The 57,671-nt window shown below is 57.9% G+C and carries 56 protein-coding genes and 1 tRNA gene (2 of these 57 only partly in view); 6 read left to right on the top strand and 51 right to left on the bottom strand.

Annotated elements, in window-relative coordinates:
- Together R2940_11320 and R2940_11315 are read left to right on the top strand one after the other, a co-directional pair.
- Positions 1 to 93 carry the end of an ATP-binding protein gene (locus tag R2940_11320; protein MEZ4600365.1) on the top strand. Its footprint begins 1,017 nt before the window's first position, so the window shows 93 of its 1,110 coding nt (coding positions 1,018-1,110); its start codon lies beyond the left edge, outside the window; the stop codon is at positions 91 to 93.
- Positions 94 to 208: 115 nt separating this feature from the next.
- A complete protein-coding gene (locus tag R2940_11315) occupies positions 209 to 1,639 on the top strand; it encodes a sigma-54 dependent transcriptional regulator (protein ID MEZ4600364.1) in 1,431 nt (476 codons plus the stop codon).
- 179 nt (positions 1,640 to 1,818) lie between these two features.
- Here R2940_11315 and dnaB read toward each other — a convergent pair whose 3' ends face one another.
- The 15 genes from dnaB to R2940_11240 all read right to left on the bottom strand — a co-directional run bounded on the left by dnaB (position 1,819) and on the right by R2940_11240 (position 15,044).
- Positions 1,819 to 3,189 (bottom strand): replicative DNA helicase, encoded by a 1,371-nt coding sequence (gene dnaB, locus R2940_11310; protein MEZ4600363.1) that lies wholly within the window; start codon positions 3,187 to 3,189, stop codon positions 1,819 to 1,821.
- 314 nt (positions 3,190 to 3,503) lie between these two features.
- Positions 3,504 to 3,950 carry a 50S ribosomal protein L9 gene (gene rplI, locus R2940_11305; protein ID MEZ4600362.1) on the bottom strand — a complete coding sequence of 149 codons (447 nt, stop codon included), beginning with the start codon at positions 3,948 to 3,950 and terminating at the stop codon, positions 3,504 to 3,506.
- Between the two features lie 20 nt (positions 3,951 to 3,970).
- Complete coding sequence (locus R2940_11300; protein MEZ4600361.1) at positions 3,971 to 4,909, bottom strand: DUF2232 domain-containing protein; 939 nt, start codon at positions 4,907 to 4,909, stop codon at positions 3,971 to 3,973.
- Positions 4,910 to 4,932: 23 nt separating this feature from the next.
- On the bottom strand, positions 4,933 to 5,220 hold the full coding sequence (gene rpsR, locus R2940_11295) for a 30S ribosomal protein S18 (GenBank protein ID MEZ4600360.1): 288 nt from the start codon (positions 5,218 to 5,220) through the stop codon (positions 4,933 to 4,935).
- A 26-nt stretch (positions 5,221 to 5,246) separates the two neighbouring features.
- Complete coding sequence (gene rpsF, locus R2940_11290; GenBank protein ID MEZ4600359.1) at positions 5,247 to 5,618, bottom strand: 30S ribosomal protein S6; 372 nt, start codon at positions 5,616 to 5,618, stop codon at positions 5,247 to 5,249.
- Positions 5,619 to 5,943: 325 nt separating this feature from the next.
- Positions 5,944 to 7,038 (bottom strand): redox-regulated ATPase YchF, encoded by a 1,095-nt coding sequence (gene ychF, locus R2940_11285; GenBank protein MEZ4600358.1) that lies wholly within the window; start codon positions 7,036 to 7,038, stop codon positions 5,944 to 5,946.
- Between the two features lie 149 nt (positions 7,039 to 7,187).
- Entirely contained in the window at positions 7,188 to 9,236 is a 2,049-nt protein-coding gene (locus tag R2940_11280) for a sodium-translocating pyrophosphatase (protein ID MEZ4600357.1), read from the bottom strand.
- 19 nt (positions 9,237 to 9,255) lie between these two features.
- On the bottom strand, positions 9,256 to 9,831 hold the full coding sequence (gene pth / locus R2940_11275) for an aminoacyl-tRNA hydrolase (protein ID MEZ4600356.1): 576 nt from the start codon (positions 9,829 to 9,831) through the stop codon (positions 9,256 to 9,258).
- A 12-nt stretch (positions 9,832 to 9,843) separates the two neighbouring features.
- A complete protein-coding gene (locus tag R2940_11270; GenBank protein ID MEZ4600355.1) occupies positions 9,844 to 10,464 on the bottom strand; it encodes a 50S ribosomal protein L25/general stress protein Ctc in 621 nt (206 codons plus the stop codon).
- Between the two features lie 97 nt (positions 10,465 to 10,561).
- A complete protein-coding gene (locus R2940_11265) occupies positions 10,562 to 11,500 on the bottom strand; it encodes a ribose-phosphate pyrophosphokinase (protein ID MEZ4600354.1) in 939 nt (312 codons plus the stop codon).
- A gap of 225 nt (positions 11,501 to 11,725) precedes the next feature.
- Positions 11,726 to 11,800: transfer RNA gene (locus R2940_11260), tRNA-Gln, on the bottom strand.
- A gap of 10 nt (positions 11,801 to 11,810) precedes the next feature.
- A complete protein-coding gene (ispE, locus tag R2940_11255; protein MEZ4600353.1) occupies positions 11,811 to 12,671 on the bottom strand; it encodes a 4-(cytidine 5'-diphospho)-2-C-methyl-D-erythritol kinase in 861 nt (286 codons plus the stop codon).
- A 100-nt stretch (positions 12,672 to 12,771) separates the two neighbouring features.
- Positions 12,772 to 13,557: an iron export ABC transporter permease subunit FetB gene (gene fetB / locus R2940_11250; GenBank protein ID MEZ4600352.1), complete on the bottom strand. Its 786-nt coding sequence runs from the start codon at positions 13,555 to 13,557 to the stop codon at positions 12,772 to 12,774.
- Complete coding sequence (locus R2940_11245) at positions 13,547 to 14,320, bottom strand: ATP-binding cassette domain-containing protein (protein ID MEZ4600351.1); 774 nt, start codon at positions 14,318 to 14,320, stop codon at positions 13,547 to 13,549. Before R2940_11245 ends, fetB begins: the two co-directional genes overlap by 11 nt.
- A gap of 1 nt (position 14,321) precedes the next feature.
- A complete protein-coding gene (locus tag R2940_11240) occupies positions 14,322 to 15,044 on the bottom strand; it encodes a uracil-DNA glycosylase (GenBank protein ID MEZ4600350.1) in 723 nt (240 codons plus the stop codon).
- 96 nt (positions 15,045 to 15,140) lie between these two features.
- Between R2940_11240 and R2940_11235 the strand changes: the two genes are divergently transcribed.
- On the top strand, positions 15,141 to 16,049 hold the full coding sequence (locus tag R2940_11235) for a zinc dependent phospholipase C family protein (GenBank protein ID MEZ4600349.1): 909 nt from the start codon (positions 15,141 to 15,143) through the stop codon (positions 16,047 to 16,049).
- Here the strand turns inward: R2940_11235 and coaBC are convergent.
- The 16 genes from coaBC to R2940_11155 all read right to left on the bottom strand — a co-directional run bounded on the left by coaBC (position 16,043) and on the right by R2940_11155 (position 31,801).
- On the bottom strand, positions 16,043 to 17,248 hold the full coding sequence (coaBC, locus tag R2940_11230) for a bifunctional phosphopantothenoylcysteine decarboxylase/phosphopantothenate--cysteine ligase CoaBC (GenBank protein ID MEZ4600348.1): 1,206 nt from the start codon (positions 17,246 to 17,248) through the stop codon (positions 16,043 to 16,045). The genes R2940_11235 and coaBC overlap by 7 nt on opposite strands.
- A gap of 108 nt (positions 17,249 to 17,356) precedes the next feature.
- Positions 17,357 to 17,989 carry an MBL fold metallo-hydrolase gene (locus R2940_11225; GenBank protein ID MEZ4600347.1) on the bottom strand — a complete coding sequence of 211 codons (633 nt, stop codon included), beginning with the start codon at positions 17,987 to 17,989 and terminating at the stop codon, positions 17,357 to 17,359.
- 3 nt (positions 17,990 to 17,992) lie between these two features.
- Positions 17,993 to 19,174 carry an HD domain-containing protein gene (locus R2940_11220; GenBank protein ID MEZ4600346.1) on the bottom strand — a complete coding sequence of 394 codons (1,182 nt, stop codon included), beginning with the start codon at positions 19,172 to 19,174 and terminating at the stop codon, positions 17,993 to 17,995.
- Positions 19,171 to 20,766: an FAD-dependent oxidoreductase gene (locus R2940_11215; GenBank protein MEZ4600345.1), complete on the bottom strand. Its 1,596-nt coding sequence runs from the start codon at positions 20,764 to 20,766 to the stop codon at positions 19,171 to 19,173. The genes R2940_11220 and R2940_11215 overlap by 4 nt, the downstream gene beginning before the upstream one ends.
- A gap of 30 nt (positions 20,767 to 20,796) precedes the next feature.
- A complete protein-coding gene (locus tag R2940_11210) occupies positions 20,797 to 21,987 on the bottom strand; it encodes a response regulator (protein ID MEZ4600344.1) in 1,191 nt (396 codons plus the stop codon).
- Between the two features lie 295 nt (positions 21,988 to 22,282).
- Positions 22,283 to 22,729 (bottom strand): universal stress protein, encoded by a 447-nt coding sequence (locus R2940_11205; GenBank protein ID MEZ4600343.1) that lies wholly within the window; start codon positions 22,727 to 22,729, stop codon positions 22,283 to 22,285.
- Positions 22,730 to 22,789: 60 nt separating this feature from the next.
- Complete coding sequence (locus R2940_11200) at positions 22,790 to 23,179, bottom strand: response regulator (GenBank protein ID MEZ4600342.1); 390 nt, start codon at positions 23,177 to 23,179, stop codon at positions 22,790 to 22,792.
- 173 nt (positions 23,180 to 23,352) lie between these two features.
- On the bottom strand, positions 23,353 to 24,159 hold the full coding sequence (locus tag R2940_11195) for a purine-nucleoside phosphorylase (protein MEZ4600341.1): 807 nt from the start codon (positions 24,157 to 24,159) through the stop codon (positions 23,353 to 23,355).
- A 5-nt stretch (positions 24,160 to 24,164) separates the two neighbouring features.
- Positions 24,165 to 25,046 carry a helix-turn-helix domain-containing protein gene (locus R2940_11190; GenBank protein ID MEZ4600340.1) on the bottom strand — a complete coding sequence of 294 codons (882 nt, stop codon included), beginning with the start codon at positions 25,044 to 25,046 and terminating at the stop codon, positions 24,165 to 24,167.
- The gene (locus R2940_11185; protein ID MEZ4600339.1) at positions 25,043 to 25,792 is read right to left on the bottom strand and encodes a tetratricopeptide repeat protein; all 750 of its coding nucleotides are present in this window, start codon (positions 25,790 to 25,792) and stop codon (positions 25,043 to 25,045) included. Before R2940_11185 ends, R2940_11190 begins: the two co-directional genes overlap by 4 nt.
- Before the next feature lie 129 nt (positions 25,793 to 25,921).
- A complete protein-coding gene (gene mtnP, locus R2940_11180; protein ID MEZ4600338.1) occupies positions 25,922 to 26,785 on the bottom strand; it encodes an S-methyl-5'-thioadenosine phosphorylase in 864 nt (287 codons plus the stop codon).
- A gap of 154 nt (positions 26,786 to 26,939) precedes the next feature.
- On the bottom strand, positions 26,940 to 27,998 hold the full coding sequence (gene rlmN, locus R2940_11175) for a 23S rRNA (adenine(2503)-C(2))-methyltransferase RlmN (GenBank protein MEZ4600337.1): 1,059 nt from the start codon (positions 27,996 to 27,998) through the stop codon (positions 26,940 to 26,942).
- An 88-nt stretch (positions 27,999 to 28,086) separates the two neighbouring features.
- Complete coding sequence (gene ndk, locus R2940_11170) at positions 28,087 to 28,500, bottom strand: nucleoside-diphosphate kinase (protein MEZ4600336.1); 414 nt, start codon at positions 28,498 to 28,500, stop codon at positions 28,087 to 28,089.
- Positions 28,501 to 28,523: 23 nt separating this feature from the next.
- On the bottom strand, positions 28,524 to 29,399 hold the full coding sequence (hisG, locus tag R2940_11165; GenBank protein ID MEZ4600335.1) for an ATP phosphoribosyltransferase: 876 nt from the start codon (positions 29,397 to 29,399) through the stop codon (positions 28,524 to 28,526).
- On the bottom strand, positions 29,396 to 29,770 hold the full coding sequence (gene hisI / locus R2940_11160) for a phosphoribosyl-AMP cyclohydrolase (protein ID MEZ4600334.1): 375 nt from the start codon (positions 29,768 to 29,770) through the stop codon (positions 29,396 to 29,398). Before hisI ends, hisG begins: the two co-directional genes overlap by 4 nt.
- 150 nt (positions 29,771 to 29,920) lie before the next feature.
- Positions 29,921 to 31,801 (bottom strand): PAS domain S-box protein, encoded by a 1,881-nt coding sequence (locus R2940_11155; GenBank protein MEZ4600333.1) that lies wholly within the window; start codon positions 31,799 to 31,801, stop codon positions 29,921 to 29,923.
- A 391-nt stretch (positions 31,802 to 32,192) separates the two neighbouring features.
- Between R2940_11155 and R2940_11150 the strand changes: the two genes are divergently transcribed.
- Positions 32,193 to 32,606 (top strand): response regulator, encoded by a 414-nt coding sequence (locus tag R2940_11150; GenBank protein MEZ4600332.1) that lies wholly within the window; start codon positions 32,193 to 32,195, stop codon positions 32,604 to 32,606.
- A 75-nt stretch (positions 32,607 to 32,681) separates the two neighbouring features.
- The gene (locus R2940_11145) at positions 32,682 to 33,626 is read left to right on the top strand and encodes a L,D-transpeptidase family protein (protein ID MEZ4600331.1); all 945 of its coding nucleotides are present in this window, start codon (positions 32,682 to 32,684) and stop codon (positions 33,624 to 33,626) included.
- Between the two features lie 118 nt (positions 33,627 to 33,744).
- Here R2940_11145 and R2940_11140 read toward each other — a convergent pair whose 3' ends face one another.
- The 11 genes from R2940_11140 to R2940_11090 form a co-directional block, all read right to left on the bottom strand.
- Complete coding sequence (locus R2940_11140; protein ID MEZ4600330.1) at positions 33,745 to 34,134, bottom strand: hypothetical protein; 390 nt, start codon at positions 34,132 to 34,134, stop codon at positions 33,745 to 33,747.
- Positions 34,135 to 34,255: 121 nt separating this feature from the next.
- The gene (locus R2940_11135; protein MEZ4600329.1) at positions 34,256 to 34,858 is read right to left on the bottom strand and encodes an XTP/dITP diphosphatase; all 603 of its coding nucleotides are present in this window, start codon (positions 34,856 to 34,858) and stop codon (positions 34,256 to 34,258) included.
- A 2-nt stretch (positions 34,859 to 34,860) separates the two neighbouring features.
- Positions 34,861 to 35,595, bottom strand: coding sequence for a ribonuclease PH (rph, locus tag R2940_11130; GenBank protein ID MEZ4600328.1), 735 nt, complete (start codon positions 35,593 to 35,595; stop codon positions 34,861 to 34,863).
- Entirely contained in the window at positions 35,592 to 36,665 is a 1,074-nt protein-coding gene (locus R2940_11125) for an N-acetylmuramoyl-L-alanine amidase (protein MEZ4600327.1), read from the bottom strand. The genes rph and R2940_11125 overlap by 4 nt, the downstream gene beginning before the upstream one ends.
- Positions 36,666 to 36,756: 91 nt before the next feature.
- Positions 36,757 to 37,806: a DHH family phosphoesterase gene (locus R2940_11120; protein MEZ4600326.1), complete on the bottom strand. Its 1,050-nt coding sequence runs from the start codon at positions 37,804 to 37,806 to the stop codon at positions 36,757 to 36,759.
- Positions 37,803 to 38,276 carry a TIGR00725 family protein gene (locus tag R2940_11115; protein MEZ4600325.1) on the bottom strand — a complete coding sequence of 158 codons (474 nt, stop codon included), beginning with the start codon at positions 38,274 to 38,276 and terminating at the stop codon, positions 37,803 to 37,805. The genes R2940_11120 and R2940_11115 overlap by 4 nt, the downstream gene beginning before the upstream one ends.
- A gap of 201 nt (positions 38,277 to 38,477) precedes the next feature.
- A complete protein-coding gene (locus tag R2940_11110; protein ID MEZ4600324.1) occupies positions 38,478 to 39,104 on the bottom strand; it encodes a tetratricopeptide repeat protein in 627 nt (208 codons plus the stop codon).
- 141 nt (positions 39,105 to 39,245) lie between these two features.
- On the bottom strand, positions 39,246 to 40,403 hold the full coding sequence (locus R2940_11105; protein MEZ4600323.1) for a DUF3524 domain-containing protein: 1,158 nt from the start codon (positions 40,401 to 40,403) through the stop codon (positions 39,246 to 39,248).
- A gap of 148 nt (positions 40,404 to 40,551) precedes the next feature.
- Positions 40,552 to 41,076 (bottom strand): O-acetyl-ADP-ribose deacetylase, encoded by a 525-nt coding sequence (locus tag R2940_11100; protein ID MEZ4600322.1) that lies wholly within the window; start codon positions 41,074 to 41,076, stop codon positions 40,552 to 40,554.
- A gap of 70 nt (positions 41,077 to 41,146) precedes the next feature.
- A complete protein-coding gene (locus R2940_11095) occupies positions 41,147 to 41,806 on the bottom strand; it encodes a hypothetical protein (GenBank protein MEZ4600321.1) in 660 nt (219 codons plus the stop codon).
- Between the two features lie 170 nt (positions 41,807 to 41,976).
- Positions 41,977 to 43,905: an ABC-F family ATP-binding cassette domain-containing protein gene (locus tag R2940_11090; GenBank protein MEZ4600320.1), complete on the bottom strand. Its 1,929-nt coding sequence runs from the start codon at positions 43,903 to 43,905 to the stop codon at positions 41,977 to 41,979.
- A 541-nt stretch (positions 43,906 to 44,446) separates the two neighbouring features.
- Between R2940_11090 and R2940_11085 the strand changes: the two genes are divergently transcribed.
- Complete coding sequence (locus tag R2940_11085) at positions 44,447 to 46,978, top strand: Rne/Rng family ribonuclease (GenBank protein ID MEZ4600319.1); 2,532 nt, start codon at positions 44,447 to 44,449, stop codon at positions 46,976 to 46,978.
- Positions 46,979 to 47,017: 39 nt separating this feature from the next.
- On the opposite strand, the gene R2940_11080 is transcribed toward R2940_11085, so the two are convergent.
- The 9 genes from R2940_11080 to rlmKL form a co-directional block, all read right to left on the bottom strand.
- On the bottom strand, positions 47,018 to 47,608 hold the full coding sequence (locus R2940_11080; GenBank protein MEZ4600318.1) for a Smr/MutS family protein: 591 nt from the start codon (positions 47,606 to 47,608) through the stop codon (positions 47,018 to 47,020).
- Positions 47,609 to 47,722: 114 nt separating this feature from the next.
- Positions 47,723 to 48,445, bottom strand: a complete 723-nt coding sequence (locus tag R2940_11075; GenBank protein MEZ4600317.1) for a hypothetical protein — start codon at positions 48,443 to 48,445, stop codon at positions 47,723 to 47,725.
- A 256-nt stretch (positions 48,446 to 48,701) separates the two neighbouring features.
- A complete protein-coding gene (locus R2940_11070; GenBank protein ID MEZ4600316.1) occupies positions 48,702 to 50,657 on the bottom strand; it encodes a LysM peptidoglycan-binding domain-containing protein in 1,956 nt (651 codons plus the stop codon).
- 124 nt (positions 50,658 to 50,781) lie between these two features.
- Complete coding sequence (hflX, locus tag R2940_11065; protein ID MEZ4600315.1) at positions 50,782 to 52,410, bottom strand: GTPase HflX; 1,629 nt, start codon at positions 52,408 to 52,410, stop codon at positions 50,782 to 50,784.
- A 239-nt stretch (positions 52,411 to 52,649) separates the two neighbouring features.
- Positions 52,650 to 53,417 (bottom strand): enoyl-ACP reductase, encoded by a 768-nt coding sequence (locus R2940_11060; GenBank protein ID MEZ4600314.1) that lies wholly within the window; start codon positions 53,415 to 53,417, stop codon positions 52,650 to 52,652.
- 69 nt (positions 53,418 to 53,486) lie between these two features.
- Positions 53,487 to 54,281, bottom strand: coding sequence for a DsbC family protein (locus R2940_11055; GenBank protein MEZ4600313.1), 795 nt, complete (start codon positions 54,279 to 54,281; stop codon positions 53,487 to 53,489).
- 129 nt (positions 54,282 to 54,410) lie between these two features.
- Positions 54,411 to 54,986, bottom strand: coding sequence for a manganese efflux pump MntP family protein (locus tag R2940_11050; protein ID MEZ4600312.1), 576 nt, complete (start codon positions 54,984 to 54,986; stop codon positions 54,411 to 54,413).
- Positions 54,987 to 55,265: 279 nt separating this feature from the next.
- Complete coding sequence (locus tag R2940_11045; GenBank protein ID MEZ4600311.1) at positions 55,266 to 56,258, bottom strand: TPM domain-containing protein; 993 nt, start codon at positions 56,256 to 56,258, stop codon at positions 55,266 to 55,268.
- 434 nt (positions 56,259 to 56,692) lie between these two features.
- Positions 56,693 to 57,671, bottom strand: partial view of a bifunctional 23S rRNA (guanine(2069)-N(7))-methyltransferase RlmK/23S rRNA (guanine(2445)-N(2))-methyltransferase RlmL gene (gene rlmKL / locus R2940_11040; GenBank protein MEZ4600310.1) — the final stretch only. It continues 1,208 nt past the right edge of the window; 979 of the gene's 2,187 nt are visible here — the last part of the coding sequence; the start codon falls outside the window, past its right edge — the gene reads right to left on this strand; its stop codon occupies positions 56,693 to 56,695.

Here is a 57,671-nt window from a genome sequence, read left to right as displayed (position 1 = left end):
CATCGCGGCATTCTCAGAGTGGACAGTACACCGGGGGAAGGGACCCTGTTTACAGTGAGCTTGCCCCTGGTCCGTCCAGAGCAAAAAAAATAGGCAGTTTTTGGAACAACGTCGGGACAATCTGAGGTTTTTATTTTAATATGTGATGAATCCTCCCGATGACATCCGGGCGATCGCATCTCCCCTCGTAAGAAAGGCATTTCGCATCATGTCCATTCACCGCGTTCTCGTTGCCGATGACGAGCAGAGTATTGCCTGGGTTCTGGCCAAGGCGCTGGCCAAAAAGGGCTTCAAGGTAGACCTTGCCGCCGACGGAGCCGAAGCCCAGCGTTTGGCGGAAAAACAGAAATACGATCTGGCCATTCTCGACATCAAGATGCCCGACATCTCGGGCCTCGATCTTCTCACCCTGTTCCGGGAACAGCAGCCGGAGATGCTGGTCATCATCATGACCGCTGAATCGACCATGAAAAATGCGGTCGAAGCGATGAAAAGGGGAGCCTACGACTACATCACCAAGCCCTTCGATCTCGATGCGCTGGATGCCATCATCCTTAAGGCGCAAAAGGCCTCCACCGCGTCCGCACAGATCCAGCGCCTCAAGGACGAGTTGAAGGACCATTACCATCTCGATCGTGCCATCATCGGCAAAAGTCCGCCGATGCAGGAGATATACAAGATCCTCGGACGGGTCGCGCCGGCCGATGTGACGGTGCTGATCACCGGCGAAAGCGGCACCGGCAAGGAGCTGGTGGCCCGCGCCATCCATTTCAACAGTCCCAGGCTGGGCAAGGCCTTTCTGGCTCTGAACTGTGCCGCCATTCCCAGCGAGCTTCTGGAAAGCGAACTCTTCGGTTATGAAAAGGGGGCCTTCACCGGAGCCACCGACAGAAAGATCGGCAAATTCGAACAGGCTAGCGGAGGCACTCTGTTTCTCGACGAAATAGGCGACATGCCCCTCGATCTTCAGGCCAAACTGCTGCGGGTCCTGCAGGAAAAGGAGATCACCCGGACCGGGGGTAATACGGCCATCCCGGTCGATGTGCGTATCGTGGCGGCCACCAACCAGAATCTCGAAGAAAAGGTCCGTCATAAGGAGTTTAGGGAGGACCTCTACTACCGCCTCAATGTCGTGCCGATCAATATACCCTCCCTGCGCGAACGGCGAAACGATATCCCCCTTCTGGTCGACTATTTTATCCACCGTGTGCAGAAGGAACTCAATGTTTCCGTCGTGGGTTGCACCCGGGAAGCCCTCGACCTGCTGCAGAGCCATGACTGGCCAGGAAACGTCAGGGAACTGGAAAATACCCTGCGCCGGGCGGCACTACTCTCTTCCGACCAGTATCTGAGCCCGGCGGATTTCCCGGATCTGGTACCCCAAACCCTCACACGGGAATCGGAGGAGTCACTGGAAGCCCTGATCGGCAACAAGCTGAGGGCTACCTTCACCCAGATGGACATCCAGGAACTGAACAACCTGTACGAAATGGTTCTCTTCCAGATGGAGCGGCCGCTGATCCGGATCATTCTCGAAAAAACACGATTCAACCAGGTCCGCGCAGCGGAAATTCTCGGCATCAACCGCAATACCCTGCGCAAAAAGATTCAGATGCTGGATATCGATGTGAAAAAGTAACGGATTTCTTATCGTTGTCAGTGAAGCGTTAGCGGAACGGTTGTCGTTGTCGTCATCGGGATCGGTTTTTAGAGAGGGATTCAATAACGATTACGACAACGACAAGGACTATGGCAAAAAACGCCCGGCAGCAAAGCCTGCCGGGCGTTTTTATTTTCATCGAAGGGACCAGCGGAAGATCAGTACCCTTCCTCCCGCTTCGACTGATTTTCAAACCGGGTGAACTGGCCCTGAAAGGTGAGGTGAACGGTACCGATGGGGCCGTTTCGCTGCTTGCCGACAATGATTTCGGCATCCTTTTCGTGCCCTTTTTCACAGGTCCGTTCGCGACTGCGGCAATCGTCGCAATAAACCGCTTCACGGTAGATGAACATGATGACGTCGGCATCCTGTTCGATGGCGCCCGATTCCCGCAGGTCGGCCATGATCGGTCTCTTGTCGGTGCGATTTTCCAGCGAACGGTTCAGCTGCGACAGTGCGATGACCGGCACGTTCAGCTCCTTTGCCAGAGCCTTGAGGGAGCGGGATATTTCTGAAATTTCCTGCTGCCGGCTTTCGGCATTGTGCCCCTGCATCAGCTGCAGATAGTCGACCACCACCAGCCCGAGATCCCGCTCGGCCTTCAGCCGCCGGGCCTTGGCCCGCAGTTCAAGCACGGTGATGCCCGGGGTATCGTCGATATAGATCGGCGCTTCGGATAACAGACTGGCGCCATTGGTCAGCTTGCCCCAATCCGAATCGACCAAGTTTCCCGTGCGCAGACGGCTGGCGTCAACCCGGGAGACGGAACAAAGCATGCGCTGCACCAACTGTTCCTTGCTCATTTCGAGAGAGAAGACCAGCACCGGAACAGCGGGATCGGCAAAGACACCGGCGTGCTCAACAATGTTGAGAATGAAGGCGGTCTTGCCCATGGAGGGCCGGCCGGCGATGATGATCAGGTCGGAGGGCTGAAGGCCGGCGGTCATGTTGTCCAGATCGATGAACCCGGTGGGAACGCCGGTGACCAGTTCTTTGCGCTCGAACAGTTTTTCGATGTTCTTGAAGGTTTCCTTCATGATTTCCCGGGTCGAGAAATAGGAAGGACGACTCTTCATGCTGCTGATTTCAAAAATCGATTTTTCGGCCCAGTCGAGGGTCTGTTCAACGTCTCCGCCCTCGTATCCACGGGTGGCGATTTCGGTTGACACGCTGATGATGTGGCGGGCGAGGGCCTTTTCCTTCACCAAGCGGCAATAATAAGCGATATTGGCGGCGGTGGGGACGTAATCGACAAGATTGCCCAGATAGACACTGCCCCCCACCGCCTCGAGTTCCCCTCTTTTCTGCAGGGCGGCAGTCAAAGTAACCAGGTCGGCAGGTTCTCCCTTTTCAGAGAGTTCTATCAGGGCGGAGAAGATCTTGCGGTGATTTTCGCGATAGAAATCATCAGGTCTGAGAATCTCAAGCGCTTTGTTCAGCGCTTCGTTCTCAAGCAGAATCCCACCGAGAACGGACATCTCCCCCTCGAGACTCTGGGGGGGAAGACGATGGGACGGTGTTCCGGTCATAGCACTGTTCACTCCGATCGGCTTACGGTTCCCGGACGGCCCCGCGGCGGTCGATAACAGGGCGGACACTGGTTATTCTTTGGGCTTTTGAGGAGACCGGCAGGTGTCGGTCCCTGTCCCCGCAGGCTGCCTGCAGCAGGTCATTTCAGAATAAGCAGGCACGACTTGAAATGACATGCTGTTGACAGACGCGACAGACGTCCTGAATAACCGGCTCAAAACGACCGGGGTTCCTGAATCAATCCGGACCGGGAGCCTGCAGAAGCTGAGGGACCGCAAAGGTCTTCGTTTCGGCAGGCTCCCGGGTTCCGATATCATTCGGCGGGAACGACTTTGACCTTCAGGGTGGCGGTGATCCCTGCGGGGAGCTTGACGGGAACCTCGTAATCTCCGAGGGCCTTGATCGGCTCCTCCAGCTGGATCTTTTTGCGATCTATTTCGATACCCGCTTCGGCGAGCTTGGCGGCCAGTTCCATGGTCGTGACCGACCCGAACAGCTTCCCTTCTTCACTGGCACGAAGTGAGAATTCGCAGCTCACTTTTTCGATCTGCGTCTTGATCACCTCGGAAGCCTCCATCACTTTCTGCGCCTTCCGCTCCATTTGCCGCTTCTGGTGCTCGAGCTCTTTCAGATTGCGGGTATTGGCTTCGACGGCCAGTTTTTTCGGAATGAGGTAGTTGCGGGCATATCCCGGCTTGACCTTGACCATGTCGCCGATATGGCCGAGTCCTTCAACGTTTTCAGTCAGTATGATATTCATCGATTCCTCCCAAAAAGGATCTAATCATTGATTTTTCGAGGTTTGCGGAAATTCACCCACAGATCGAAGACGCCGAGCCCCGTGACGATGACCGGCAGTGGGTTCAGGGTGACGACCAGTACGTAACCCAGGGTGCGCAGGATCGGCGGCACTCTGTTTTTCCTGAAATAGTGGCTCATGATGGCCAGCCCCTGAAGGAAATAGCAGGCCAGCACGACCAGCAGCAGGTTCAGAGCCACCAGCTTCAGCATCCCGGATCCCAGCACCACTCCTCCACCACTCGCAATCAGGGCCCAGACGAGGAGTTCGGGCAGTTTCCAGCAATGCATCGGCACTCCGGAAATCCGGTAGTCGCCCCGTTGGAACTTGTGCAGAAGGATCAGGGTCACAAGCTGCAGGCCGGCGGCGCTGATAACAGCAACGGCGGGCCAGGCCTGCCGGCTGAAAGCCGCGGCTTGCTTGATGAGCGCTTCCAGCTGACTGAGCTGTTCCGGCTGCAGATTCAGGTCCCGGATCATGGCCAGGTACTGCTGCTGTTCCTGTTGCAGATAGCCCTCAATCCAGGAAAAGACGTTCACTTCGCCAACCAAACCTGCCCCGGCGAGGGCCAGACCTCCGAGAGCCAGAAGAAGGCCCAGAGTCAGCGTCACCGAGCGATCCCAGGATAGCCCCCGTTTGAGAAACATGGGCAGAAAAAAAGACATCAGGCCGAACTCCCCCAGATAGGCCAGTGCCTCCCGGTAGCCGCCGGTCCAGACGAGAATTCCCGCCGTAGACAATACCACGGTTGCGCCGGACGCGGTCCCCTGCCGCATATGGATATAGGCGGCAGGAAGCGCGACGGCGAACATGGCGACGGCCTTGAGGGGCAGAACGCCGGTCAGGGCAAGCAGAACCAGTGTGATCAGCACGCCCGCGGGAACGAAAAGGATCTCCCGATATCTATTCAACGCTGCCATCCCAAATCCGGGCCCAAGCCGGATCAGTCAAAGGAATGTCCGGCGGTAAAAGGCAGCAGGGCGATATTGCGTGCCCGCTTGATCGCTTCACAGACTTTGCGCTGATGGTCGGCGCAGTTTCCGGAAATCCTTCTGGGTACGATCTTGCCTCGTTCTGAAATGAAATAGCGCAGGGTGCGGATCTCCTTGTAATCGATTTTGATATCCTTGTCCCCGCAGAACCGGCAGCCCTTGCGGCGGGAATAGCGCCGCCGAGCCGTGGCCGCGGGTCGCTTTGAGGCAGATTTGTCGTTTCTTCTATCTTCAGCCATGGTTTTTTCCTCCACGTATGAGCGCGTTATTCGCCTTCTTCAATTTCTTCCACGTCATCAGCCTCTTCGGTCCGGACCACGGCCCCTTCCGACTTTCCGGCCGTTTCCATCCCATCAGGCAACAGTATGGTCTGGAACTTGATGATCCTCTCATCGATTCGCAGACGGCGCTCGAACTCGGAGACGACCTCGGGGTTGGCTTCAAACACCAGCAGCACGTAAGTGCCCCGAGCCTGTTTTTTGACGGGATAGGCGAGTTTGCGGGATCCCCATTCGTCGATCTTGAGGATGCTGGCACCCTGCTCGGCCAGGATCCCCTTGAACTTCTCCAGCACTGCGGCATAGTCATCGCCGACGGTGTCCGGATGGACAATGAAAATGTGCTCGTAGGTTCTCATTTTGACTTCTCTCCTCATGAGTTTGTAGCCCCGGATCGATCCGGAGCAAGGAGCGGACGGTAACCGCCCTGTTGATAAAGGAACTCAGTTTATTAGCACAGCCGGGGTATTTTTTCAATGTTTTTCAGGAGGCGTCGGTCGATTCATAAATCCACCCTTTACCCATAGAGAAACAGATACCCGGCCTCTTTCGTTGTCGTTGTCGTTGTCGTTGTCGAAACCGTAAACGTTTGAAGGCCGACTTTCGATCACGATTACGATGACGACTACCGTTCGCTGCGGCTTCACTGACAACGAGTCTATATCTTACACATCGAAACAAGGTTTATACATTGAACCGGAAATGCATGACGTCGCCGTCCTGAACGACATAGTCCTTCCCTTCGAGGCGCATCACCCCTTTTTCCCTTGCGCCTGACTCTCCCCCGGCGGCGAGGTAATCCGCGAAGGCGATCACTTCCGCCCGGATGAAACCCTTTTCGAAATCGGTATGAATGACCCCGGCAGCGGCGGGCGCCCGACTTCCCCGCCGCACGGTCCAGGCCCGGACCTCCTTGACCCCTGCTGTGAAATAGGTGATCAGTCCCAGCAGTTCGTAGCCGGCCCTGATCATCCGGTCAAGACCCGACTCTCCAAGGTGGAGTTCCTCAAGAAATTCCTTTTTCTCCTCTGGCCCCAGTTCGGCGATCTCCGATTCGATCTTGCCGCAGATGGTCACAAACGCCGCCCCCTCGGCCAGGGCCTGATTCCGTACCTGATCGACAAAGGGGTGCTTTCCGGCCAGATCGTCCTCGGCCACATTGGCCACATACAGGACCGGCTTGCTGCTGATCAGATGGAGTTCCCTGATCAGTTGGGCTTCTTCGGCCGAAAATTCGAGAGATCGTACAGAGCGCCCCTGATTGAGACACTCCTGTACCCGGACCAGCACCTCCATCTCGCCCTGCAGTTTTTTGTCACCGCTGCGGGCCTGCTTCTGCGTGCGGTTGATGCGCTTTTCCACCGTGTCCAGGTCCGCCAGGTTCAACTCGGTCTGGATGACCTCAATATCCCTTTGGGGATCGACGCTACCGTCCACATGCACCACGTTATCGTCGTCGAAACAGCGAACGATGTGAGCGATGGCGTCGACCTGCCGGATATTTCCGAGGAACTGGTTCCCAAGCCCCTCCCCCCTGCTGGCCCCTTTAACGAGACCGGCAATGTCGACGAATTCGATGGTTGTCGGCAATATGCGTTGGGGATTGACGATTTCGGCCAGTTGATCAAGCCGCTGGTCTGGCACCGCGACCACGCCCACGTTGGGTTCGATGGTGCAGAAAGGATAGTTGGCCGACTCGGCTCCGGCCGAAGTGATGGCGTTGAAAATGGTGGACTTGCCCACATTGGGCAGACCGACAATGCCGCATTTGAATCCCATTTTGTAATTCCTGAATGTAGGTTGAAAGGTAACCAGCCGCCGCCGGGGGTGAGAACGGCTTTCGGGCTTCGCTCAAGTAAAAATAACGATAGCCGGGAAAAAACCCGGCTATCGTTATTTATTCTACTGATGTGTATTCGACGTGTCGATCAGACCAGCAGCGGAGCGATGACCAGCGAGACGACGCTCATCAGTTTAATGAGGATGTTCATGGCCGGTCCGGAAGTGTCCTTGAACGGGTCTCCGACCGTATCACCGACCACGGCCGCCTTGTGAGCGTCGCCGCCCTTGGCCTCGCCATGCAGTTCGCCCTTTTCAATAAACTTCTTGGCGTTGTCCCAGGCACCGCCGGCGTTGGACATGAACAGAGCCATCAGCACACCGGTCAGAGTGGCGCCGGCGAGCATGCCACCGAGAGCCTGTTTGCCGAGCAGCAATCCGACCAGCACCGGAGCGACCACGGCGACCAGACCGGGCAGGACCATCTCCCGCAGAGCGGCGCGAGCCGAGATGTCGACGCACTTCTCCGGCTCGGGTTTAACACCGGGTTTGCCTTCGAGCAGGCCGGGGATCTCGCGGAACTGCCGCCGAATCTCATCAACCATCTTGCCGGCAGCCCGCCCAACGGAGGTCATGGTCAAGGCGCCGATGAAGAAGGGAATCGCGCCGCCGATCAGCAGCCCGACAACGGTAAAAGGCTGGATCAGGTCGATGGCTTCGAGCTTGACGGCGGTGGCATAAGCGGAAAAGAGGGCAAGTGCGGTCAGGGCAGCCGAACCAATGGCAAACCCTTTGCCCACGGCGGCGGTGGTATTGCCGATGGCGTCGAGTCCGTCGGTGATCTTCCGTACCTCGGGGCCGAGACCGGCCATCTCCGAAATGCCTCCGGCGTTGTCGGCGATAGGACCATAGGCATCGACGGTCATGGTTACCCCAACGGTGGCCAGCATGCCGACAGCGGCAATACCGATGCCGTAGAGGCCGGCAAACTGGTTGGCGACGAGGATGCCGACGCAGATGACCAGGATAGGTGCGGCGCAGCTCTCAAGCCCAACGGCCAGGCCATGGATGATATTGGTGGCCGGTCCGGTTTTGCTGGCATTGGCGATGCGAAACACCGGCCCCGATGAGGTGTAGTATTCGGTGATCACACCGATGGCGATACCGGCCAGGGTGCCGGCGAGAACAGCCCAGAAGACGCCGTTGCTGATATGCATGAACCGGGTGATGAAGTAGGTGGCAACGAGGAAACCGCCGGCTGCAACAAAGGTTGTGTACCGCAGGGCGGCGGCCGGGTTGATGTTCTTCAAAAACTTCATCGAGCCGACGCCGAGCAGTGAAAAAATCAGGCCCGCCATGGCCAGCACCAGGGGCAACAGCATGGCGTTGGCCTGGGTCAGTCTGAACAGATCGGAGCCGACCTCGACGGGCGCACCGGCGAGGGTGCCCATCAGCCCGGCGCCGGCTGCGGCGGCAATGGCCACGGTGGCGATGATCGAACCGACGTAGGACTCAAAGATGTCGGCTCCCATGCCGGCGGTGTCGCCGACGCAGTCGCCGACGTTGTCGGCGATGACACCCGGGTTGCGGGGATCATCTTCGGGAATGCCGGCTTCCACCTTGCCGACCAGGTCAGAACCGACGTCGGCCGCCTTGGTATAGATGCCGCCTCCGACACGGGCAAAAAGCGCGATAGACGAAGCGCCCATGGCGAAACCGTTGATGTAGATGGAGGTCTGGGGGTCACCGCCGAAGATGACATAGGCAATGCCGACGCCGATCAAACCCATCGACGCAACCGCCAGTCCCATGACGGCCCCGCCGTTGAAAGAGACCATCAGCGCCTTGCCTTGACCGGAGGTGCGGGCGGCCTCGGCGGTGCGCACATTGGCCCGGGTGGCGGCCTTCATGCCGATAAAGCCGCAGATCATGGAACAGATGGCGCCGCCGAGAAATGCCAGGGCCGTATACAGACCCAGGGAAGGAGCCAGTGCAATGATGACGAAAACCAGCACGATGAAAACCGCCAGTACACGATACTCCCGACCCAGAAATGCCATGGCGCCGGCATGGATCGATTCGGATATATCCTTCATCCGCTCGTTGCCGACCGGTTGTGCCTTGACGACGGTGTACATGACGATGGCGATCAAAAAGCCCACCGCTCCGAGTATCGGAGCATACATTTGCAGTTCCATTTCGACTCTTTCCCCCTTGTTAAAGTGAAATATCGCGATTGTTGAAAGCGTTCATCGCCTCCTGAACCCCCTCTTGGAGCAGGAGTTCAAGGGCTTTGGCCGTATTCTCCAACACGCGGTCCAGACTGTTTCTTTCGATGCTGGAAAAGGACCGCAGAACATACTGGGCCACGTCACCCCCAGCCGGTGGACGATCGACACCGATGCGAAAGCGGATGAACTCCAGGGATCCGAACACGGCGCCTATATTCCGCAAACCGTTATGACCGCCATGGCCGCCGCCAAGTTTTATCCGCAGCGTACCGAAGGGGAGGTCGATTTCGTCATGCAGGACGATCAGATCGGGCGGTGGCACACCCATCGCCTTGCAGGCCGAAGACACACTGGCTCCGCTCCGGTTCATGTAGGTCTGCGGCAGGAGAACCATGACCTCCTGACCATAAACGGACCCCACCCCGTAAAGGGCCTGATGGCCCTTTTTCTTGAGAGTGAGACCGTGTTCGGAGGCAAACCGTTCGGCGGCCATGAAACCTATGTTGTGCCGGGTTTGAGCGTATTCAGGTCCCGGGTTTCCAAGGCCGGCGATGATCTTCAAATCGGGTCCCGCCTATTCCTCTTCGGCGCCTGGTTCAGCCCCTGCCTCGGCACCTTCGGCTTCCTCGACTTCAAGTTTGCGCCCGGTAATGGTCAGAATGGTATAATTACCCTCGTGGGCAAGCTCCACCCCTTTCGGCAGTTCGAGATCGCCGGAATGAACGACATCGCCGATCTGCATATGAGTGACATCGATTTCGATGGCGCTGGGGATGGCCGTCGGCAGGCAGACCACTTCGAGTTCATGGCGAATCAATTCAAGACCGCCCCCCTGTTTTTCTCCTTCCGACTTACCGACCGGATGAACCGGTACCAGGACATGGACTTTCTGGCCGAGGTCGATCGCCTGGAAATCGGCATGCAGGGCATCGCCCCTGACCGGATCGGTCTGCAGGTCCTTGAGAATGACGACCTTCCCTTCCACAGAACCCGCACCCTTCAGAGTAATCAGGGTGTTCAGTCCGGCCTCGGTGCTGATCGCGGCCTTGAGGTCCTTGGGCGCGACGGACAGGGCGCAGGGATCGATTCCCTTGCCATAGACCACCGCGGGGATCAGTCCCTGGCGACGCAGGCTGCGGGCGCTGCCCTTGCCGATACCCTCGCGCAGGGTGACGTTCAATTCAGTGTTTGCCATCTATCCATTCCTCCATTTAGAGAGTGGGACCTGGGAAGGGGTGCTGCCAGTTGGCAGCCGGCCGGAAGCCGGAGAATTTCCCATGCCCGACAGGGTGTTAGACGAAGAGAGAACTGACTGATTCGTCGCCGTGAATACGGCGGATCGCCTCCGCCAGCAGCTCCGCCACGGAAAGCTGCCGCAACCGGGAACAGCCTTGCAGTTTGTCCAGGGCCGGGATGCTGTTGGTCACGATGACTTCCTTAAGCGAGCTCTGATTGATCCTTTCCAGTGCCGGACCGCTCAGGACAGGATGGGTAGCGCAGGCGTAAACCTCGGCGGCCCCCTTGTCCTTGAGGGCCTGGGCTGCCTGGCAGAGAGTGCCGGCGGTATCGATCATATCATCGATCACCACGCAGGTCTGTCCTTCCACCTCGCCGATGATGTTCATGACTTCGGACACGTTGGGACCGCTGCGGCGCTTGTCGATAATGGCGAGACCTGCATCGAGCCGCTTGGCGAACGCCCGCGCCCGCTCGGTCCCTCCGGCATCGGGGGACACGACCACCAAAGGGCCGTGAAAACGCTCCTTGATTTCCTTGAGCAGAACCGGAGCGGCGTACAGATGGTCTACGGGGATGTTGAAAAATCCCTGGATCTGGCCCGCGTGCAGATCGATGGTCAATACCCGGCTGACCCCGGAGGTGGAGATCAGGTCGGCTACAAGTTTGCTGGTAATAGGGGTGCGGGGAGCCACCTTGCGGTCCTGGCGGGCATAGCCGAAATAGGGGATCACGGCGGTGATGCGCGCGGCGGAAGCCCGTTTGAGGGCGTCGACCATGATCAACAGTTCCATCAGGTTGTCGTTGGCCGGCGCACAGGTCGATTGAATGATATAGACATCCCGCCCGCGAACGTTTTCACCGATTTCAACCATCACCTCCCCGTCGGAAAAGGACCTGACCTTGGCCGCACCAAGGGGAACTGCAAGATGACCGCATATTTCACGGGCGAGGGGAATGTTTGAATTGCCGGAGAAAATCTTCAACTTGTTCACGATGGGCGGCCCTTCCGAATTTGGTTCCGAATCGGCGGTTGCTGATGGAAAAACAGGGCAAAACGTCCTGCAGAGCCGACCGTCATGCTCGACGGCAGCTGCGAGATTCGGGTTCAGATAAAAAACTGCAGGCCATGGATCCCATGACCTGACGGAAAACAGCTCCTGATGTCAGGAAGCATGCAGGATGTAGCAGCAGAGCTTCCTGAACGATGGATTTTCAGGTGGCTGGGGCGCCAGGATTCGAACCTGGGAATGCCGGAATCAAAATCCGGTGCCTTACCGCTTGGCGACGCCCCAGCAAAAATTTTTACGACCGGCAGGAATAGTCGGAAACCGGCTGCGCAATGAATACGCGCCAGCCCGACTCAGCCCTGAATTCTTCTGCAGCAGCCTCGGCGGTTGCCCTGTAGGCAAATACCCCGAACACGGTAGAGCCGCTGCCCGACATGAGCGCTCCACTGGCGCCCGCGGTCACAAGCCGCCGCTTGATGTCGGCAATGACAGGGAAACGGGCGACGGTGACCTGTTCCAGGTCGTTGTGGAGAAGACAAACGAGGTCTTCTACCGTCCTGGAAAACCGCGGTATTTTAAGATCATCCCTGGGGGATGTCAACCTTAAATTTCCATAGACCCAGGCGGTCGAGACGGCCAGCCCGGGGTTGACAAGAACATACCAGACGGAGGGCAGTCCTTCAAGCGGCTCCAGGACGTCGCCGATGCCGGTCGCCCAGGCCTCCTTTTCAAGGATGAAGAAGGGGACATCAGCTCCCAGCACCACACCTTCCCGCATCAGCCGCTGTTTCGACAAGCCGAGCTTCAGCATCTCGTTGAGACCCATGAGGACCGTGGCGGCATCCGACGATCCCCCTCCGAGACCGGCAGCCACGGGAATCTCCTTGCGGATGTCGATGTCCACCCCCTCAGTGCGCCCGGACAGTTCCAGGAGCCGGCGGGCCGCTTTTGCGGCAATATTGTCCTGACCGGGGGGAAGCTCCAGACCGGCGCAGCTGACGCGCACACCCGGTGTCTCGACGACACTGATCGTCAGGTGATCGTAGAGGGTGATCCGTTGCATCACCATGGCGAGATCATGGTAGCCGTCGCCGCGTTTGCCGAGAACGTGCAGACAGAGGTTGATTTTGGCGGGCGCCAGAAACGTTCGGGTCATGAGAAAGCCTCATCGGGGCAGTAAGCGCCTATGTATGAATCAAACAGTGGCCTCTTGTCAAGGTGATATCTTGGCCCCTGTTCTCCCAAGCCACACTCCATCACCACTCCCGCAGTTGATGGGCCGGGGTAAAGTAGAAACGATACCCGAGCAGCAGGGTCAGCAGGCTGGTGACCGCTACACTTCCGAGTATCGCACACATGATCGCGATCTGGTACTTGACGGCGGTGAGGGGATCAACACCCGACAGGATCTGCCCGGTCATCATCCCTGGCAGGGACACGATCCCCATAGCGGCCATGGAGTTGGTCGTCGGCAGCAGCGCCGCGCGAAAGGCATTGCGTACCGCGGTCTGCGAGGCGGTTCTGGAGGCCGCGCCGAGGGAGAGGGCGGTCTCGATCTCCTCCCGCCTTTCCCGCATCTCCGAAGAGAGGCGTTCGGCGGCCAGCCCGGCGCCGTTCATGGAATTCCCGATGATCATGCCGGCCAGCGGCACCAGGTAGCGGGGATCATACCAGGGGGTCGGGGTAACCACCAGCAGACAGAAAAGATAGGTGACGGTGCCGCAGCCGAGAAACAGCGAAATGCTGATCACACGATAGAAAGCCGGGACCTTGTTTCGGATCCTTTCACCCAGAACCTGCAGTGCGAAACCACCCATGACCAGGAGAATCAGCAGGGTCGGCAAAGGATGTCGTACGGCGAAGATCCAGCGCAGCAGATAGCCGACGGCGAACAGCTGGATAAGCATTCGTACCGAGGCCCAGATCATGTCCCGCGTCTGGCCGATGCGCCTCAGCCTTCCCAGCCCCACGGCCAGCAAAAACAATCCGTAGGCGAAGATCAGATTCAGGTAGTCAAGATCGATGATGGTCTTATCGTTCATGGTCAGCCCCCATCTGAGGCTCGCGAAGGAAGGCCTGCAGCGCCTTGCTGGCTGGCCGGTTCAGCAGCCGACCGGGCTCTCCCTGCTCCTCGATGCGGCCGTTTTCAAGGTAAGCCAGGTCATCGGCCGCACGCTCGGCGAGGCGCAGGTCGTGTGTGACCATCAGCAGGGCCAACTCCCTGCTGCGGGCGATATGACGCAGGGTTTCGGCCAACCGGTCGCCCGTGGGCCGGTCGAGGGCGCTGGTCGGCTCGTCGAGAAGCAGGGCTTCAGGTCCGGCCGCCAGACTGCGGGCGAGACAGACCCGCTGCTGCTGTCCCAGGGAAAGGGACCTGCCTTCCCGCTGAAGCCAGTCCCCTGGAATCTGGTTCTCTTCCAGCACCTGGGCAAAATCGGAATCATTTGCGGCGGGAGGCCGGGTCCCCCGTAAATAGAAGGCTTGCCGCAGGTTGTCCAGGACGGTGCCCGGAAACAGAAAGGGTTTTTGGGGTACAAGGGCCACCCTGCGACGCAGATCCAGCGGATCGAGTTCGGAAATATCGCGACCGTCAAGCAGAATTCGTCCGGAAGTCGGTTCTTCCAGACGGTTGATCAGCCGCACCAGGGTAGTTTTCCCACCGCCCGAGGGTCCGATGATGACCGTCATCCGGGACCGGGAAACGGCCAGATCGATCCCCCGCAAAATCATCGTTTCGTGGCCCCCGCCCCCCCTGCGGCTTTTGAAGATCTGATCCAGAACGATGAGCGGCGGGTCGATCACCATGTCATCCCTCTTCTCCGCGCATTTTCGCCCGGACCTGTTTCATATCCTCCCAGACATCCCTTTTTGCAGCCGGATTGCGCAACAGAAACGCCGGGTGGTATGTGGGCATGAGGGGAATCCCTTCATAGCTCTGCCAGACACCCCGCAAGCGGCTGATAGGCGTCTGGCTGCGCAGCAGGGACTGGGCGGCAAACCGTCCAAGGGTAACGATCAGACGGGGGCGAATGGAGGCCAGCTGACGCTTAAGGAACGATTCACATACGGCGACCTCCTCGGGCTGGGGATCACGGTTGCCGGGCGGCCGGCATTTGATCACATTGCAGATATAGATATCTTCCCGATGGAGACCGATGGCAAAGAGGATGCGATCCAGCAGACGACCTGCCTCGCCGACAAAAGGTTCCCCCTTGAGATCTTCTTCCCGTCCCGGCGCTTCCCCGACAAAAACCAGGGAGGCGCGTCTGTTACCGGTGCCGAAAACGATCTGGTTTCGCCTTTCGCATAAAGGGCACCGCCGGCAGTCACCGAGATCGGCCCTGATCTCCTCAAGGGTTTCCCGCCGACAGAATTCCTCTGGCCCCGGCTCTCCGGGAAGACAGACCGGCAATTCGGCGGGCAGGGAGGGGAGCGTAAGTTCGCTGATACCCAGGCTCTGAAAGTCTTCCAGCACCGCTCGCACCTGGCTGACGGTTTCCAGCAACTCTTTGTGAAATTTATCCGGCATAAAACCTTTACATCGCCCCCGACGAGGATTATCCTTTTATCCGTTCAAACGCCCGGTCCTGCCAATCCCTATAAAAATCTTTATGTTATCGGTTCCATGAAAATTATTTTTCTGTTTATGATCCTGCTGCTTCTGCTGCCCGGCGAGGCCCTTGCCTGGGGAGTCGGCGTTCATCTGCAGATCGGTTCGCAGATCCTTGGCGCCCTGCCCCGGCTCCCCTCCATGCTCCAGGTCTTGCTGGGGGGTCACCCGTACGATTTCCTGTACGGCTGTATTGCCGCGGATATCACCATCGGAAAAAAGTTCACCCACTATCTCAAGCATTGCCATTCCTGGCGCATCGGCTGCCAGATCCTGGAAGCGGCGAAAACCGATCGGCAGAAAGCCTGCGCCTACGGGTACATCAGCCACCTGGCCGCAGACACGGTGGCTCATTCCTTTCTGGTACCCTTCAAGATGGTGCGGACCTTCAACACGGTACTGCTCAAACACGCCTACTGGGAAATGCGTTTCGAGACCGCCGTGAAACCGGACATCTGGCGCATGGCCAAGACTTTGGCCAGCATGGATTTCAGCGACGACGACGCCATCATGACCGAAGTTCTCTCCCGGACTCTCTTTTCCTTCTCCACCAATAAACGGTTGTTCAACTCGATTCTGCTGCTCAGCCGCCTGCAGCGATGGCAGAAGATGCTGCAATCGGTCAACGAACACTCCAGGTGGGCCCTTGGAGAGGAGGACCAGGAGGAATACCTGAAACTGGCCAGGGAAGCGGCAGAAAGCATCCTCTGCCAGATGGATCGCAGCCCCTACTGGAAGGCCGATCCGGCAGGAGAAAGGGCGCTTCACGCCGCAAAGATCATCCGAAAAAATCTAAACCTGCTCTGGCTGGACGGCAAGCTTCCGGAACGGGAGGTCGACCGCCTGCTGATGGAACTGAAAGGGCGCTTCCGCGGGAGCATTACCAATCCTGAAGGTTTGCTCGACCTGATCAGCGGTTATTGATCCGGGCCGGACAGGCGCAGCTCAATGATGCGATCCAGCAGCACCCCTGCAACCCGGTCCTTGCTCATACAGGGCAGATCCTCCACCTTCCCGTCCCGGTAGAGCAGCCGGACAATATTGGTGTCGATGTCGAAACCCGCCCCTTCCCTCGTCACATCGTTGGCCACGATCAGATCGAGATTCTTTTCCCGCAGCTTGTTCCGGGCGTTATCCAGCAAGGCTTCCGTTTCGGCGGCAAAACCGACCAGAAGCCGGTCCCCAGGCATTCGTCCCAGCTCCCCCAGAATGTCGGGGTTGCGTTCCAGCTCCAGGGTCAGACGATCGCCTCTCGACTTTTTGATTTTATGTCCCGACCTCAAAACCGGCCGGTAATCGGCCACCGCGGCAGCTTTTATGACTACCGTACAGGACGGTATCAGATCCAGGACAGCCTCCCTCATCTGGCATGCGCTGACCACCGGATGAAACTCCACCCCCCGGGGCACAGGAAGAGCTGTCGGACCGGAAACCAGCAGAACCCGGGCCCCGCGATCCACGGCGGCCCGGGCAATGGCGTAACCCATTTTCCCGGAAGAATGGTTGCTCAGAAAACGGACCGGGTCGATCTCTTCCCGAGTCGGTCCGGCGGTGACCAGCACCGTTTCGCCAGTCAGATCGCGGGGGACGAAAAGACGTTCGGTTTCGCAGAAAATGTCTTGCGGATCGGGCAGCTTGCCCTTTCCTTCCCAGCCGCAGGCCAGCAGGCCGACGGCCGGCTCCATAAAATGATAACCGCCGTCCTGCAGTTTCACCTGGTTCCGCTGGTAAATCGGGTTTTCCCACATGTTGCTGTTCATTGCGGGGACGAACAGCACGGGCGCCCGGGTGGCCATGATCGTGGTCGTCAACAGATCGTCGGCGATGCCCGCCGCCACCTTGCCGATCACGTTGGCCGTGGCCGGTGCCACCACCAGCAGGTCGGCCCTGTCGGCCAGGGAGATATGGCCGATTTCCCGTTCCTGGATCAGATCGAACAGGTCCCTGTGGACGGGGTTTCCCGACAAGGTCTGAAACGTCAGCGGGCTGACGAACTCGCAGGCGGAGGCTGTCATGACAACGAAGACTTCGGCGCCGGCCTTGACATAGAGGCGAACCAGCTCCGCAGCCTTGTAGGCGGCGATCCCTCCGCAAACCCCGAGAATTATTTTTTTGTTTTTCACTCAGAGACCTTTCCCTTGCCGGAGCGGTTCGGCTTCGGGGTCGGGGTCGGTATCAGGGCCGCGTTTTTATCGATACCGACCCCGATGCCGACGCCGATGCCGAAATGGCTAGACAATGGTGCGCAGAAAGGGATTGTTCCGCCGTTCCTGGCCGATGGTGGTTTCCGGGCCGTGCCCGGGATAGACGATGGTTTCGTCCGGCAGGGTCATCACCCGCTCCCGCAACCCCTTCATCAGGGCATACTGGTCGCCGGAAGGGAGATCGGTTCGGCCGATTGAACCGGCAAACAGGCAATCCCCGGCAAAAAGGCACCCGTCCGTAAGCACGCAGATACCCCCGGGCGAATGTCCGGGTACGTGAATCACCTTCATCCGCAGCGTGCCGAGCCGGACCTCCTCCCCGTCTTCGAGAAAACGACTCGGCTCGGGGGAGGGCTCCGTCGCGCGGCAGCCGAACATGGCCGCATGCTGGGCGGCATTTTTCAGAATGTCGGCATCCCCTCGATGGATCAGCAACTCGGCCCCCGTGGCATCCACCAGAGCCCGGTTGCCGCCGACATGATCGAAATGTCCGTGCGTATTGATCACCATCTTCAGGGTAAAGTCATTTTCCCCCAGGATCTCCAGAATGCGCTCCGCCTGCCCTCCGGGATCGATCACGGCGGCCAAGCGGGTCTCGGTGCAGCCAAGAAGATAACAGTTCACCTTCAGCTCACCGGTAACGATGCTTTTTAACCACATTGTTCACTCCTCAACCTTGTTCCCTGGCGAGAACAGTTCCAAATTTTTTCCCCGCAGCTGATCGGCGAGGCTGAAGCGCAATTCCTGACGCCGGCCAGACTCCCTGCGCCCGGTTTCCTTGGCGGGCGCCTCCTTGTTCTTCTCCTCGAATGCAGCAGCGGGACGCGGATCGGACCCAGGCAATGCCAGATCTTCAGGAATCACCAGATCCTCGCTGGCCCGCGACTCGTCCCTTCCGGGCAAATCGAAATAGAAATACCGGTCGTAGACCCGATGATACCCGGTCCAGCCGTCGCCATTGTCCGCTTCCTTATCGATGTGGGTACGAATGCCGTTGATCTTTGAATCAAGGTCGTCCAGATAATTGAGAATGACCGCCTCCAGGGTTTTAGGACGTTTGGGCGAGCCGAATTCATACTGGCCGTGGTGAGACAGCAGCAAATGTTTCAAAAGGATCGCCTGAGAAGCGGGAAAATCAGGCACTTGCCGGATCTTGTCCTCGAGCATCTGGAAGCCGATCATGATATGTCCGAGCAGTTTCCCCGCATCGGTGTAACCGAAAGACCGTTCATAACAGAGTTCGGCGACCTTGCCGATATCGTGCAGCAGAGCGCCGGCTACCAGCAGGTCCCGATTGATTCCGGGGTAGAGACCGCAGATATTCTCGGCCAGCCGTGCCACGGCCAGGGAATGTTCCAGCAATCCGCCGAGATAGACGTGGTGAATCGCCTTGGCCGCGGGAGCTTTGAGATAACGCTGCAGGAATTGATCATCGGCCAGAAAGGTCTCCATGAGCGCCCGATAGTGAGGCGTTTCCATCCCCCTCGCCAGCGATCGCAGCTCCTCGAGCATATCGGCTTCGAGACGGGGGCAGACCGGCAGATAATCGGCCAGGTCGACACCGGACTCCTCCACCCTGTCCAGCTGCTGAACCACCAATTGCATCTTGCCGAGATAGACGCTGGCTTTACCGCGAACGTGAACGAAATCATCCTTGCTGAAACAGGCAGCGATTTCATCCACCCTGTCCCAGACCCGGCCTTCGATTTCACCGGTTCGGTCCATCAGCTTCAGGGTCATATAGGGTTTCCCGTTCTTAGCCATGGCCGTTATCTTGTCCCGAACCAGAAATTGGCTGTCGATCAGGTCTCGATCCTTGATCTGCTGCACGTAGACTTCCTTCACCCGCTGCTCCTGTCTCTTGCTGTTTTCTGAATAATCTGCTCTGCCGTCCTGAGTCCGTCAAGGGCGGCGCTCATGATACCTCCAGCATATCCCGCCCCTTCGCCGACAGGATAGAGCCCGATTTGGGCAACCGCCTCTCCGTTCTCCCGGCGGCTAATGCGAACCGGTGCCGAAGTTCGGGTTTCCACGCCGACCAGCGTGGCCTCCCTGGTTACAAACCCGCGCATACGACGTTCGAAGTGGGGCAAGGCCCGGCGCAGACCGTCCACCACAAAAGCCGGCAGGACTTCGCGCAGGTCCGCTGCGCGAACACCCGGCCGGCAGGAGGAATCGAGGGGGCCGCTGCCGCCGACGAGAAAAGCCAGCAGATTTTGCGCCGGCGCACAGTAATTTCCACCTCCGGCCAAAAAGGCCGCCCGTTCCCAGCATTGCTGGAAACGAACCCCGGCCAGGGGATCCGGAGAGCCGAAATCCTCCTGTCGAACGCTGACCACCAGGGCGCTGTTGCTGAAGGCTCCGTCGCGCCGCCGTGGACTCATGCCGTTGACGACCATCCCGCCCGGCTCCGAGGACGCCACCACTACCTCTCCTCCCGGGCACATGCAGAAAGAGTAGATGCCGCGCCCCGATTCGGGATCGTTCCAGGTCAGGGCATAATCGGCGGCAGGAAGGCGGGAGGCGAATAGTTTTCCATACTGGATGCGGTTGATCAGCTCCGCCGGATGCTCGACCCGCACCCCGACGGCGAAGGGCTTGCTCTCCAGAACCACTCCGGCCCGCTGCAGCATGTCATAGGTATCCCGCGCACTGTGTCCGGTGGCCAGCACCAGGCTGTCACAGGGAACTTCCTCGCCACCATCAAGCAGGCCGGCCTGTATGACCGCCCCCTGCAAGTCCAGTCCTGAGAGTCTGGTTTCATAGCGGATGTCCACCCCCAGGCTGAGCAGTTCCTGACGAAAGCGGATCAGGACCAGCCGCAGGCGATCCGTGCCCACATGAGGCTTGGCCTGCCGCAAAATGTCCGGGTCTGCCCCGAAATCGACCAGGGTCTGCAGCACGAAATGGTTCCAGGGATGTTTCACCCGGGTGGTCAACTTGCCATCGGAGAAGGTACCTGCTCCTCCTTCTCCAAACTGGATATTGCTGACCGGATCGAAGATTCCACCGGATCGGAAACGGCGGACGTCCTTCACCCGACTTTCGACGGGTCTGCCCCGCTCTACCAGGGTGACTTCCACACCGGCACGGGCCAGATAAAGTGCGGCAAACAAACCGGCCGGCCCCATTCCCGCCACCAGTACCCGATGGCGTCTATCGATCCGCCGGATATGCAGCATTTCCTGATCGCGGGTCCGGCTCAGGCGGGGATTGTTTTTATGGCGGGCCAGCAGCATTTCTTCGTCATCCGTCTCGAATCGGACGGTATAGACCCGCAGTATCCTTTTCTTTTGCCGGGCATCGATGCCGCAGCGCACAATATCCAACTGCCGCACGGCCCGGGGCGAAAGTCCCAGTTCGCCGGCCACCCGGGCCGGCAGCAGGGTTTCGTCCTCGTCGAGTGTCAACATCACTTCCCGCAGCAGCAGGGCCATTCCTCTGAAACCTTTTTCCTCTTGATCCCGTCAGAGACAGGCCGGTCTGGCCTCAGACACCTCTGCGGGAAACTCGATGACGAATTCGGCTCCCTTCCCTTCGGTACTGTTGACCTTGATGTTGCCGTTATAGGTTTTGACGATTCGCAGAACCACCGAAAGCCCGAATCCGGTCCCCTTGGACTTGGTGGTAAAGAACGGATCGAACACCTTGCGCAGATTTTCAGCGGGGATGCCGCGCCCGGTATCCCTGACCCGGACCTGGATCTTGCTGTCTTCCTGCGTTACCTTGACGGACAGTTCGCCACCCTGCTGCATCTCGTAAATGGCATTCGAGAACAGATTGGTAAAAATCTGCTGAATCTCCGAGGCATTGGCGACGATGGGAGGAGCCTGTTCGTCAAACTCATTGAGCAGACGGATGCCATGGGCCTGCAACTGCTCCTGAAAATCGACAAGGGTCTGCTTGATCACATTGGCCAGCGACACCGTCTGCACCTTCAACTGGGGCGGGTTGCTGGCCGCAAGCAGCTTGACCAGAATATTCTCGATGCGGTCGACCTCGTTCAGCAGCTTGTCGATATAACCGCTCTTCTCCTTGTCCTGAGCCACGACCGGCTTCAAAATCTGGGCGAACAGGCTGATGGCATTAAGAGGATTGCGAATTTCATGAGCCATGCCGGCGGCAAGGTGGCCGAGGGTTGCCAGCTTTTCCGCCTGCAGGATCTCGGCATGAGCCAGTTCCAGGTCCCGGCTTTTTTCCGCAACCCTCATTTCCAGTTCCGTGTTCCAGCTTTCGATCTCGCTCAGGAGCCGCTCCCGTTCCTTTCGCAGCTCCCGGTTATGGATTTCGATACGCCGGATCCGCAGAACGTTTTCGATACGGTCCACCAGGTCCTGATTCTTGAAAGGCTTGAGGACATAATCGGCCGCTCCGGCCTTCATGACCTCCACGGCAATCTGTTCGCTGCCCTTCCCCGTCAGCATGATCACATAGGTGTCGGGAAACCGCTCCCGCAGACAGCGAAGAGTGGCCATCCCATCCATCCCCGGCATCATGTAATCGAGCAGTACCAGCGGAGGCGATTCCCTCTCCACGATTTCCAGACACTCCTGCCCACTCCCTGCAGTCAGCACATCATAGCCGCGGGCGGTCAGAACCATGGCGGCGAGGTCCAGTATGACTCTTTCATCATCGACGATCAGAATTCGACCGGACATCTTCTCCTACCTTTCCGCGTCTGGCCTTTCGGCTTTTCCAGCAATCCGGCATCGTTTCCGGCTCCAGCTGCCTCCCTGAACGGGAAGACTCGAAAGGATAAGTCGACCGGCGTTTGCAGCAAAAACAATCACGCCGGGCCGGGTTAAGAATAACCTCCCCCTCTCTTTTTTTGCAAGGGGAAACACCCGTCAGCTACCCCAGCAAGGGATCCAACCCCAAGGGCGAACTCAAAAAAAGAGCAGCCTGAAGGGGCTGCTCTATCGCTGACGAGGATTGTGGGACGATGGAATCTTCTTATTCGGCGAATCTTACCGTCAAGACAGGAATCGTCGATTTTCGAACAACCTTTTCGGCGGTACTGCCGAACAGGACATGATCCAGGCCGCTGCGGCCGTGGGTGCCCATGATGATCAGATCGGCAGCCACTTCATTGGCCTTCTTGATAATTTCGTCGTAAGGGACCCCGGGTACGATGAAACTTTCGTAATTCTGGTAATCGCGGAGATGGGTGCGGCAAAAGCGGTCCATCATCTTGCGGGCCCCCTGCTCGATCTCTTCCTCGAGGGTTTCGAAGGAGATGTGGGGAACGTAGAAGCCACGCAGGTCGACCGGTTCATTGATGACGTGAACGAGGGCCAGCAGGGCGTCGTACTTGCGGGCCATGGACAGAGCGTACTCGAAGGCGTATTCCGAGTTTTCGGAAAAATCGGTGGCAAACAGAATTGTCTTGAATTCCTTCATCGCGACCTCCTCCCAAACAGGATTGAATACCATAGGCAAGACAAGTTTCCGCCGACGGGTCTAATTGGCCCGCACCGGATCAATCCCCGTCAGCATCTTCTTCATGACCATCCGTAGTTCTTCGAGCTTGACCGGTTTATGGATATATTCATAGGCCCCGAGATGAATGGCTTCAAGATAGGATTCGACCCCGCCGTGGGCGGTAATCATGATAACCTGCGTGGTTGGGTAGTGGCGATTGAGTTCCCGCAGAAAAGTCAAGCCGCCCATTTCCGGCATCCTTAAATCACTGATTATGACCTGGACCTTCTCATGCTGAAGAAATTCCAGGGCTTCGAGTCCATTGGCGACGCTGTCGACTTCATACCCGTCCTGCTCCAGAATCTTGCTCAGTCCGATGCGGGTATTCTCCTCATCGTCGACCACCAGAACTCTGCCCACTTTTTGCATCTGGACTCACTCCTCCCCTCGTTTTCAAAATTCTACCATCGGGCCATGCTCTGTCAAGACGGAAGGAAAACAGTTATCCACCCAATTGTTTGTTATCAGTAAATAATTTACTTTCATGATAAAACTGTCAAGTCAAAGCTTTGAATCCCCTCTCAAGGATGAGTTTCTGCCAGTCAAAGCCAGAGACGAACCATTTCCTCAAACAGCAGGGCGAGATCCCTGGCCCCCTTTTCCCCGGCCTGCAGCACGTCCTGGTGAGTCAGTTTCCGGCCCCCGAGTCCGGCAGCGCGATTGGCGATAAAAGACAGGGCAACCGGCTCTATTCCCAGATACCCGGCCATGATCGCTTCGGGAATCGTGGACATGGAAACGGCGGCCGCTCCCAGCAGAGCCAAAGCCCGGACCTCGGCCGGGGTTTCATAGGAAGGACCGGCAACGGCGGCAAGAACTCCCTGGCGCAGTCCAATGCCTCGTTCTGTGGCATAGATTTTCAGACGTTCGAAATAATGTTGGGGATAAAGGCCGGTCAGATCGATAAAGGGATCGACAGTCTCACCCCTGAGAGGATTGTCGCCGAGAAGATTGATATGATCGGTCACGAAGAGAAAGTCGCCGGGAGCAAGACCTGGATCGATGCCCCCCGCTGCATTGGTCAACAGAACACGGGGGCAACCGAGAGCGTGGGCCAGCCGTATCTGAATGGAAGCTTGGCGGGCGCTGCAGCCCTGATAGCAGTGAAAACGTCCCAGAAAGCAGAGCAGGCGGCGGCCATGAAGATGGCCGGTCACCAGTTGCCCGGCATGTCCGGCCACAAGTTGCCGGGGCAGGCAGTCCAGCTCTGTATAGGGAACGACGACCGGATCCTCGATCCCCTGGATGGCCTTGCCCAATCCCGATCCCAACACCACCGCCAGATCGAAGGGGTCTTCGCCGCATTGCCCGGCAATCACCCGGCACGATTCCCGCAGTCCCTCATCCATCTTTTTCACGGATGTCCGGGATCGGACCCCGGTCCAACGAGCAGTGAGGTGCTCTCGCCAAGCTCCACCTCTCTGCCATCAAACCAGAGGGTCAACAGGCCCGGGCGTTCCGTCTCCAGAAGGAAGCTCTGCCCGATCTGCCATTTCAGTACCACCCTCGGTTCGATCCGATAGCGCTGCACAGCCCGCTCATCGACGGCGATATCCAGCCATCCCGTATCCCGGCCTTCCGCCTGGAGCAGGGCGCCGCCGGAAGGAACGTACAGCACCGGTGCGGTCACCGGCTCGCCCGGCCTTGGGTTTTCCACCAAAGGCTCCGGGCCGCTCAGCTCAGGAACCGGATCAATTTCCGGCGGCCCATGATTCCCGGAACCATCTTTCACTGCCACCCCTTCGGTGAAAACAGGTTCCTCGCCCAACTTTTCCGGCTCGGTAACAGCGGGCTTGACGGCGTCAGCAGAGGGGGGTGCAGCATCCTTGCGGGAACACATCACGAACACCACGGCCACGATCAGCCCCAGCGCGACCAGCATCGTCCCCCAGATCCACCAGCGCTGCAAACCCTCCTTCCCGCCCTTCTCGGGTCTGGCCGGCGCCGATGTCGGTGGCCGGCCGTGAAACCTCTGGTTGTAAGCCTTAACAACGGCGTCGGGGTCGAAACCAAGAAAGACGGCATAGGTCCGCAGAAATCCGTAAACGTAGGTTTCGCCGGGTATCTGGTCGAAAAGGTCCTCCTCGAGAGCCCCGAGAAAGCTTCTCCGTATCCGGGTCTGGACCACCGCGTCATCCAGCGACAACCCACGCGCTTCCCGGCGCTCCCTTAGAAAACTGCCGAAAGGTTCCCTGTCTTCAACTGCAGATGAAGGAACCCCGTCTGCCTTGTTCACTTAAGAACCTCCAGATAGCTTTCCGACTGCTCGGCAAGTTCGGAGCCGGGAGCCAGTCGCAGAACGTTCTGAAAGGACTGCTCTGCCTTTTCCCGTTCGCCAAGTTTCATGTAGGCCAGGCCGATCTGGAAATGGGCAGGCACGAAATTTCCGTCGATCTTCAAAGCCTGGCGATACTCGCCAATGGCCCGGTTGGTTCTGTCAAGCTTATAGTAGACCTCCCCCAGGCGCAGATGAGCCTGGGCGTAGTTGCCGTTCTGAGCCAAAGCCTTCTCGTAGGCGGAGATCGCCTCCAGATACTCGCCTTTCAGGTAGTGGGCGTATCCCAGGCCGGCGAAGGCAACCTCGGCATGAGTGAAAGTCAGGTTGTTGGCCGCCTTGCTGAAATAGTGGATCGCCTCATCGAACTTCTTCATATCCAGATAGAGCGCCCCGAGGTTGTTATCGGTTAGGGAGTCGTCCGGACGCAGCTGCAGGGCCTGGCGGTAATGCTTCTCGGCCTCGTCGAAAGCCCCCTTGAGATGATAGGTTTTGCCAAGCCCGACATGAACGTCGGGGTTGCGGGGTTCCTTCTCGAGAGCCTTCTGAAACTCCTGCAATGCCTTGGTTGAGTTCCCTTCCCTCAGATAGGAGACGCCGAGAATGTAATGGACGTCAGGACCGGGTTTTTTCTTCTCCACAGGGGCGCAGGCCGTCAGCAGAGAACAGATGACCACAAGTATAACGGGAAAAAGCTTTCGGTGCATGATTACCTCCGTAAAGCGGTTGAAGCGAAAATACGATTAATCCATTGACCACCAAGAAAAAAATTGATGTTATGAAATATTTTCTATTGTTTCCCTTCTTATCCTTCGTACCCTTTGTGGTCATGTTTTTTAAAGATATTTTTTCACCAGCAGATCAAGTTTTTTGCGAGTGGAGATGGGGATCAGGGCAGGGTCCGTCATGAGTGCATGACGCAGGGACTCCCCGCAGCAGCAGACCCGATCGGCCGCCGCCCGCGCCGCGGCCGCCCGGATGATGTTGCGGGCCATGGCTACATTCTGACGGATGATCGCCACCACGGCCTCCACAGACACATCATCGTGGCCCTGATGCCAGCAGTCGTAATCGGTGGCCAAGGCCAGGGTAGCGTAGCAGATTTCGGCCTCTCTCGCCAGCCGGGCTTCGGGAAGGTTGGTCATCCCGATGACATCCACGCCCCACTGACGATAGATATTGGATTCCGCGCGGGTGGAAAAGTTCGGTCCCTCGATACAGAGGTAGGTTCCACCCCGGTGAACCATGGCGCCTTCCTGCACAGCCGCCTGCAGCAGCGCCTCGGACAGGTCGCTGCAGACCGGATCGGCGAACTGGACGTGTCCGACCAGCCCTTTACCGAAAAAGGTGGAGGCCCGCCGCCCCTGGGTTCGATCAAAAAACTGGTCGGGGATCACGATGTGTCCCGGAACGATCTCCTCCCGCATGCTGCCTACAGCAGAGACCGAAATAATCCGCTCGACCCCAAGCATCTTCATACCGTAGATATTGGCTCTGTAGGGCACTTCGCTGGGCAGCAGCCGGTGTCCCCGGCCATGGCGGGGCAGGAAAACCATTTTCACCCCTTCCAGAACGCCGGTGACGAAGACATCCGAGGGCATGCCGAAAGGGGTCTCGATTTTTTCTTCCCGAATGTCCGTCAGTTCCTCGATTTCATAAAGACCGCTGCCGCCAATCACGCCGATTGCGGGCTGTTCCATGTCGTGCTCCCTTCCTTTTATAAAATTGGATTGAAGAGTTCTCTTCGTTGTCAGTGAAGCGCTTGCGGAACGGTTGTCGTTGTCGTAATCGTAATCGTGATAGAAGATGCCTTTCAGGGCCGATTACGACAACACTTACGACAACGACAACGATTCACCCCTGCCGGCCCTCCAATTTCCCCTTCAGCTGGCCGCAGGCGGCGGAGATATCCTGTCCTTTGCTTGCCCGGCGGATGGCCACCACGCCTCGATCGAGCAGGTGAGTCTGAAAAGCCTCCAGTCGCTCCTCGGAAGGGGCCCGGAAATCGCTGCCGGGATGCTCGTTGTACGGGATGATATTGACCTTGGCCGGGATCCCGTGCAGCAGCTTGACCAGCCGCCGGGCATCCTGGTCGCTGTCGTTGACATCCCGAATCAGGATGTACTCGAAAGTGATCCGCTGACGGGGCTGCAGGGGGAAGGAGCGGCAGGCGGACATCAGCACTTTCAGCGGATAGCGGCGGTTGATCGGCATCAGCCGGTCCCGGATCTCGTCGGTAGTGGCATTGAGGGAAACGGCGAGATTCACGCGGATCCGCCGGCCGAGCTCAAGCATTTCCGGAACCAGGCCGGCAGTGGAGAGGGTAATCTTACGGGGGCTGAAATTGAACCCTTCCGGCATGTACAGAATCTTCAGCGCCTTGACCACATTGTCCAGGTTGTGCAGCGGCTCCCCCATGCCCATCAGCACGACATTATTGACCGGCGCTTCGGCCATCGCGGCGCAGACCTGATTGACAATTTCGGCCGGAGTCAGGTTGCGAACCAGACCGAACGTCCCGGTCAGGCAAAACGAGCAGCCCATGGCGCAGCCGACCTGGGTGGAGATGCAAAGCGTCGCCCTGTCCCCTTCCATGGGGATCCTGACAGCCTCGACCGTTTCCCCATCCCAAAGGCGAAACAGGTATTTGCGCGTTCCATCCCGGCTTTCCTCCACCGCCTCAGGGAGCAGCTGCGAAATGACCGCCTGCTCCTCGAGCTCGGCCCTCAGACCTTTGGCCAAATCGGTCATCTCCGCGAAGGACCGCACCCCGCGGCTGTAGACCCAACGCATGATCTGCCCGGCCCGAAAACGCTCCTTGCCCAGGCCGGAGAGGAAGTCCGTCAGCTCCTCCAGGGTCAGATTTTTTATATCGACCGGGGGGGACCCGGCACCTATTTTCAGGTTGTTCAAAATTATCGATCCTGCTGATTTTAAAGAAAAAACCCTTCAGATTGTATCCAAAGGGCTGTGGCGGCACAAGATGAAAATGAAGGGCCGGTCAGATCAATTCCAGTCCGGCGAAAAAATACCCGATCTCAAAGGCCGCCGTCTCCGGCGCATCGGAGCCGTGCACTGCATTGCGGCCGATGGAGGCGCCGAATTCCTTTCGCAGGGTTGCAGGCGCGGCATCGTCAGGGTTGGTCGCTCCCATAAGATCCCGCCAACGGCGAATAGCCTCCGGCGCCTCGAGCACCATGACCAGGCAGGGGCCGCTGCTCATGAAACCCACCAGATCCTCGAAAAAAGGCTTGTCCTGATGGACATGGTAGAAACCGGCCGCCTGCTTCCGGCTGAGACACAGTTTTTTCAGCCCGACCACCTGAAAACCTTCCCGATAGATGCGGGCGAGGATGTCCCCGGCCTTTCCGGCCTCGAAGGCGTCGGGCTTGATGACGGCAAAGGTGCGTTCCATCTCTTTTCTCCTGGTTTCGGGCATCAGATGATTTTGGTCAGGGGATATTCGATGATCCCCTGCGCCCCTGCAGTCATCAATCCGGGGATGATGCGGCGCACCTCTTTTTCATGGAGCACCGTCTCGACGGAAACCCACTCCGATTTGTAGAGATGGGCCACCGTGGGCTGGTTGAGGCTGGGCAGCAACTCGATGACGGCCGCAAGTTTTTCGTTCGGCACATTCATTTTCAAGCCGACCATTTTTTCCGCCGCCAGAGCCGCCTGCAGCAGGGTGTTCAACTGCTCGATCTTCTGCCGCTTGGCGGGGTCTGCCCAGGCGGCGCGGTTGGCGATGATCACCGGGGTCGACTCCATCAGCGTCTCGACGATCCGCAGGTTGTTGGCGCGGATGGTGGAGCCGGTTTCGGTCACTTCCACTATCGCGTCACATAGGCCCTCGACGACTTTGGCCTCCGTAGCGCCCCAGGAAAACTCGACGGTGACGGGAATATTGCGCTCGGCAAAAAAACGTTGGGTGAATCCGACCAGTTCGGTGGAAATGGTTTTGCCGGCCAGATCCTCCGGCCTCCGGACAGGCGAATCCTGGGTCACCACCAGTACCCAGCGTGCCGGCCGCCGGGACACTTTGGAATAGACCAGTTCACTCACCACTTCAACGTCGGAATTGTTCTCCATCACCCAGTCCCGCCCGGCGATGCCGACGTCGATGGTCCCTCGCTCGACGTATTTTCCCATCTCCTGGCTCCGGATCAGGCTGCAGCCGATCTCCTCGTCGTCAATGGAGGGAAAGTAGTTGCGGGAGGAAAGCCGGATGGTCCAGCCGGCCTTCTCGAACAGCTCCACGGTCGCGTTTTCCAGGCTCCCCTTGGGAATCCCGAGTTTGATCAGCGGGTTCATTTTTTGTACACCTCATCCGGATTGAAAAGGGGTTCCGAATGCTCGACCCAACGACCATCCTCCCATTTAACATAGAAGCAGGTGCGGTTTCCTGTATGACAGGCTGCGCCGCCGTTCTGCTTGACCTTGATGACGACGGTATCGGCATCGCAATCGGTCAGCACCTCTTTGACCTCCTGAGTATTGCCGGACTGCTCGCCTTTCATCCAGTACTTGTTGCGGCTGCGGCTGAAAAACCAGGTTTTTCCGGTTTCCAGGGTCAATTTCAGCGCCTTTTCATCCAGAAAGGCCACCATCAGCACTTCACCGGTCTCGTGATCCTGAATAACGGCAGGGATCAACCCGCCCATTTTTTCGTAATCGATCTTGATTTCAGCCACGCCCTTGTGCCTCCTCTTCAGGATTACCCGTTGCAGATTGACAAAAAAAACCCGGTCTCTCTTGAAAGCTGCCGGGACGGTCGACCTCGGTTTAATACAACGGGGACAGGGGAAGTGTCAATCATTTCCGGCCACGGCCAGCTACTCCGTCGGCAGGCTGATGTAGAAGGTGCTGCCCTGCCCCGGACTGCTTTCAACCCGCAAATGCCCGCTGCAGGCCTTGACAATCTCCTTGACCAGGGCCAGCCCGAGGCCGGTGCCACCTATGGTGGGGCCTTCCGCCGGGCAGAGCCGAAAATAGCGATCGAAAATTTTATCCTGGGCATGATGCGGGATGCCGATGCCCTCGTCCCGTACGTACAGCGTGACATTCCGTCCATCCTGAAAGGCGCCCAGGATTACATCTCCACCATCAGGAGAATATTTGATGGCATTGGACAGAAGGTTCTGCAGCGCCCGGTGCAGCTGCCGTTCGTCAGCCTGAACCGGGCTGAGGTCTGCGGCGCACTCGACAAGGATGCGGTGTTTTTCGGAAGAGTTCCGGAACCCTCCAATCACGCTGTGCAGCAGGGGCTTGACCTCCACCGGACGGACCAGCCCGATGCCGAAGCCGGCCCGCAGCTGCTGCAGGTTGAGATGATTTTCGATCAGTTCCCGCAGCCGTTCGCTCTGCTGGCGGATGATGTCGAGATACTGGAGCCCCGCCCCCGGATCCAGGTCATGGTTGAGCATGAATTCGGTATAGCCGAGAATGGCCGTCAGCGGCGTGCGCATTTCGTGGCTGACTGCTGAAAGAACGTCGTCCTTGAGTCTTTCGAGCCGTTGCCGGTCGGATACGTCACGAATGAAGCAGGCCATGAGCAGGCAATTTTTCCACTTGAAGGTGGCGGCTGAAACTTCCGCCTCGAAACAGGATCCGTCCCTGCGGCGGTGGCGGAGCAGGGAAAAGTTGGCCTGCCCGCATTTCTGTATTTTCTTCAGCCGTAACACAGACTCTTCCGGTTCCTCGGCCAGATTGAAGATGTCCATCTGGAAAAATTCGTCGTAGCCGTATCCATACTGGTTCAATGCAGCGGGATTGACTTCGAGGATGCGGCCATTCACGGCATTGCAGATGATCAGAGCGTCGGAACTGGAGGAAAAGAGCAGTCGATACTTCTTTTCCGATTCCTGCCTTTCCCGCTCGGCTTCACGATGATCGGTAATATCGATAAATGAGGCCATGTAGCCAATCGGAGAGCCGTTCTGGTCGAAAACAGTATGGGCGGACAGTTCGACAACCAGGCGGGATCCGTCCCTGCGGCGGGCAGCGACCTGCCCCGACCACTCACCGCTGTTTCGCAGCAGACGGAACACGGCTTGGGCTTTTCTGGGGTTTTCCCAGAACTCGGCCGCCGGCTTGCCCACGACCTGGTCCGGTTCTTCATAATGGAACAGTTTGAGAAAAGAGCTGTTGGCGTAAGTCAGGCATCCCTGAGTATCAGCCAGCATGATGCCGTTGAGGGAAGATTCGAGGGCCCGTTTGGCGGACAACAGGTCTTCGTCCCGTTGCCGATGGGACGAAATATCTTTCAGAAAACCGACTATCCCCCGGGTTCGGCCATCGGGGCCCTCCACCGGCACACCCCTGTCCCGCACCCACAGATGATGGCCCATGGGATGTCTGACCCGGTATTCCAGATCGAAAGTGGCGCCCTCAAGCAATGCCTTGCGATATTCACTGCAGACCCGTTCCCGATCCTCTTCGTGAATGCGGGAAAGCCACAGGGCAGGTTCCGATTGCAACTCCTGGGCCTTCACACCGAAAACCTCTTCGCACCGGTCCGACCATCGTGTCTCACCCCGCGCAAGACAGTATTCGTAGGTGACATTCCCAACAGCGCGGCTCAGAGCAAAATATTTTTCCTCACCCGTAACAGGCAAAACACCATCCCCGCTGGCGCCGGGAGACTGCGATGAAGTGTGCGGGGAGTCGATGAAACCGAGGTGCAAATTGTCTGAAAAATTCATCCAATCGCTCATATTCATCTTCTCCGAAAATGACAATCCCAGGAAGAGAATCCGAAACGCTCTCTATAACAAAAAGGATAATGGGAAGCTGTTAGCCAGGAAGAAAAGGGCGGGGAGAGGCAACGATTCCTGAACCGGCTGGAAGAATTGAGAGGTGCGGTAGCCGACAGCAGCACATGCTGTCGACCATCGATCAGGGGGGAACGACCGGAGTGAATCTATCCCCAGGCCTGATGCGGCATGAATCCCGAGGAAGTAAGCCCCTTCTTCGAAGGCAGAATACTAGCACAATTTTTACAACAAGGTAACTTTTTTTAAATATGTTTTCCGCACTCTTTCCCTCAGACGCGCTGCCGGAAGCCAATCTCTTTAACAAAAACCCTGCAATGGAACAGACGGAAACATGCCTGCTGCGGAAAAATCCATCGAAAAAAGCCCGAGAATTCTCATTGTGGAGGACGAACCCGAACTGGCCAGCCTGCTTGACGGCTTTTTGAAGCGGAACGGCTTTTCCACCCGGATTGCCGGGGATGGCCTGTCGGCTTGTCGCTTGACTGAAGAATTCCGCCCTCACCTCATCCTGCTCGACATACTGCTGCCCGAACTGGACGGATGGGAAGTCTGCCGCCTGATCCGGCGTGTGCCGGACCCCAAGCTGTCCCATATCCCTATCATCATGGTCAGCGCCCTGGACTCGGAGGAAGACAGACAAAAAGGACTCGATCTCGGCGTCGACGATTACCTCCCCAAACCCTACAGCCTTCGGGAACTGATGAACCGGACAAGGGACATTCTCGAAAACTCGCGAAAGCCGTAAGACGGCCCGCCGCACTCCTCACGTTTCAATCCTCCCCCTTTTCCCCGCCCTCACCTTCGGCTATACTCGCATACCATGGAAAGAACGTATCCGAGCATTCTCTTACTCCTTCTCGCCGCTTTGCTGCAATGGCCGTCCAGCTCCCGGGCCTGGCACCCTCGCCTCGAGAAGGATTCCTTTCTCGACGAAGCTGTTCCGGCGCCTGTGGTCGGGGCAAACCGGCCCTATCTGGTTGGCCGGCGGGAAACCCTGATCGAATTGGCCCGTCGCAGCGGCACCGGCTATCAGGCTTTGACTCGTGCCAATCCCGGCATCGATCCCTGGCTTCCACCCCCCGGGATCGATGTCGAGCTGCCCTATGCCTTCATCCTGCCGCTGGTGGCAGAAGAGGGGATCACCATCAATCTGGCGGAACAGCGCCTCTATTACATCTGGCGGGAAAACGGACGATCAAGGGTACGGGCCTATGCCATCGGCATCGGCCGGGAGGGCTGGGAAACCCCCCTCGGCCTGTTCAGCATTATTTCCAAAGTGACCAAACCAGCCTGGACACCTCCCCCCGGAATCAGGGCCAAATCACCGGAACTGCCGGCCGTGGTCCCTCCCGGTCCCGGCAATCCTCTGGGTGATTACTGGCTCGGCCTCTCCGCTAAGGGATACGGCATTCATGGCACACATAAACCATTCGGCGTGGGACGCCGGGTCAGCCACGGCTGCCTGAGGCTCTACCCGGAAGATATCGAGGATCTTTTTCACCGGGTCGAGACGGGGACGCCGGTCAGGATCATCGACCAGCCGCTCAAAGTCGGCCTCAAGGAAGGACGACTTTATCTCGAGGTTCATGGGCGGTTGACAGGAAACGAAGAGCAAATGGAGGAAGAGGTGCTGCAACAGGCCCGCGATCTTCCCTGGGAAGGCCGGATCGACAGGTCCCTGGTTCTGAAAGCATTGCAGGAGGCCCGAGGTATCCCCGTCCCGATCTCATATCCGTTGGAAGACCGGGGCGAGGTTGATCTGTGAAAAGGCAAAATCGGTGCCCCTGGCTCGGTCAGGCGCCATGCTGTTGTTAGTCAAAGACATCCTGTTACCGGTAGCGAAAAAGCCTCCGCTCCCGGAGGCTTTTTCGCTCGGCCAGTAACTATTTCATCTGCCCCATTTCGAAAGCTTGTGTCGACTTTCCTGCCGCATCGGTCGCTTCGGTGGCGCGCTGTGCGGCGAGTTCCGCAGCCGTTGCCGCTTTGTTCGCAGCAGCTTCAGCCCGCTCCGCAGCCTCCGCCGCCTTTTCCGCCGCCATCTGGGCGGCCTGGGCACTCTGCTCGGTCCTCTGGGTGTACTCCTGGACTTGGGTCAACTGATCCTGGTCGGCCGGTGAAGTCTTGGACGCACAACCCGTCAGCACCATAACCCCAACTGCCGCACCTCCGAACAACATTTGCCAGTTCCGCATGTGATCCTCCTTGACCATGGTTTTGCCCGGCATCGTCATGAAACCGGCAAACGCAGGATTGGCAGTTGCCGCCAATTTCATGAACTTTCCGGAACAGGTTCCCGTTGCCAGCCGATCTGAAGTAACGCTGACTAACAATTACGACCGTGTACTAGAACCTAAAGCATGAGAAACTGGGGTTGTCAACTCGGATTGGAATTTTTTATGGGATTCCGGGAGTTTGTTCCTTTAAAAAGGCGATGGCCTGACGAAGCGCCTGACCGCGATGGCTGATGCGATTTTTTATGTCCAGGGACAGCTCGGCCATTGTCCTGCCGTATTCCGGAACCAGAAACAGCGGGTCGTATCCGAACCCCCCGTCCCCCCTTGGCTCCATGGTAATCAGGCCGGTGACCCGACCGTGAAAAACCCTGCTCCAGCCGTCGGCACGACAGAGAGCCATGACACAGCAAAAAGCAGCAGACCGCCGGGAAAGTTCAAGACCGGCGAGACCCTGCAGCAATTTTCGGTTATTGGCGTCATCTCCGGCCCCTTCCCCGGCATATCGGGCGGAGAAAACGCCGGGGGCTCCATCCAGTGCGTCCACGACCAGTCCCGAGTCGTCCGCGAGAGTCAGCAGGCCGGTCGCCCGGGCAACAGTATCAGCCTTTTTCAGGGCATTTTCCTCGAAGGTGTGCCCGTCTTCGATAATCTCGGGAAGACCGCCCAGGTCATCCAGGCCGAGAATATCAATGCCTGATTCATCCAGCAACTTTCGAATCTCCTTGAGTTTGCCGCGATTTCCGGTAGCTACGACCAGCTGCAAATCTAGACCTCCAGCGCCCGGGCCTGCAAAAGGGCCAATTCCCTGCAACCTTGCAGGGCCAGTTCTCTCATTCGATCAAGCTCATCTGCTGTAAAGGGTCTTTCCTCGGCCGTCCCCTGAACCTCGATGAAGCGGCCGGAAGCGGTGATCACGAAGTTCATGTCCACTGCTGCACGGAAATCTTCCTCGTAGTTGAGATCCAGCAGGGCCCTCCCGCCAACGAGGCCGGTACTCACCGCCGACACGCCTTCCCTGATTGGGCTCGCCGACAGCACCCCCTGCCGGACAAGGACATTCATGGCATCGGCCAGCGCCACATAGGCTCCGGTAATGGCCGCGGTGCGGGTCCCGCCGTCCGCCTGCAGCACGTCGCAGTCGAGCACCACGGTCCTCTCGCCCAGGGCCTCCATATCCACCACCGCCCGCAGGCTGCGGCCGATCAACCGCTGAATCTCATAGGTACGCCCGCCAACCTTGCCCCGCAGTGATTCGCGTCCCGACCTCACCTGGGTGGCCCGCGGCAGCATGGAGTACTCGGCCGTTACCCAACCCCGTCCCTCGCCGCGCATGAAAGCGGGTACGCTCTCCTCAACCGAGGCATTGCAGAGAACCCGGGTCTCGCCGAAGCTGACCAGAACCGAGCCTTCGGCATAGCGGGTAAATGCCCGCTGGAAGGAAATCGGTCGAAGTTCCTCATCATGCCGCCCGTCGGCGCGCATCATCGAATCCAGGTTCACCCTCCAACCTCCTTTTTCTCTTCGGCATAGGCCTTCAACCCCTGGTAAAGGGCGGCCGCCAGTCGCTCCCGGGAAGCTTCCTCCTTCAGCAAGGCCCGATCTGCGGGATTGCTCAAATAACCCAGTTCCACCAGAACGCTCGGCAGGTTCCCCTTCCCCAATGGCAGGAGGGGAGCCTGCTCGATTCCGTTGACCCTGATGCCGGCGTTTTTGAGGTTGGCCGCCAACTGGCGGGCCAGTCTCAGGCTCTCTCCGGAATCGATGACACCGTCCACGCCCGGCTGCTGTCCGGCCGGCCGGATAAAAAGGGTGGCGCCCCGGGCGTCCTCGCTGAAGGATGACTGGGCGTGCAGCAGAACCAGGGCATCCACATTCGGCTGATTTACCGCGGCCAATCGGTCGGCCGGTTTGAGCGTGTAATCGCTGTTGCGGGTCAGATAGACCGGGATGCCGAGGTGCATTTTAAGCTGCTTTTCCAGTCGCCGGGACACGTCGAGTACAATATCTTTTTCCTTCAGCCCCTCATCGGCAATGGACCCGGGGTCCTGGCCGCCGTGACCGGGATCGATGGCAACCGCCCGCAGCACGGGGGCATCGACGGGTCTGTCTTTCCTCAGAATGAAGGCGAAAAGACGGTCGATAGGTGTTTCCCCAGCCGGCTCGGTCTCTCTATCAGCATCAAGTTGGTGAAAATAAACAGGCTTATTCAGCAGGGTAGGCAGATGCAGGGCAACAAAATCCTCATCGACCCGCAGCTTTCCATCGATGAACCGCGGAGGGTTGGCCAGGGGGCGAAGCATTTCACCGCACCGGAGAAAGTGACTGCCGGGCGAAATGACGGCCACTCCCCTCGGGGTTCTGATCCGATAGACATGGTCCACGGAATCCCACTTTCCGCTGAGCTCCAGGGGAGCCAGAACATCCTCCAGGGCGAGAAAAACGATGCCGTTGTGAAAGTAGACTTCCTCGAGGGTCACCGGCTGGCGCCCCTCGAGGGCCAGTTCCACGGCACCCTCAGCGGTGCCGCCCAAAAACGCCAGCATAAGAAAAACAACAAGCAGACGCAGCATAGATAAACCTCTGTTTACTATAGAATCCGGAATCCGCCAAAGGGTTCCTTATACTCCGGGACCGGCGGGCCTGTCAACGCACCGATAACTGCTACAGACCCATGACCAGCGGCCTGGCCCGTTTTTCCGGCCTCTGCAGGAACTGCAGCAGTCGATGGGTCAGAGTTTCTTCCAACTCCCTCTGCGCCTCGATGCTTTCCGACATGGGCCGGATCTGACCGCCGGCAATCATGCCGTGACCTCCTGCAGTCCCAAGCCCTTTGAGGACCTGCTGCATCACTTCCCCGGAGCGAATCTGAGGCAGAAGGGTTCGGAAGGACAGGATTTCACCATTGTCGAAGCGGCCCATGCCCAGAACGACCTTGACGTCCTGGACGCGCAGCAGAAAATCGGCCAGTTCCGCGACAATATCAGGGTTGTCGATGTTAAAGAGGTTGAACACCAGCACGTCCTCATAGGTGCGTGCGTTGCGGATCGCTTTACAGAAAGAGGAAAAATATTCCCGCGGCACTTCCGGATGGGTGATGTTGAAGAGGATGCGGTTATTGCTCAAAGGCAGAAGATGCAGGTAGGCGGACCGGTCGGCACGGTTCCATTCCCGCCCCAGGTCCTGGGTTTCCGACTTGATTGCGTAAAACAGGATGGTCGCCAGCTTGGTGCCGAAATTGACGTCCTGGGCCAACAGGTACTCGAACAGGATCGTTGCCGAGGCACCATAGTTGTCCCGCACATCGACCCAGCGGCAGGAAGCGCAGGACTCTCGTGGCGGATGATGGTCGATGACCAGATGCACCTTCTGGTCGGGCGGCAGGGAATTGTTCCCGGCCCCCGGCTGGGTATCGACCAGGCAGATGACCTGGAACCGGCTCAGATCGAGACTGTCGAGGGTTACCATGTCGATCTCGAGCTCCTCGACCATGACCTTGTTCTCTCCTCGGCCGATGACACCGCCGTAGGCAACTGTCGCCGTTTCACCGGTTTTCATCAGGATCAGATGCTTCAGGGCCATGGCCGCGGCCAGAGCATCGGGGTCGGGATGATCATGAGTGACGATCAGAATCGCACCCTTGCCCCTCAACCATTCGATGAAACGCGTAGAAAAATCCCGTGAACGCTGCAGATCGGCGTCTTTGATGTTCATAACTGCCTTTCCGGCTGGCAAAGTCTTTCAAATGCCTGTCCCACAGCTTCCTCAGGAGAGGAGACCTGTAAGACACCGTCGATGCCCGGCCAGCTCCCGAGGGCGATGACCGGGCGGCCGAGTTTGAGTCCGATGGCCATTTCCGAAAGCGTGCCGAACTCCCCTTCTATGGCGATCAGGGCCCGGGCGGTATGGGCAATGATCACGTTGCGGGCATGCCCCATGTTGGTCGGAACCGCCAGCGTCACATAGGGATTGGCGGCGGCCGGATCGCCCCCCGGCAAGATGCCCAGAGTTTCCCCTCCCGCCTCCAGGCAGCCTCGACAGGCCGCCTCCATGATCCCGTCCAGACCACCGCAGACCACCACTGCACCCTTTGCGGCCAAAAGACGGCCGACCTCCCGGGCCATTGCGTAGCCCCGCTCAGTACATCGGGAGGCCCCGATCACGCCGATGAGAAGTTTTTGCATTGGGAAAACCTTTGAAATCGTGAGGAGTGAGGGGTGAGGAGTGAGGGGTAACACCTTACCCCTAACCCTGAAACCATCAAGTAAAACGCGCTACTCTATTAAGCCTTTGCCCTTGGCACTTTATACTTTGCCTATTGCTTTTGCCTTACTCCTCACGCCTCACCCCTCACCCCTCACGCCCCTCGCCTTTCGCCATTCCCCTCACGCCAGCAGACGGCGGAAGGAACTGCTGTTGCGAACCGCATCGAAGGAGGCGTCCTTTCTGGCGGCCTCGAGATATCGGCGGTCCGATTCCGCGGCCTGGCGCAGGTCCCTCAGGGCCAGTCTGACCTTGCCCCGGCGGGCGAAAATCCGTGCCCGATTATAATAGACGGCCCCTTCGTCAGCCAGATGCTGCAAGGCCTCATCATACTGCAGCAATGCCTCCTCCGTCCGCCCGAGACGATCGAGTACGTTGGCGGTATGAATGTAGATTTCCGGGAAATCGGGCTGCAGTTCCCGGGCCCGATGAAAGTGGGCGAGCGCCTCATCGAAATGCCCCACCTCCTCGAGCAGCATCCCAAAGGAATGATGAGCGGTGCCGTTACCGGGATCGAGCCGCAAAACAAGACCATACAAGGCGGCTGCTTTGGCGCTGTCGCCCAGATGAGCAGCGGCCAGGGCAGCAAGGATCAGCGTTTCCACATCCAGGGGATGCTCTTCCAGATATTCTTCCAGATACTCCAGGGCAGCCGAATAATCGCCCTGCTCAATAGCCTGACGACCCGCTTCCAGTTGGTGACCTTCGTCCTCGATGTAATCGTCCTGGTCTTCCGTATGGTTATTCATCAGCAATCCATCCGGCTGGTTTCAGCAGAAAACAGCCTCTGAAAATCTATACTCTAGTTGTCCTTTTGCAGATTCTCTTGTAACAGCTAATTGCAACTGCCCTAACCTGCAACAAGGAGATCATTATAGCAAAAGCGGTCATTAAATGCATAAAAAGCCATTTGATGCCGGTTGGTCCCGACCATCTCGGGCAATGTCGTCGAAAAGGGCATCGTAAACAGGACCCAGAACAGACCAATCGTAGCCTTCGACAAATCTGCGGGTTCCCCCCCTCTGCACCAGGCGGGGGTCAAGAAGAAGTCTTTTCAACCTTCTCAGCAGATCGGACTGATCACGATAAAAGAAATCGTCGCGAAAGGGTTCTGGAATGTGCTCCGGGTAGGCGAGCCGCTTGGGCAGCAGAGGATGGCAATGGCAGTACATGGCCTCCACCACGCTGACACCGAAAAAATCGTGGATGGCGGTTACCGGCAAAACATCGGCTCTCCAGAGCCAGCCGGAATATTGTTCGAAGGTGTCGGCAAAACCGAAATGCACGATGCATCCCTCGAGGCGCTTACGGGCTTCGGCAAAGACGGCGGGCTGTTCCTGGAACGATTCACCGAGAACCGCCAGACGAAAATCCACACCCTCCTCCTGAAGAGTGAAAAGCGCCCTGAAAAAATCTTCGGGATTCTTGTCGTATTCCCAGCGATGGTTCCAGAGAATGAGAGGCGGTTCCAGATCCTTGGGAGTATCGTGGACCGGACGGTGAGCATCGAACCGGCGCAGATCGAGACCGAGCGGCAATACCCGGCTTTTCCTCCGGATAGCCTCGCAGTTTTCAAGACCTCTGGCATCGGGAAAAGCCTTCAGAAATCCGGGCAGCACCCCCAGAAACTCCCGGCGATGGTACTCGGAATTGAAAAGGACCCGGTCGGCAGCCAGAGCACTGACATAGTTGATGAAACCGTAATGCAGGTCTCTCCGGGCAGCAGGATCGCCATCCCGCGGAGACCAGGGGTAAGTCAACTGGTTTTCATGGAAATAGAGAACCGTTTTCAGACCCGCGGATCTGTCACGAATGAGAGCCAGGAATGTCGTCAGGTCGAGCATACCGCTGGCCAGCAGCAGATCCCCCGGCCCTTCCCTCTCAAGAAACTGTTTGGCAAGGGCCACTGCCCCGCCATGCATCCGCCACTTCCAGTGCCTGCCCGGCAGAGACAGAATATCCACCCGATGCCCGCTGCATGCCGCATACCCCTCGGCCCATGCCGCCCGGGAGCCAGTCAGGTACGGTTCCAGAAGGAGGATGTTCATGGACTTAATCGTGAGGGGTGAGGAGTCAAAGCCAATAGTCAAATCCTTTTTTCAGGGTTGTACAACCGCAAAAGGCGGCACTCCGCCAGCTGATAACGGTCACATAAACCCATGACCCCTGACTCCGCCGGCTTTTACCCCTCACTCCTCACTCCTCACGCTGTAGATAGTTTTTATAAATCCCATACAGTTCCTGGGAAAAAACGACGAAGATGACTTTTTCCAGGGTCCGGTCTTCCGCCAGGACTTCCCGTACCGTATCGACCGCAACCCGGCAGGCCTCCTGTAGAGGATAACCATAGACGCCGCAACTGATGGCCGGGAAGGCGACGGTTTTCAGCCCTTTGTCGATGGCCAGCTGCAGGCTGTTGCGATAACAGGAGGCCAACAGTTTCGGATCTTCGGGGCGGTTGCCGTAAACCGGTCCGACGGTATGGATGACATAGCGGGCGGGCAGGCTGTAGCCGCCGGTTATTTTCGCCTCACCGGTTTGACAACCGCCGAGGGTTTTGCACTCCGCCAAAAGCTGAGGCCCCGCGGCCCGGTGGATGGCGCCGTCGACTCCGCCGCCGCCGAGAAGAGAGCGATTGGCCGCATTGACAATGGCATCGACCGTCAGGCGGGTGATGTCTCCCTGCAGCAGTTCCATTCGTCCGAAAGTTTCCTTTGCCATGGCCTTTTCCCCTCGTATTATTGACTGCCGGGACCCGCTCAGACTGCGATCGGCACTGAGAGAGTTCACCTTACACCGTCACCTGCGCCTTCTTGACCGCCCGGTCCCAGTATTCTTCCAAGTCATGAGATTCCACCAGATCGGGAATGTCCCCTTCGGAAACATGCACTCCCGCAATGATATCAAGGGTTGCCCCCGGAATGCGGGCCGTTGACCGCTCGAGGTCGGCCGTTCGGGTCAAATCCAGGCTGTCGTCGTGGAAAAATCCGATGGGCGCTCCCTTTTTGAAAAAAACCAGGGAGAATTCCTGCCCGGCACCCACCCGCAGACATCCGCTGAACCGGTCCTTCGTGAGTTTTTGCAGGACGTGGGGGATATCCAGGAGGCAAAGCTGCTGCCCTCTGTAGAGAATTTCACCACCCAGGACCGAGTGGAGCAGGCTGCTGAGCTCCCGGGAAACCCTGTAAATGGCCAATGTCATCTCCCCGGTCAGCGACAGGAAAAAGATCCGTTCGAAAGCCTCGGCGTTCAGAAGCTCTCCTGATCGGGAATAGAACCTGACGGTAGCCAGCCTGCCGCTATCGAACAGGAGAATGCCGCTACCGGATGTCCCCCAGCAGTGCAGGTATCCGGAAAAACGTCCTTCCCTCAATTTGACGACGGCATCCGGCCAGTTCATTTTTTTAGGGTTGAAAGGACTCTTGACCTGTTTTCCGCGGGGCAGCAACATGTCGACTCCCTTAGCCGGCGGCACCGGCATCTCATTTAATTTCCAGGCATCTGGCTAAAATATGGGTTTATCGTATCGTTGTCGCATTAGGAATCGACTTCGATTACGACAACGACCACCGTTCCGCGAACCCTTCACTGACAACGTAACGCTACCTGCGACCATCTGCTTCAGGCCGACTCGGTCAGCTGCAGGGCTTCCCATCGCGTGTAAAGCTCTTCGAGCTCCTCTTTCAGGGCGGCATGCTGGTTAGAAACATCCCGCCAGCGCTGGTGGTCCTGATAGAGCTGGGGATCGGCCATCAACTCCTCGATGGCGCTCAACCGGTTTTCTCGTTCCTCGATCGTGTCCTCGACCTCGGTCAGTTCCTTCTGACGTCGCCTTTCCTGGCGCTTGATTTCCTTGCGTTCCTGAAAGGAATTCTGTGATCCCGCGGTTTCATCGGCGGTCTCCCGGACCGTGCGGCCGACCTGATTCTGTTCCACCCGAAGAGCCGAATGACTGGCATCGCCCAAACGGGCCTTGGCCGCCAGAAAATCCTCGTAGTTGCCCGGAAAGGATTCGACCCTGCCCTCGGCCACTTCCACCACCCGGTTGGCCAGGGCATCGACGAAATACCGGTCGTGGGAAACGAAAACGAGGGTCCCCGGAAAACCGCGCAGGGAGTCCAGAAGAACCTCCTTGGATTCCAGGTCGAGGTGGTTGGTCGGTTCATCGAGCAGCAGCAGGTTGGCCGGGCGTAGCAGCAGGATGGCCAGGGCCAGCCGATTCTTCTCGCCGCCGGACAGAACCGCCACCTTTTTGTGGACGTCGTCTCCGGAAAAGAGAAAGGAGCCTAGAATGTCCCGCACCCGGGGCACCATATCGAAGGGGGCCGCTTCGGTGATTTCCTCCAACACGGTTTTGTCCCCGTGCAGCACCCTGGCCTGGTCCTGGGCGAAATAGGCGGGCAGCAGATTGTGCCCGAAGGTCCTGCTTCCCGCCCGGGGATCTTCCACGTCGGCCAGCAGGCGCATCAGGGTCGATTTGCCGGCGCCGTTGGCACCGACCAGGGCCACCCGGTCGCCCCGCTCCACGGCCAGATCGACCTGGTGCAGAACAGTCAGGTCGCCATAGCCCTGATCCACTCCGGTCAGTTCCACAACCATGCGGCCGCTGCGAGGCGGGTCCGGGAAGCGGAAAGCGATCCGCTTGCGGGTTGGCGGCACCTGAATCCGCTCGATCTTCTCGAGCTGTTTGACCCGGCTCTGCACCAGGGACGCCTTGTTCGCCTGATAGCGAAACCGGCTGATGAAGGCTTCGATCCGAGCGATCTCCTCATCCTGACGTTGCTTGGCCTCCAGCAGGGCGCCGACCCTTCTCTCCCGCTCTTCAAGATAGGCGCTGTAGTTGCCGGGATATTCATGCAGGCCGCCGTTCCAGATTTCGACAATCCGGCTCACCACCCGATCGAGAAAAAACCGGTCATGGGAAACCAGGACCACCGCATGAGGATAAGCGGTCAGGTACTCTTCCAGCCAATTGCGCGCCGGCAGGTCGAGATGGTTGGTCGGCTCGTCCAAAAGCAGCAGATTAGGCCGCTGCAGGAGCAGTTTGGCCAGGGCGATGCGCATCTGCCAACCGCCGGAGAAATGTTCGCAGGGCTTGTCCCGATCCTCGGCACTGAAGCCGAGCCCGTCGAGGACCTTGCCGATCTCCATCTCCCGGGTATAACCACCTTGCTGGCGAAAAGTTTCTTCCAAAACGGAATAGCGCTCCAGATCGTCGGGACTGCCTCCGGCAATATCCTTTTCGAGCCGCCGCAACTCCTTTTCCATGGCCAAGAGTTCGGTCAGGGCTTCGCGCATCTCTTCCTGCAGGCTGCGCCCCTGGTGGGTCAAACCTTCCTGGGGCAGGTAGCCGAAGGTGGTTCCCCGGGCTACCTGCACCACGCCGCCGTCAGGCTGCACCTGGCCGCTCAACAACCGCAGTAGCGTGGTCTTGCCCGCACCATTGGCACCGCACAGTCCGACCCGATCGCCGTTGCGCACATGCCAGTTGATGCCGGCCAGAAGCCGCCGGTCGCCAAAATCCTTGCTAATCTCTCTTAACTGCAACATGGTGGTACTATATAGCACAACCGTTCAATCCGGAAAACCTCGAATTGGTTTGAAGAGGGTGAGGAGTGAGGAGTAAGGAGTGAGGGGTTACACCTCAAACCTCACACCTCACGCCTCACGCATTTACCAAAGGTTTCCACTATTAAAAAAACCTGTTTTCTGGTATAGTTACAGGAATTTGACGAACTCCGCCGGCGATTTTGTCTCTTTGCGGCGGATTCGAAACAGAGTTTCAGGCCCGGGCTACTGACCCTGGCTAGGCTCCGTTACGTGAACGAAACTCAGGCAGATGGCCCCGGGAAGCATTGACATGCGAATGTCGAGGCCTCCTCGCGGTCCTTTCCGAGCATCCGAACGGCGCCCTATAAAACAGTGATCGATTTTTGGCCAATAGCGGAATTATTGCCAGCCAGGCATCGCGCGGCCTCCTGCCCGCTCGCAGCGACAGGTCGCCGCGGACAATTCCGCAGGCCCCTTTGCCGGAAAGAATCCGGCACCCAGATTTGGCGGCTGCTCCTAGGAGCGCCCGAAAGGAATTTACATGAGCAGAAAAATGCTGATCAATGCTACTCATCCGGAGGAGCACCGGGTAGCTATTGTCGAGGATGGCAATCTGGTCGAACTCGACATCGAAATCACCGGAAAAGAACAGACGCGGGGCAACATCTACAAAGGTGTCGTGGTCCGCGTCGAAACCGGCTTGCAGGCAGCCTTTATCGACTTCGGCGGCGAACGGCCGGGTTTCTTGCAGATCGGAGAAATTCACCCCTCCTTTTTCAAAACACAGAACGGAGAAAACAGGGGCAGGCCGCGCATCAACGACCTGCTGCGCCGGGGCCAGGAACTGCTGGTCCAGGTGGTCAAGGAGGAACGGGGGACCAAAGGTGCGGCCTTGACCACCTATCTTTCGCTGCCCGGCCGCTTCATGGTGCTGATGCCCGAGAGTGAAACCAAGGGAGTATCCCGCAAGATCGAACAGGAGTCCCAGCGCAAAAAGCTCAAGGAAGCGATGGCTTCCCTCGAACTGCCAATCAACATCGGTTATATCGTCCGCACGGCAGGCATCGGTCAGAAAAAAACCGAGCTCAAACGGGACGTAGACTACCTGATAAGGGTCTATGAAAAGATTCTCGATCTCGGAAGCAAGGTCAAGGCACCGGCACTGATCTACAAGGAATCCAACCTGGTCATCCGGTCGATACGCGACTATTTCAGTTCCGACATCGACGAGGTGCTGGTGGACGACCCCGCCGTGGCGCGGGAGGCGAAGGAATTTTTCGAAATTGTCATGCCTGAATACGCCAAACTGGTTAAACTCCACCAGGAGCGGCGACCCATTTTCTCCCGCTACCAGATCGAGGAACAGATCGAAAACATCACCCGCAACAAGGTTTCCCTGCCTTCCGGCGGTTCTATTGTCATCGACTCCACGGAAGCCCTGGTGGCCGTCGACGTCAACTCTGGAAAGTTGGCCACCGAACAGGGAGTGGAAGCGACGGCCTTCAAAACCAACATGGAGGCGGCGGTCGAAGTTGCCCGGCAGTTGCGGCTGCGGGACCTGGGAGGACTGATCGTCATCGACTTCATCGACATGCGGGACCGCAAGCATATCCGAGATGTCGAGAAATGCCTCAAGGACGCTCTCAAGATCGACAAGGCCCGAGTGACGGTCGGCCGCATCAGTCAGTTCGGCCTGCTGGAAATGAGCCGGCAGCGCATCAAGTCGGTCCTGGCAGCCGCCTCCTACCTGCCCTGCCCCCATTGCGAGGGCACCGGCAGGATCAAAAGTGCCGAATCCCAGGCCCTTGACTTTCTGCGCAGGATCTACACCGGCATGGCCAAAGGGCAGATCTCTCAGGTGGACGCGGAGATCCCTCTGGAAGTCTCTTCCTACCTGCTCAATCAAAAACGGGCCGAGCTTCTGGAGCTCGAACGCCACTACGACGCCGTCATCCATATCAAGGGTCGTCCGGACTTCATTGCCGGCCAGATGGAAATCAACTTCATCAAACGGGAAAAAGATCACCAGGTGACCGCCCAGCAGTACATTGATGCGGCCGCTGCCCGTGCCGAAACACCGGAACAGGCCGAACCGGAAACAACCGTTCAGGCCACGGAGGACAAGCCGGCCGAGGCGGCACCCAGGGAAGAGGTCGGCCGCAAACGGCGGCGCCCACGCCGGCGACGCAAATCAACCATGGAGGAAGCCGAGAAGGAATCTGCGGCAACATCTGAAGAGTCGAATGTTCCGGCTCCAGGCGAAGAATCGGAAATCCCTTGCGGTGATGATCTGCTCGAACTGCTACGCTCTGGAAGATCCAGTGTTACACCAGTCGAGATGCCGGCGGAACCGGCCGCCGCTGGCACTTCTGTGATGCGGGAAGAATCCCCAACCACCGGACAAGCTGCGGAAGAATCGGAAATTTCAAGGGAGGAAAAAGGTTTGACTGCCGAAGTGGCTGATTCAGACGCCGATGAAAAGGTTGGGGAGACCTCTCCCGGCACTATTCAGGAGGGGGGAAAGCCCCACCGCAAACCCAGGCGGCGGCGCAAGCCAGCATCACAAGTCAGACTGTCCTCGACTCCGTCCGATAAGGTTGAACCATCGGCAATTCCGGCGGGAGAAGGGGAAAAACCGGCCGAACAACCCGTCCCAGCCGGGCTGAAGGATGAACCGAATAAACCTGTTCGCAAACCACGGAAACGGCCCAAGGCTTCTTCTCCAAAAACCGGGGATCAGGAACAGCCGGCCTTACCGCAGCCAGCAAGCCATGCCGCACAATCGGCCCCTGCCGAGAGTACGGAAAAGTCACCTGCTCCCGAGACCATGACGCCCGGTGAAAAAGCGGAGGAGAAAAGACCCTCCCGTCCACGCCGTCCCCGTAGACCGGCACGGACCGCCAAAGCTGAATCCGTCGGAGAATCCGGGAGCGAAATCGCCGCCAGGGATAAGCATTCGGAGCCCGCGCAAACCGAAAAAAAACCTGCCCGACGCCCTCGGAAGAAAACCGGAACCCGCCAGGCGGTGGCAGCGGTCACCGAAAGCGTCCCGGAGAAAAACACGGAAAACTGAATAAAAAAAGGCCGGAACCCTCAAGAGTTCCGGCCTTTTTTATTTGTGTTTGGGGGAGACCCTCAGAAAAACCGCCAGCGCTCCATCGCCGCCGTACCTTGCCGGTGCCCGGCCCCACTCCACCACCCAGGCCCTGGCTTCGCTGCTGAGATAGCGCTGCATGTCGTCGCGCAGAACCGGGCCGTCCGGCGATCCCCTGCCCTTCCCAGTAATCACCAGCACCGTTCTCCGTCCCTGAAAGACCGAATCTTCCAGAAAAAACCTCACCTTTTCCCGAGCCTGTTCCCGGCTCAGGCCATGCAGATCCAGGGTGGCTTCAGGGGCCAGCTTGCCCTGGCGCAACTGCTTCATCCGCCCGGGTGTGGCCGCAGGCGGCTCCTCCAGCGGAAGCTCGTCCCGGAACACTGCATCCATCCGGCCAATGGCGCATAGAAACTCTTCCTCCTCGGAAAGGAAGACCGGCTTCGCAGGGGTCTCGAAACGCGTCTCGGTGTCCTCAGGAAGGGATTTTTCAAGAATTTCGTCTTCGCCTCGGTCTGCAGGGTCGACCTTCAGAAAATCCATTTCCCGGGCAAACAGTTCGTTATCGTTTTCAGCGGGCCCAGCGACCTTGTCCCTGTCCTCCGGCAAATCCGCCTCCGGTTTTTGGCCGGCCTTGTTTGAGGGAGCGGCTGCAACCCCTTTCAGGGTTTTGAAGGGATTGTTCCGAAATTCCTTGGTTTTCGATTTTTCCTTGGCCAATTCTCAGCGCCTGATGATTTTTCGGCGTCCCTGCACTGCCTTCGTCTGCTGCTTGATCAGGGCGCCGGGCTTTTCGAGATGGAACTGATACCAGAGGTCACCATAGGCCTGCATCTTCATTTTCTTGCCGGATTTCAAGGCATCCAGGTTTGCCAGCAGGCAATCATCGGCAGCTCCCTTTTTAATGCCCGTTTCCAGGACCTCTATGGCCTTTTCATGCTGGCCGACCTTTTCCAGACAGTATGCATAGAGGCTCCAGAGCATGGATTCCTTTTTGCTGACCGCCGATGCCTTTTCAAAAGTTTCGATCATCTGCTTGGTTTTGTTGCGCTTCATGTAGCAGATGGCCAGCATGGCCATGGCCACCCAATGACGGCTGAAGGCTTTTTGCAGGTACTCAAAAGCCGCGGCGAAGTCACGCTTGAGATAGAGGATCGAGCCGATCTGGGCATTGATCTGCGACCTGACGAAAAATTGCCAGTTGCCTAGGGGATAAGCGGCCTGCAGCGATTTGACCGCCTTTTCGGTCCGCCCGGCCTGCACGTCCCGCTGCACCGATTCCATCACCCCCGTAAGTCTTTTCGTAATCCAGCGGCTCAAAAGGAAAAAGGCCCCGACGAACACCAGCAGACCAAACAGGGAAGCAATGAGGATAGGGACATCGGCGACATACAAGCCTAAAATGGTCAGGCCGTAGAGAGCCAGAGAAATGGCAAGATTCAGCATGAGACAGATCCTTATTTCGGGAGACAGCAGGAAGGGGCCCCGGCAGCAGTTCCGGAAAGGCGCATAATGTACGGTTACTGGAAAGGGGAAGTTTAGCAAATCAAGCTGCGGAAAGTCAAAAGGGAAAAGAAGGGGACATGTGAAGCGTAAAACGAAAGGAGTAAGGGGGGAACCCCTTACTCCTTTCGTTTTAGCGTGTGCTCTGAAATTTGTTGACTTTACCGATCAACCGTTACGGGTCACGAAATACGGACTTTTAACCCTTCTGCTCCTCCTCCAGCAGCAGGGTCAGCTGATCGCCGGGTTGGATGACGTGACTGTGGTTCAGGTTATTCCAGTCCATGATATCCCTGGCCTTGAGATCGTACCTCCGTCCAATCTCCCATACAGTGTCGCCGGGGCGGACCTGGTAGACCACCTTCTTGGTGCCGACTGAACTCTGCAGACCGACTTCTCTGATTTGCAGCACCTGGCCGGGCTTCAGAATATCGTTTTTCTGCAGGCCGTTCCATTCGCACAGCTGACTGGTGGAAACCCCGAGACGTTGTGAAATCGTCCAGAGATTGTCGCCATTCGCCACTTGATAGATGCTCTGGCTGGATGAGACATCCCTTCCCGATGCCTTCCCGGAGACTTTCAGGACCTGCCCCGGTTTCAGAATATCGTTCGCCCCCAGGCCGTTCAGGGAGCACAACTGGGATGTGGACATGCCAAAACGCCGGGAAATGACCCAGAGGTTGTCGCCGTTGCGGACTTTGTATGAACTCTGTGCACTTTTGGCCGCGACATGCCGGTTGGAACCATGTACTTTCAGAACCTGGCCGGGACGCAGTACTGCTTTTGATCGCAGGTCGTTCCAGTCACACAGCTGCTTGGTCGTGACTCCAAGACGCCGGGAGATCGACCACAGGTTATCCCCGTTTCGCACTTTGTAAGAACTCGGTTTGCTTGAAGGGACACTGTCCATGTAGATGGAAGCCAGGGCAGCACCGGCCTGCATCGGCAGGATAAGGTCCTGACCGACCCTGAGGGCCCTTGGATTGCGTATGTTGTTTAACCGGACGATATCCTTGGTTGTGATGCCGTAACGGCGTGCCAGGCCCGTAAGGGTATCGCCGGAGCGCACGCGGTGCTGCTGGAAATTGGCCCGCTGGGAGGGACTGATTTCCGCATACTGACGCTTGAAGGATTCTGCGGTTCCGGAGGGAAGGCGGACCGGATACCCTTTTTTGTTGGGAGGGGTGCACCAGCGTTTGAGTTCTGGATTCAGATCACGGACCTCCTCCTCCGTTACTTCGACCAGACGGGCAATAATTTCGAGATCGGTCGAGCTGGGCAGTTCAACAACGTCGGTGGCCAGGGCAGGCTGGTAATTGAGGTCGTTAAAACCGTATTTTTCCGGATTTTTGCTGATGAGAATGGCTGCCATCAACTTGGGCAGGTAGTGCTGCGTCTCCTTGGCAAGAAAACTGCCATGACTTATTTCCCAGAAATCCCGTGTACCGGCTTTCACGATAGCGCGATCCACCCGGCCCGCTCCGGCATTGTAGGCGGCAATGGCCAGGTACCAGTCTTCGTACCGATTATACAGGTCTCTGAGATGGCGGGCAGCGGCACGGGTCGCCTTGTAAGGATCACGTCTCTCATCGTGCCACCAGTCGTTTTCCAGCCCATACATACGGCCGGTGCCCTCCATGAACTGCCATGGCCCTACGGCTTTGGCTCGACTGACAGCCCGGCTGTTGAAACCGGATTCAATCATGGCCAGATAGGTCAGGTCGAGGGGCAGCCCTTCTTCGGCGAACACCTCCCGCATCATGGGCAGGTACCGGGTCGAACGTTCCAGCCAGCGATGAACGGCATTGCGTGCGGTACCGGTGAAATAATCTAGAAAATAACGGACCTTTGCATTCTTGACGACCGGCAGATCGAAGGAGGTACCTTCCTCCACAGCCGTCTCCCCCTCGTCCTCCGGCGGGGCCTGATCCTCCCCGGACAAAAGGTCCATGTCCTCGCGGGTCAGCGGATCCAGCAGTGCCGTATCTTCTCCAACCAGGTCTTCCTCTGCAAGGTCTTCACCGAACGGGTCGATGGAACCATTTTCGTCACCCGGCGCCTCCAAAAAACCGTTTGAACTGCTAAAACCACCTCGGTCTCCTGTTACGCACCCGGCTAATAGCACCAGAAGCAGACACATCAGATATCTGGACAAAATAAGCCTCCTGAAATCAAATCAGTAATCAGTAATCGGTGATGAGTGAGGAGAAAACTGATCAAAAAGAAAACCAGTGCTGTATTTCATAGCATTGCAGAGTTTTTCACTTGTCACTTACCACTTACCCTTCATCCGGCCAGAATCGCTGCTCCAGTTTTTCGAGCAGAGGATCGAAGCTGCGGCGGTTCCTGGCGCTGATCGGGATGGCATCGAATCGCCGGCACATTGGGCCAACCTCTGCGTCGGGCACCAGATCGATTTTGTTGAAAACCAGCAACCGGGGTACGCGTCCCAGTTCCAGCTCAAGCAAGATTCGCTCCACCGCCGCAATCTGTTCTTCAAAACGTGGGTTGGAAAGATCGACGACATGCAGCAGAAGGTCCGCGTCCTCGAGCTCCTCAAGGGTGGCTTTGAAAGCACCCAGCAGGCTTTTCGGCAATTTGCGGATGAAACCGACGGTATCGGTGATGATCACTTCCCGCTCCTGCGGAAATCGCAGCCGCCGGGTGGCGGTATCCAGGGTGGCGAAGAGCAGATCCTCGGTAAAAACATCGCTCTGGGTCAGGGCATTGAGCAGGGTGGATTTTCCCGCATTGGTATAGCCGACGATGGAAACGATAGGAACCCCGGCCCGAATCCGGCGCTGGCGGCGCTGCAGCCGCCCTTTGGAAAGCGCCTTGAGTTCGTTTTCAAGCCGGTTGATGCGGTCGCGGATCCGGCGCCGGTCGATCTCCAGTTTGGTTTCACCCGGTCCGCGCCCGCCGATGCCGCCCATCAGTCGGGAAAAGGCGACGCCCCGCCCGGTGAGACGGGGGAGAATATACTTGAGCTGCGCCAGTTCCACCTGCACCTTGCCGTCCCGGGTATGAGCCCGGCGTGCGAAGATATCGAGAATGAGCTGGCTGCGATCGATGACCTTGAGATCGGTCAGTCCCGAAATGGCCCGGACCTGGCCCGGGGACAGATCCTGGTCGAAAATCAGCAGGGTGGCACCCAGCTGCAGCGCCTGAATGACCACCTCCTTGGCCTTGCCTTCCCCCATCAGGAATTTGGGATTGATCTGCCGTGGCCGCTGAACGAAACGATCCAGCACCAGGACGTCGGCTGTGCGGGCAAGCTCGACCAGTTCATCCAGGGAATCCTCGATTTCCATCCGGGAATCAGTGCTGACGGAAATGAGGATCGCCTTTTCCCGTGTATCGGACAGATCGACGGTCTCTCCCATCTTTTCTTCGAGCTCGGTTTCCAGCCCCCGCAGGAACATCGAGAGATCGAGGTCTAGATCATAGATGGAGGGAGACTGGAGAACTTCAACCCTTTTTCCGGCGGGATTGGGAGGAAGGATATGCCCGTAGCTGATCGGTCCGGGCAACCCCTGGTCGCCGACGGCGATGGCCACCATCAGGTCGAGACGCAGCAGCGCCAGGTCGGTGATGTCGTCATCGGTCAGGGGCTCGCCCCGCAGATGGGTGTGCACGCAGCGCAGGCCCCGCAGCCCGCTCCGCCCCAATCCGTAGTCGGACAGATCGGGAATGACGATTTCGCGGTCGTCGCCGACAATGACGTAGAGAACTGTGCCGCCCCGATCGATGATCAGGCCGATCTGGCGGCGGATCTCCTCAGACAGTTCAGTGAGGTAGCGGGCCAGTTCCGAGGTGACCACCCGTTCGGGAGGAACCCGGCGCCGGTAGATCCGCTCGAGTGCACGGATCTCGCTCGATTTCAATCCGGTCAAATTGCCATGTATCACGGTTGCACCCTACGCATCACACCAACTCACAATAATAAGAACCGATCGTTGTCGTAATCGTCGTCGGCTTTAAAATTATCGATTACGATTACGATTACGACAACCGTTTCGCTATCGCTCCACTGACAACGAAAAAAGTTTTCTTTTCCTGACGCCCTGGCGTTACCGACAAAAAAAGGGCCCGGTGGGCCCTTTTTTTGTTATTCAGATAACGGTGCGCACTTCCGAAAAAACCTTTTTCAACCGACAACGAAATTGAAGCCGGCATCGACAAAGTGAGTCTCTCCGGTTACTCCGCTGGAAAGATCGGACAGCAGATAGAGGGCGGACTTGCCGACCTCGTTCTGGGTCACCGTCCGGCGCAGGGGGGCGCGCTCGTCCATAACCCGCAGTTTTTCCTTGAACTGGCCGACGGCGGAGGCGGCCAACGTCTTGATGGGCCCTGCGGAGATGGCGTTGATCCGGATGCCCTTCTCCCCCAGTTCAGCTGCAAGATACCGGGTGGACGCCTCAAGAGCTGCTTTGGCCACTCCCATGACATTGTAGTTGGGCACCGCCCGCTGGGCTCCGAGATAGGTCATGGTGACGATTGAGCCGCCGTTTTTCATCAGCGGAGCCGCTCCTCTTGTCACCGCAACAAGGGTATAGGCACTGATGTCCAAGGCCAGCAGGAAATTGTCGCGGCTGGTCTGACTGAAGGGGTTTTTGAGGTCCTCCCGGTTGGCGAAAGCAACGGCATGGACCACGAAATCGAGACTGCCCCAGGCCTTTTCGACCTCTTGGAAGACGGCGTCGATATCCTCGTCCTTAGCCAGATCGCAGGGAAGGATCAGTTCCGCATCCAAACTTTCCGCCAGGGGGCGAACCCGCTTTTCAAGAGCTTCGTTCAGATAAGTAAATCCGAGGGTGGCACCAGCGTCCTTCAATTGCTGGGCTATCCCCCAGGCGATGCTCATATCGTTGGCAACGCCGAAGATAATGCCCTTTTTTCCTGTCATAAGACCCATGTTAACGCCTCCCTTGTCAATTAATGTGAAAGGCCATTTCTAGCAAAAACGCTGCGCCAAAGCAAGCCATTATGGTTTTGAGGCCGAAACGGAGGGAAGAGTTGCCTTGGAATCGAGCAACTCCAGCAGGGCCTCTGCCGGCTTGAATCCTGCAAAAAGACGGCCGTCGGGCAGGATCAGGGTCGGCGTCGAACGGATGCCCAGGTCCCGACCCAGCCTCAGGGTTTCATCCACCTCTTCAGCCCGGCACAGAGGGGGAGGAACGGGCCGCCCGGCAAGGCTGTCCTCGAGCATGGTCATGGATCGATTGCAGAGAATGGTTTTGGCGATCATGTAGGCATCCGGATGGATGTTCAAAGGGAAAAGCTTGATGAAAAAGGCGATGTCCGGATCGGCCTGAACCACTTTCTTCATTTCGTAGTGCAGTTTGCCGCAGAAATTGCACTGCGGGTCGGTGAAAACAATCACCCGGGTCGGGGCCTTGGGCCGGCCGATGATCAGGGCGTCCTCCAGGGGGATGCGGGAGACATCGACCCGGTTGAGAGCAGCATTGCGCAGGGTGGTCAGATTCTTGCCATCCTTCAGCCGGATCATTTCGCCGCGCATCAGATGGGTTTTGGTGAAATCGATATAGACGGGATACTTCTGCCCCTGCTTCTCGATTTCCACCACCCAGACGCCCGGCATGTCCGACAACTCGACATTCAGTATCTTCTCGGCCTGCTCACCAAGCAGAAAACCGGCCTCCTGCCTGGAAAGACTATGACAGTCGGTGCAGGTCTGCTCCCCGCAGTTCTCCTTGGGAAATGCCTGTGCAGAGACGGCAACCAGCGCCAGCAGCACCCCGAAAAGCAAACTTTTCATGCGCGATCCTTTCTGTTCATTAGGGTCGAAACGATGAACATGCTATACCGGAGACGGAATTTTGGCAAGTGTCCTTGAAGGTGAGGAGTGAGGAGTGAGGAGAGAGGGGTAAAAGCCATTTCAACTGGTTCACGGGATGGAAATACCCAGGGTGTGCTCGAGCACGATCCGTATGCCGATACCGATGAGGATGAGGCCGCCCAAAACTTCGACGCGTTTGCCCAGGAGGGAACCGGCCCGTTGACCCAAAAGCATGCCGACCAGGGTCAGAACACCGGCCACCAGACCGATGATGGCGGCAGGGAACCAGATCGAAACCCCCAGGACGCCAAGCGATAGACCTACGGCCAGGGCATCGATGCTGGTTGCCAGCGAGAGAACGACCAGGCTCATGCCACGGGTCGGATCTCCGGCGCGTTTCGGTTCGTCGGTTTCGTGAAAGGCCTCGTAAATCATCTTCCCGCCGACAAAACCCAGCAGTCCCAGGGCAAGCCAGTGGTCAAATGCCTCTATGTACTGTTGCAGCGTGACCCCGGCGAGCCAACCGATGACGGGCATCATGGCCTGGAAGAGGCCGAAGTGCCAGCCGAGTCGAAAAAGGTGGCGGCCGGTCAGCGGCGATACCGCCAGGCCAACGCCAAGCGCGACGGCGAAAGCATCCATCGCCAAAGCCAGGGCGATACCGAGCAGGGTCAAAAGGTCCACAGTTGCTTTCATCCTTTAATAAAAACTTGAAACCCCCAAATTGGACGTGGATCAAATCTGATGCTTCGCATAACGCGGATCATCCAAAATACCGTAACTTTTGGTGAAAACCTGCGAAATCTTGAATCAGCTAGAGCCCGTCATGCCCGAGTGATTCTATCGGGCGTCCATTTTTTTAAGTACTTAAAGACTGGATTCCTGATCAAAACCGCCTCGGGAGTGACATTTTTCACGACCATCAGTTTTACCTGGCCCTATCATGATCTTACCCCTCACCCCTCACGGATTTTCCGTTACTGCCTGATATGCATGCTCCCGATTGCGAAAAAACCACTGATTGTTCTGATCGAAGCCGATCAATCGGCTCATGGCGGCGAAATCGAGCATCCAGCCCTCTTGCCCCTGTCGGAAAAGGTAGGGTGAAACCTTTTTCCGCTCAGTGGGAAAGCGAATGGCGGCCAAGTTACCTGATATGCGGGTCGTTCCGAGTTCCATCACTTCCACCAGTTCCCGCAGTTCATTATCCTGCTGGGCGTCGGTTACCAGCCAGTTGCGGAAGAATTTCCGGGTTTCAGGGGTATAGATGCCAAGATCCGGGTCCTTGACATGACCTTCCAGCACCTTCAGGTAGGTTTGCAGGGTTTCCAGGGGAGTGGTCCCGGCGCCAAATGCCGAGCGGTCGGCCACCCGGCCCTTTTGAGGGGCGCCTCTTCCGATCTCTACGGCGACGCGTGCTCCACCGCCGCCGGACAGATGCTTCAGGGGTCGAACCGGCTCCGTTCCGACCAGTTCCTCCACTTTGATTTCGCCCAGCGCCCGGCCGACCAGCAATTCCACGGTCGCCTCGATGCCATTCGTAACGCGACCCAGCTGAAAAAAGGGCGTCATCTGCCGGTCTTCGATATAGCCGACGAAACCATCGGGGAAAATCCCTTCAAGGTCGTACCCGATCTCCATCCGCACCTGCCCCCCCTCCGGATCGATGACCAGCAGCACCCCCCGTGCCGCCCGGGTGCGAAGGCCGAGACCATAGTCATCGAACAGCTTCACAGCCTCTCGGTCGAAATCCACCGGACTCTCGTCCAGCACCAGCACCTTGAGCTCGATATCCAGATGCCGAAGCAGGTGCTCTCGAAAATCCTCCAGCCTGCGCAGCTCCCCTCCGGACAGCAACCCGGCCCGATCCTCGACTCCCGCATCCGGGCGATTTTGACAGGCGGCCGGCAGCAATAGGAAAAGCAGAACAAGTCCCACCTTGAATAGAAATTTCATTTCTCCACCCCCGTCAAACAAGGGAAATCTGGAAAACCATCATTGGATGCGGATCAAATCTGATGCTTCGTATACGCGGATCAACCAAAAGACCGGAACTTTTGGTGAAAACCTGCGAAATCTTGAATCAGCTAGAGCCCGTCATGCCCGAGTGATTCTATCGGGCGTCCATTTTTTCAAGTATTTAAAGACTGGATTCCCGACCAAAACCGTCTCGGGAATGACCTTTTTCTACGTAACGACTCATCACATTTTTTCCTGGCCTATAAGCGTTCATCAGCGTTCATCTGCGTCCCATTCCTTCTCGTTTTCGTTGTCGTAATCGTTGTCGTAATCGGTCTTTCAACATAAGTTTCGATTACGATTACGACAACGACAACCGTTCCGCTACCGCTTCATTGACAACGAGGTTTTTCCTCCTCACTCCTCACCCCTCACCCCTCACGATGTTTAATCACCCAACAATGATGAATCCGGGGATTGCGGGCGAAATCCTTGGGGATTGTTGCAGCAGTCACGTCTTCGATCTCCAGTTCCGGCAGGGCGTCCCGCTCCATTTTGAACTTCCTGAAGTTGTTGGAAAAAAGAAGGATTCCGCCCCTTTCCAGAAGCTTCGCGGTCTGCCGCAGCAGCTGCACATGGTCCCGCTGGACGTCAAAGGTTCCCTCCATCCCTTTCGAGTTGGAGAAGGTCGGCGGATCGAGGAAGATCAGGTCGTAAAGCTCCGAGGGACGGGAGCTTTCCCGCTCCAGCCAGCCCAGGCAGTCGGCCTGGATCATCCGGTGTCGGGGCCCCTCCCGGAAACCGTTCAGGGCCAGATTGCGTTTCGCCCAGTCCAGATAGGTGCGCGACATGTCGACAGTGGTCGTGGTGGCGGCGCCTCCCCGGGCAGCGTGGACAGTGGCGGTGCCGGTGTAGGCGAACAGATTGAGAAAGCGCTTGCCCGCCGCCAGCTCCCGGATCATTCGGCGGGTGAGACGATGGTCGAGGAACAGGCCGGTGTCGAGGTAATCGGTGAAATTGACCAGGAACCTGCAGTCCCCTTCCCGCACCTCGTGCAGTTGTCCGCCGGCCGACAGCTTGTTGTACTGGGAGGCTCCCGACTGGCGGCTGCGCACCTTGAGAAAGATCCGTTCGGGGGGCATGTCCAGAGCCTCGGGCAGGGCCTCCATCACCTCGTCCAGCCGCTTGCGGGCCTGATCCGGATCGATCGAGGAGGGGGCCTGGTATTCCTGGACATGCAGCCACTGCTCGTAAAGATCAACCGCTACGGCGTACTCCGGCATGTCGGCGTCATACAGGCGAAAACAGGTGATCTCTCCCCGGTCGGCCCAGCGTTTGACCTGACGCAGGTTTTTCCTCAGCCGGTTGGCAAACATGGCCGCACCCGGGCTCAATCCTTTTTTTGAGGAC

The organism is Syntrophotaleaceae bacterium, assembly GCA_041390365.1.
In the GTDB taxonomy this organism is placed as follows: Bacteria; Desulfobacterota; Desulfuromonadia; order Desulfuromonadales; family Syntrophotaleaceae; genus JAWKQB01.
The sequence above is the reverse complement of the archived record's forward strand: the minus strand, read 5'-3'. Positions and strand labels throughout refer to the sequence as shown.

Coding starts and splice junctions, on each gene's coding strand:
- R2940_11210 (MEZ4600344.1), bottom strand. CDS start 21,987: ATGTCCGGTCGAATTCTGATCGTCGATGATGAAAGAGTCATACTGGAC.
- hisG (MEZ4600335.1), bottom strand. CDS start 29,399: ATGAACCCGCTGATCAAACTCGGGATTCCCAAGGGGAGCCTGGAAAAC.
- rpsF (MEZ4600359.1), bottom strand. CDS start 5,618: ATGAGAACCTACGAGCACATTTTCATTGTCCATCCGGACACCGTCGGC.
- R2940_11280 (MEZ4600357.1), bottom strand. CDS start 9,236: ATGGAACTGCAAATGTATGCTCCGATACTCGGAGCGGTGGGCTTTTTG.
- R2940_11120 (MEZ4600326.1), bottom strand. CDS start 37,806: ATGAACATCAAAGACGCCGATCTGCAGCGTTCACGGGATTTTTCTACG.
- R2940_11200 (MEZ4600342.1), bottom strand. CDS start 23,179: ATGCAAAAAGTGGGCAGAGTTCTGGTGGTCGACGATGAGGAGAATACC.
- R2940_11315 (MEZ4600364.1), top strand. CDS start 209: ATGTCCATTCACCGCGTTCTCGTTGCCGATGACGAGCAGAGTATTGCC.
- fetB (MEZ4600352.1), bottom strand. CDS start 13,557: ATGAACGATAAGACCATCATCGATCTTGACTACCTGAATCTGATCTTC.
- R2940_11090 (MEZ4600320.1), bottom strand. CDS start 43,905: ATGTTGCAGTTAAGAGAGATTAGCAAGGATTTTGGCGACCGGCGGCTT.
- R2940_11095 (MEZ4600321.1), bottom strand. CDS start 41,806: ATGTTGCTGCCCCGCGGAAAACAGGTCAAGAGTCCTTTCAACCCTAAA.
- R2940_11240 (MEZ4600350.1), bottom strand. CDS start 15,044: ATGCCGGATAAATTTCACAAAGAGTTGCTGGAAACCGTCAGCCAGGTG.
- rplI (MEZ4600362.1), bottom strand. CDS start 3,950: ATGAATATCATACTGACTGAAAACGTTGAAGGACTCGGCCATATCGGC.
- R2940_11085 (MEZ4600319.1), top strand. CDS start 44,447: ATGAGCAGAAAAATGCTGATCAATGCTACTCATCCGGAGGAGCACCGG.
- R2940_11145 (MEZ4600331.1), top strand. CDS start 32,682: ATGGAAAGAACGTATCCGAGCATTCTCTTACTCCTTCTCGCCGCTTTG.
- R2940_11055 (MEZ4600313.1), bottom strand. CDS start 54,281: ATGAAAAGTTTGCTTTTCGGGGTGCTGCTGGCGCTGGTTGCCGTCTCT.
- R2940_11270 (MEZ4600355.1), bottom strand. CDS start 10,464: ATGGCAAACACTGAATTGAACGTCACCCTGCGCGAGGGTATCGGCAAG.
- R2940_11300 (MEZ4600361.1), bottom strand. CDS start 4,909: ATGGCAGCGTTGAATAGATATCGGGAGATCCTTTTCGTTCCCGCGGGC.
- R2940_11205 (MEZ4600343.1), bottom strand. CDS start 22,729: ATGAAGGAATTCAAGACAATTCTGTTTGCCACCGATTTTTCCGAAAAC.
- R2940_11185 (MEZ4600339.1), bottom strand. CDS start 25,792: ATGCACCGAAAGCTTTTTCCCGTTATACTTGTGGTCATCTGTTCTCTG.
- R2940_11215 (MEZ4600345.1), bottom strand. CDS start 20,766: ATGGCCCTGCTGCTGCGGGAAGTGATGTTGACACTCGACGAGGACGAA.
- dnaB (MEZ4600363.1), bottom strand. CDS start 3,189: ATGACCGGAACACCGTCCCATCGTCTTCCCCCCCAGAGTCTCGAGGGG.
- ispE (MEZ4600353.1), bottom strand. CDS start 12,671: ATGACCCGAACGTTTCTGGCGCCCGCCAAAATCAACCTCTGTCTGCAC.
- R2940_11110 (MEZ4600324.1), bottom strand. CDS start 39,104: ATGAATAACCATACGGAAGACCAGGACGATTACATCGAGGACGAAGGT.
- R2940_11195 (MEZ4600341.1), bottom strand. CDS start 24,159: ATGGATGAGGGACTGCGGGAATCGTGCCGGGTGATTGCCGGGCAATGC.
- mtnP (MEZ4600338.1), bottom strand. CDS start 26,785: ATGGAACAGCCCGCAATCGGCGTGATTGGCGGCAGCGGTCTTTATGAA.
- R2940_11140 (MEZ4600330.1), bottom strand. CDS start 34,134: ATGAAATTGGCGGCAACTGCCAATCCTGCGTTTGCCGGTTTCATGACG.
- ychF (MEZ4600358.1), bottom strand. CDS start 7,038: ATGGGATTCAAATGCGGCATTGTCGGTCTGCCCAATGTGGGCAAGTCC.
- R2940_11150 (MEZ4600332.1), top strand. CDS start 32,193: ATGCCTGCTGCGGAAAAATCCATCGAAAAAAGCCCGAGAATTCTCATT.
- R2940_11155 (MEZ4600333.1), bottom strand. CDS start 31,801: ATGAGCGATTGGATGAATTTTTCAGACAATTTGCACCTCGGTTTCATC.
- R2940_11060 (MEZ4600314.1), bottom strand. CDS start 53,417: ATGGGTCTTATGACAGGAAAAAAGGGCATTATCTTCGGCGTTGCCAAC.
- R2940_11115 (MEZ4600325.1), bottom strand. CDS start 38,276: ATGCAAAAACTTCTCATCGGCGTGATCGGGGCCTCCCGATGTACTGAG.
- R2940_11105 (MEZ4600323.1), bottom strand. CDS start 40,403: ATGAACATCCTCCTTCTGGAACCGTACCTGACTGGCTCCCGGGCGGCA.
- R2940_11245 (MEZ4600351.1), bottom strand. CDS start 14,320: ATGGTGATCGACCCGCCGCTCATCGTTCTGGATCAGATCTTCAAAAGC.
- rpsR (MEZ4600360.1), bottom strand. CDS start 5,220: ATGGCTGAAGATAGAAGAAACGACAAATCTGCCTCAAAGCGACCCGCG.
- R2940_11045 (MEZ4600311.1), bottom strand. CDS start 56,258: ATGAAATTTCTATTCAAGGTGGGACTTGTTCTGCTTTTCCTATTGCTG.
- R2940_11075 (MEZ4600317.1), bottom strand. CDS start 48,445: ATGCTGAATCTTGCCATTTCTCTGGCTCTCTACGGCCTGACCATTTTA.
- ndk (MEZ4600336.1), bottom strand. CDS start 28,500: ATGGAACGCACCTTTGCCGTCATCAAGCCCGACGCCTTCGAGGCCGGA.
- R2940_11225 (MEZ4600347.1), bottom strand. CDS start 17,989: ATGTGGTTAAAAAGCATCGTTACCGGTGAGCTGAAGGTGAACTGTTAT.
- R2940_11125 (MEZ4600327.1), bottom strand. CDS start 36,665: ATGCTGCGTCTGCTTGTTGTTTTTCTTATGCTGGCGTTTTTGGGCGGC.
- R2940_11235 (MEZ4600349.1), top strand. CDS start 15,141: ATGAAAATTATTTTTCTGTTTATGATCCTGCTGCTTCTGCTGCCCGGC.
- R2940_11100 (MEZ4600322.1), bottom strand. CDS start 41,076: ATGGCAAAGGAAACTTTCGGACGAATGGAACTGCTGCAGGGAGACATC.